The 57,671-nt window shown below is 42.3% G+C and carries 45 protein-coding genes, 2 tRNA genes and 1 pseudogene (2 of these 48 cut by a window edge); 34 read left to right on the top strand and 14 right to left on the bottom strand.

What is annotated here, in order from left to right; all coding sequences use genetic code 11:
• Window positions 1–106, bottom strand: the 5' portion of a protein-coding gene (locus HUW48_RS17515) for a winged helix-turn-helix transcriptional regulator (RefSeq protein WP_182412171.1). The gene continues 248 nt to the left of window position 1, outside the view; the window shows 106 of its 354 coding nt (coding positions 1–106); it begins with the start codon at window positions 104–106; its stop codon lies off the left edge, out of view.
• 55 nt (window positions 107–161) lie between these two features.
• On the opposite strand from HUW48_RS17515, the gene HUW48_RS17510 reads away from it, so the two are divergent.
• Window positions 162–521, top strand: coding sequence for a nuclear transport factor 2 family protein (locus HUW48_RS17510; protein WP_220463946.1), 360 nt, complete (start codon window positions 162–164; stop codon window positions 519–521).
• Window positions 522–872: 351 nt separating this feature from the next.
• On the opposite strand, the gene HUW48_RS17505 is transcribed toward HUW48_RS17510, so the two are convergent.
• Window positions 873–1,133, bottom strand: a complete 261-nt coding sequence (locus HUW48_RS17505) for a hypothetical protein (RefSeq protein WP_182412170.1) — start codon at window positions 1,131–1,133, stop codon at window positions 873–875.
• A 269-nt stretch (window positions 1,134–1,402) separates the two neighbouring features.
• Between HUW48_RS17505 and HUW48_RS17500 the strand changes: the two genes are divergently transcribed.
• From HUW48_RS17500 to HUW48_RS17465, 9 genes are all read left to right on the top strand, one after another.
• Window positions 1,403–2,230: a transposase gene (locus HUW48_RS17500; RefSeq protein WP_182412169.1), complete on the top strand. Its 828-nt coding sequence runs from the start codon at window positions 1,403–1,405 to the stop codon at window positions 2,228–2,230.
• Between the two features lie 563 nt (window positions 2,231–2,793).
• On the top strand, window positions 2,794–2,928 hold the full coding sequence (locus HUW48_RS27340) for a hypothetical protein (protein ID WP_262891451.1): 135 nt from the start codon (window positions 2,794–2,796) through the stop codon (window positions 2,926–2,928).
• A gap of 49 nt (window positions 2,929–2,977) precedes the next feature.
• Window positions 2,978–3,142 (top strand): hypothetical protein, encoded by a 165-nt coding sequence (locus HUW48_RS17495; RefSeq protein ID WP_182412168.1) that lies wholly within the window; start codon window positions 2,978–2,980, stop codon window positions 3,140–3,142.
• Between the two features lie 125 nt (window positions 3,143–3,267).
• Window positions 3,268–6,375 carry a SusC/RagA family TonB-linked outer membrane protein gene (locus HUW48_RS17490; protein WP_182412167.1) on the top strand — a complete coding sequence of 1,036 codons (3,108 nt, stop codon included), beginning with the start codon at window positions 3,268–3,270 and terminating at the stop codon, window positions 6,373–6,375.
• 12 nt (window positions 6,376–6,387) lie between these two features.
• Window positions 6,388–7,737 (top strand): RagB/SusD family nutrient uptake outer membrane protein, encoded by a 1,350-nt coding sequence (locus HUW48_RS17485; RefSeq protein WP_182412166.1) that lies wholly within the window; start codon window positions 6,388–6,390, stop codon window positions 7,735–7,737.
• 201 nt (window positions 7,738–7,938) lie between these two features.
• Window positions 7,939–9,366, top strand: a complete 1,428-nt coding sequence (locus HUW48_RS17480) for a DoxX family protein (RefSeq protein WP_246343530.1) — start codon at window positions 7,939–7,941, stop codon at window positions 9,364–9,366.
• A gap of 36 nt (window positions 9,367–9,402) precedes the next feature.
• Window positions 9,403–11,061 carry a hypothetical protein gene (locus HUW48_RS17475; protein WP_220463945.1) on the top strand — a complete coding sequence of 553 codons (1,659 nt, stop codon included), beginning with the start codon at window positions 9,403–9,405 and terminating at the stop codon, window positions 11,059–11,061.
• Between the two features lie 474 nt (window positions 11,062–11,535).
• Entirely contained in the window at window positions 11,536–12,969 is a 1,434-nt protein-coding gene (locus HUW48_RS17470) for a phytoene desaturase family protein (RefSeq protein ID WP_182412165.1), read from the top strand.
• 425 nt (window positions 12,970–13,394) lie between these two features.
• Window positions 13,395–14,684 carry a putative sulfate exporter family transporter gene (locus HUW48_RS17465; RefSeq protein ID WP_182412164.1) on the top strand — a complete coding sequence of 430 codons (1,290 nt, stop codon included), beginning with the start codon at window positions 13,395–13,397 and terminating at the stop codon, window positions 14,682–14,684.
• A gap of 277 nt (window positions 14,685–14,961) precedes the next feature.
• Here HUW48_RS17465 and HUW48_RS17460 read toward each other — a convergent pair whose 3' ends face one another.
• Entirely contained in the window at window positions 14,962–15,135 is a 174-nt protein-coding gene (locus HUW48_RS17460) for a hypothetical protein (protein WP_182412163.1), read from the bottom strand.
• 254 nt (window positions 15,136–15,389) lie between these two features.
• Here HUW48_RS17460 and HUW48_RS17455 point away from each other — a divergent pair, with 254 nt between their 5' ends.
• The 3 genes from HUW48_RS17455 (at window position 15,390) to bshB1 (ending at window position 18,111) form a co-directional block, all read left to right on the top strand.
• Window positions 15,390–16,037: a c-type cytochrome gene (locus HUW48_RS17455; protein ID WP_182412162.1), complete on the top strand. Its 648-nt coding sequence runs from the start codon at window positions 15,390–15,392 to the stop codon at window positions 16,035–16,037.
• 63 nt (window positions 16,038–16,100) lie between these two features.
• Window positions 16,101–17,351 carry a sulfite dehydrogenase gene (gene soxC, locus HUW48_RS17450; protein WP_182412161.1) on the top strand — a complete coding sequence of 417 codons (1,251 nt, stop codon included), beginning with the start codon at window positions 16,101–16,103 and terminating at the stop codon, window positions 17,349–17,351.
• A 40-nt stretch (window positions 17,352–17,391) separates the two neighbouring features.
• On the top strand, window positions 17,392–18,111 hold the full coding sequence (bshB1, locus tag HUW48_RS17445) for a bacillithiol biosynthesis deacetylase BshB1 (RefSeq protein ID WP_182412160.1): 720 nt from the start codon (window positions 17,392–17,394) through the stop codon (window positions 18,109–18,111).
• Window positions 18,112–18,277: 166 nt separating this feature from the next.
• On the opposite strand, the gene HUW48_RS17440 is transcribed toward bshB1, so the two are convergent.
• Complete coding sequence (locus HUW48_RS17440; RefSeq protein ID WP_182412159.1) at window positions 18,278–18,844, bottom strand: HD domain-containing protein; 567 nt, start codon at window positions 18,842–18,844, stop codon at window positions 18,278–18,280.
• 303 nt (window positions 18,845–19,147) lie between these two features.
• Complete coding sequence (locus HUW48_RS17435) at window positions 19,148–19,576, bottom strand: c-type cytochrome (protein WP_182412158.1); 429 nt, start codon at window positions 19,574–19,576, stop codon at window positions 19,148–19,150.
• 367 nt (window positions 19,577–19,943) lie between these two features.
• Between HUW48_RS17435 and HUW48_RS17430 the strand changes: the two genes are divergently transcribed.
• The 10 genes from HUW48_RS17430 (at window position 19,944) to HUW48_RS17385 (ending at window position 34,736) form a co-directional block, all read left to right on the top strand.
• Complete coding sequence (locus HUW48_RS17430) at window positions 19,944–21,347, top strand: neutral/alkaline non-lysosomal ceramidase N-terminal domain-containing protein (RefSeq protein WP_182412157.1); 1,404 nt, start codon at window positions 19,944–19,946, stop codon at window positions 21,345–21,347.
• A 277-nt stretch (window positions 21,348–21,624) separates the two neighbouring features.
• Entirely contained in the window at window positions 21,625–23,757 is a 2,133-nt protein-coding gene (locus HUW48_RS17425) for a PVC-type heme-binding CxxCH protein (RefSeq protein ID WP_182412156.1), read from the top strand.
• Window positions 23,758–23,876: 119 nt separating this feature from the next.
• Window positions 23,877–24,269, top strand: a complete 393-nt coding sequence (locus HUW48_RS17420) for a high-potential iron-sulfur protein (protein WP_182412155.1) — start codon at window positions 23,877–23,879, stop codon at window positions 24,267–24,269.
• A 243-nt stretch (window positions 24,270–24,512) separates the two neighbouring features.
• Window positions 24,513–24,583, top strand: a tRNA-Ser gene (locus HUW48_RS17415).
• 31 nt (window positions 24,584–24,614) lie between these two features.
• Window positions 24,615–25,247, top strand: coding sequence for a peroxiredoxin (locus tag HUW48_RS17410; RefSeq protein WP_182412154.1), 633 nt, complete (start codon window positions 24,615–24,617; stop codon window positions 25,245–25,247).
• 496 nt (window positions 25,248–25,743) lie between these two features.
• Entirely contained in the window at window positions 25,744–28,896 is a 3,153-nt protein-coding gene (locus HUW48_RS17405) for a SusC/RagA family TonB-linked outer membrane protein (protein ID WP_182412153.1), read from the top strand.
• A gap of 11 nt (window positions 28,897–28,907) precedes the next feature.
• Entirely contained in the window at window positions 28,908–30,221 is a 1,314-nt protein-coding gene (locus HUW48_RS17400; RefSeq protein WP_182412152.1) for a RagB/SusD family nutrient uptake outer membrane protein, read from the top strand.
• A gap of 266 nt (window positions 30,222–30,487) precedes the next feature.
• Window positions 30,488–31,903, top strand: coding sequence for a DoxX family protein (locus tag HUW48_RS17395; RefSeq protein WP_246343529.1), 1,416 nt, complete (start codon window positions 30,488–30,490; stop codon window positions 31,901–31,903).
• Between the two features lie 38 nt (window positions 31,904–31,941).
• Window positions 31,942–33,459, top strand: coding sequence for a hypothetical protein (locus HUW48_RS17390; protein ID WP_182412151.1), 1,518 nt, complete (start codon window positions 31,942–31,944; stop codon window positions 33,457–33,459).
• Between the two features lie 362 nt (window positions 33,460–33,821).
• Window positions 33,822–34,736, top strand: a complete 915-nt coding sequence (locus tag HUW48_RS17385) for a TIGR01777 family oxidoreductase (RefSeq protein WP_182412150.1) — start codon at window positions 33,822–33,824, stop codon at window positions 34,734–34,736.
• 89 nt (window positions 34,737–34,825) lie between these two features.
• Here the strand turns inward: HUW48_RS17385 and HUW48_RS17380 are convergent, their stop codons facing one another.
• The 7 genes from HUW48_RS17380 to HUW48_RS17350 form a co-directional block, all read right to left on the bottom strand.
• On the bottom strand, window positions 34,826–35,395 hold the full coding sequence (locus HUW48_RS17380; protein ID WP_246343528.1) for a hypothetical protein: 570 nt from the start codon (window positions 35,393–35,395) through the stop codon (window positions 34,826–34,828).
• An 847-nt stretch (window positions 35,396–36,242) separates the two neighbouring features.
• A complete protein-coding gene (gene chrA / locus HUW48_RS17375) occupies window positions 36,243–37,589 on the bottom strand; it encodes a chromate efflux transporter (protein WP_182412149.1) in 1,347 nt (448 codons plus the stop codon).
• 73 nt (window positions 37,590–37,662) lie between these two features.
• Window positions 37,663–38,526 (bottom strand): chromate resistance protein ChrB domain-containing protein, encoded by an 864-nt coding sequence (locus HUW48_RS17370; protein WP_182412148.1) that lies wholly within the window; start codon window positions 38,524–38,526, stop codon window positions 37,663–37,665.
• 314 nt (window positions 38,527–38,840) lie between these two features.
• Complete coding sequence (locus tag HUW48_RS17365) at window positions 38,841–39,842, bottom strand: DUF1574 family protein (protein ID WP_182412147.1); 1,002 nt, start codon at window positions 39,840–39,842, stop codon at window positions 38,841–38,843.
• A 2-nt stretch (window positions 39,843–39,844) separates the two neighbouring features.
• A complete protein-coding gene (locus tag HUW48_RS17360; protein ID WP_182412146.1) occupies window positions 39,845–41,323 on the bottom strand; it encodes an MBOAT family O-acyltransferase in 1,479 nt (492 codons plus the stop codon).
• A gap of 585 nt (window positions 41,324–41,908) precedes the next feature.
• Window positions 41,909–43,054 (bottom strand): site-2 protease family protein, encoded by a 1,146-nt coding sequence (locus tag HUW48_RS17355; protein ID WP_182412145.1) that lies wholly within the window; start codon window positions 43,052–43,054, stop codon window positions 41,909–41,911.
• Window positions 43,044–43,673: an HAD family hydrolase gene (locus HUW48_RS17350; RefSeq protein ID WP_182412144.1), complete on the bottom strand. Its 630-nt coding sequence runs from the start codon at window positions 43,671–43,673 to the stop codon at window positions 43,044–43,046. Before HUW48_RS17350 ends, HUW48_RS17355 begins: the two co-directional genes overlap by 11 nt.
• A gap of 89 nt (window positions 43,674–43,762) precedes the next feature.
• On the opposite strand from HUW48_RS17350, the gene HUW48_RS17345 reads away from it, so the two are divergent.
• Window positions 43,763–43,836 (top strand) — tRNA-Ile (locus tag HUW48_RS17345).
• 173 nt (window positions 43,837–44,009) lie between these two features.
• On the opposite strand, the gene HUW48_RS17340 is transcribed toward HUW48_RS17345, so the two are convergent.
• Entirely contained in the window at window positions 44,010–44,474 is a 465-nt protein-coding gene (locus HUW48_RS17340; protein ID WP_182412143.1) for a hypothetical protein, read from the bottom strand.
• Window positions 44,475–44,841: 367 nt separating this feature from the next.
• Between HUW48_RS17340 and HUW48_RS17335 the strand changes: the two are divergent.
• From HUW48_RS17335 to HUW48_RS17295, 9 genes and pseudogenes are all read left to right on the top strand, one after another.
• Window positions 44,842–45,819 (top strand): annotated as a pseudogene (locus HUW48_RS17335) (PLP-dependent cysteine synthase family protein); the annotation flags it as partial.
• A 691-nt stretch (window positions 45,820–46,510) separates the two neighbouring features.
• Complete coding sequence (locus HUW48_RS17330; protein WP_182412141.1) at window positions 46,511–46,882, top strand: hypothetical protein; 372 nt, start codon at window positions 46,511–46,513, stop codon at window positions 46,880–46,882.
• A gap of 144 nt (window positions 46,883–47,026) precedes the next feature.
• On the top strand, window positions 47,027–48,178 hold the full coding sequence (locus HUW48_RS17325; RefSeq protein ID WP_220463944.1) for an efflux RND transporter periplasmic adaptor subunit: 1,152 nt from the start codon (window positions 47,027–47,029) through the stop codon (window positions 48,176–48,178).
• 75 nt (window positions 48,179–48,253) lie between these two features.
• Complete coding sequence (locus HUW48_RS17320; protein WP_182412140.1) at window positions 48,254–51,418, top strand: efflux RND transporter permease subunit; 3,165 nt, start codon at window positions 48,254–48,256, stop codon at window positions 51,416–51,418.
• A gap of 158 nt (window positions 51,419–51,576) precedes the next feature.
• Window positions 51,577–53,028 (top strand): TolC family protein, encoded by a 1,452-nt coding sequence (locus tag HUW48_RS17315; RefSeq protein ID WP_182412139.1) that lies wholly within the window; start codon window positions 51,577–51,579, stop codon window positions 53,026–53,028.
• A gap of 547 nt (window positions 53,029–53,575) precedes the next feature.
• Window positions 53,576–53,725: a hypothetical protein gene (locus HUW48_RS17310; RefSeq protein ID WP_182412138.1), complete on the top strand. Its 150-nt coding sequence runs from the start codon at window positions 53,576–53,578 to the stop codon at window positions 53,723–53,725.
• A 51-nt stretch (window positions 53,726–53,776) separates the two neighbouring features.
• Window positions 53,777–54,181, top strand: coding sequence for a nucleoside diphosphate kinase regulator (gene rnk, locus HUW48_RS17305; protein ID WP_182412137.1), 405 nt, complete (start codon window positions 53,777–53,779; stop codon window positions 54,179–54,181).
• Between the two features lie 116 nt (window positions 54,182–54,297).
• Window positions 54,298–54,702 (top strand): nucleoside diphosphate kinase regulator, encoded by a 405-nt coding sequence (gene rnk / locus HUW48_RS17300; protein ID WP_182412136.1) that lies wholly within the window; start codon window positions 54,298–54,300, stop codon window positions 54,700–54,702.
• 60 nt (window positions 54,703–54,762) lie between these two features.
• Window positions 54,763–55,785 carry a rod shape-determining protein gene (locus HUW48_RS17295; RefSeq protein ID WP_182412135.1) on the top strand — a complete coding sequence of 341 codons (1,023 nt, stop codon included), beginning with the start codon at window positions 54,763–54,765 and terminating at the stop codon, window positions 55,783–55,785.
• Between the two features lie 76 nt (window positions 55,786–55,861).
• Here HUW48_RS17295 and HUW48_RS17290 read toward each other — a convergent pair whose 3' ends face one another.
• Window positions 55,862–56,797: a TerC family protein gene (locus HUW48_RS17290; RefSeq protein ID WP_182412134.1), complete on the bottom strand. Its 936-nt coding sequence runs from the start codon at window positions 56,795–56,797 to the stop codon at window positions 55,862–55,864.
• A 406-nt stretch (window positions 56,798–57,203) separates the two neighbouring features.
• On the opposite strand from HUW48_RS17290, the gene HUW48_RS17285 reads away from it, so the two are divergent.
• Window positions 57,204–57,671 carry the 5' portion of a universal stress protein gene (locus tag HUW48_RS17285; protein ID WP_182412133.1) on the top strand. 357 nt of this gene lie beyond the right edge of the window, so 468 of the gene's 825 nt are visible here — the first part of the coding sequence; its start codon is at window positions 57,204–57,206; its stop codon lies off the right edge, out of view.

Raw genomic sequence — 57,671 nt, 5'->3', positions numbered from 1 at the left:
GCAAATACCATAAAATTTTGCCTTTGTATTTGCCTCCAATGCGCTTAAAGGCATAATCCACAGAACAAGTGGCAACCTCCGGACAAATTTTTTCTTTCTTTTTCATTTTAAATCATTGATTTACAATAATACTATTTCCATGTTGGGAGATAATAAATACTTTGAAAACCAAGTGCAATTGTTTTTCTGAAAATGCGATATCTGAAACAGTAGCCGAAGGAAAAACAATTTTAAAACTGGAAGGTAGAAAAGAAATGGCGCAAGCCTTTGATAATTTTCTTCGAGATGTTGAAACCATCTATCATTTTAATGGCCAGCAGGTGGTCAAAATTAATGGAAATAATTCGGTAGGAAAATGGTATTGTTTAATTACGCTATTAGGTAGTGAAAATGGCAAGAATATTAAGACTACGATTGGTGCTACCTATAAAGTTAAATACATTCGGATAAATAATAAATTATTAGTTTCCAGAAGGGGAGGTAATTTTAAGCGGCAAGATAAAACGGAAATAAAATCCTAAAAATGGATGTTCTTTAAAGATGTAATTTTTTATGCGGTGCCATTTAATATGACGTACAACGTGCTTTTACAAAATTGGTAAATGGGTTAAGATCCTTGCTGCTTTGGCCTAAGGGTAAGATAATAAAGGTTAAGAACTTTACTGCTCAATCCTGCCATTGTTTTTATACTTTGTTCGTAGTAGATAATATGTCTTGTGAATCGTTAAAAACTAATTAAGTTCGTCGCCTAAAACTAAATTACTAAAATCAAATAATTGTCTACGAACAATCTTTACAATAATATAAACAAATGCGTAGTTAGGCAAAAGGATTTTACCACTCTTGAATTATAATGCAAACTTGTTCGTCCCTTAAGGCGAATTCTTTAGCCCCCATGGACGGAGAGTAATTTTATGAAAGTTAGGATGAAGAAATTTGGGATTTTGCTCTTTAGCAAGTTTTACGTTTTCAAAAAGATATATCTGTAATCCACCTTTTTCCAATACACAAAACGGTTCGCTTGATTTTATTTCATTATGTCCAATAGTAAACTCCAAACAGTCGGCAAAAAATTTCAAACCCTTAGTGATATACACGTAATAAACATTCGGAACTAGTTTTTCAAAATTCATAAACTTAGATTTCTAAATTTAAATGAACTCTCTTTATAAGTGCCGCTAACAGACATGGCTAAGGAGCGTTTTAATGGGCATCAGGTATTTTTAGGCGGAGTGGTATTTCTTTTATAGTTGTCCCTAATGTATTTAATTGTACATAAAATTACGGGTAGCTGTTATTTTCTTCTAATTTTAAATAAGAAGTTGTTTAGAGTTTTAAAACTACCAAAGAAATAGGAGTGTAAAAGAGTTTGCAAAGACACTTTACACAAGTTCCTATTTCAATGGCAGTATTAAGCGAAGATAAAATAAATCGGTGGATAGTTCCATATTTGAGCCAAGGAAAGAGAGGCAGTAAATTACAAGTAGCACCAGCAGCCATTATTTCAGGTATTTTATATCGGTTGAAAACAGGCTGTCAATGGCGAGAGTTACCCCTAAAAGAAATATTTACTGGCCCAACCATTAGCTGGCAAGGCGTGTATCATCATTTTCGAAAGTGGGTAAATGATGGGAGTTTTAAGAATGTATGGCTTGGCCTACTAAAAAGCCAGCGTTGCTTACTAGATTTATCAGGTGTTCAGTTAGATGGTAGTCAGACTATCTGTAAGCAGGGAGGGGAATGCATTGGTTATCAAAACAGGAAAGCGGCCAATAGTTGCAATAGCCTGTTTTTAGCTGATAACAAAGGGCAGATGCTGGCTTGTAGTTTACCAGTATCAGGAGCCCACCATGACTTGTATGAGATTGAAGTAGTATTTAAAGAATTATGTAATTTATTGAAAGAAGCAGGTATTGAAACTAAAGGTTTATTCTTAAATGCCGATGCCGGATTTGATTCCCAAGCTTTTAGAAGTATATGTTCAGAAATGAAAATAGAAGCTAATATTGCCACTAATCCCAGGAATGGCCAAATCACGGATGAATATATTTATTTTGATGAACAACTCTTTAAGCAGAGAAATGCCATTGAAAGAGCTAACGCCTGGATGGACAGCTTCAAAGCTTTGCTCATTCGATTCGAAACCAAAGCACTACACTGGTTCGTGCTTATTTTAATTGCTTTCTCCGTCTTATTTATTCGTAAAATCCCTAATAAACCAAAACTCTAAACAAGTTCTATATGCTTGGCCGACCCTTTTGTATGTGCCCCAGTATTTTTAAGTTATGAAACGCTCCCTAACTATTTAGTACTTTTATCAACTATATCATAGTTGTCCGCAATAAATTAGTCTTCTTCTTATGTTGACCTTTTGATTTTAACCTCTAGTTCAGGAGTAAATTTCGTAGTAGCTTAAGAAAGGATGTTACTATCCTGCTCTAGGTTATTATAACCATCAGTACTAAACCTGACAAGGTTACGTGTATAATTTTTGTTATGAATTTGGCTATTTGTTATTACCCAAAAAAGTACTAAATGATAATTGGCAACTTTACCTAAACCAAAAATAAGGTATTTGTTTTTTTGCTTCTTTAGTAGGGAATACATTTAATTGTTTAATTATGAAACAATTAAATGTATGAAATTGGCTGCTTAAAGTATTAAATGGATATAGCCTTATTTTATTAAATAAAATTGGAATAGCCGCACTAAGCTAAAAATAAAAAATAAAGTAAAATAAAATTTGGAAGTGAAAAAAAGCTTTTCTTTATTTGTCTATCAAATCTATAGACAATGTATAAAAATTTTAGATTTAGAACAGTTTCGTCGCTCTCTGATTTCCTTGGGGCATTGGCCAGGAACCAGGCAGGTTTTAACTATCCGGTAGGTGGTTGTGCTCCCATGCGTTTGAGTTGTTGTTGCGGCTAACCGGTCTATACTAAAAATTTTTAAATTTTTTTACTTTCAAAAACTTGTCATGATAGAGTTTATCAGCCTTACCTTATTTGTATTTTTCCTGGTGGTTTTGCACCGGAAAGCCAATTTTTTCGGCTTAACCGCCCGGTTAGAACCCGTAGTAACAAATCAATCTTGTTCTAACAAGAACCTGGCTTCTAAGAAAAAGCCAATGCTGGATTTTTAAAATTAGGGAAATACCCGTTCAGAATAGCCTATAAAAGAAAAAGGGCTCTCCCGGTTGCAACGCCTCTGGTCCAGGCATTACCGGGAAAGCCCAGGAATAATTGTTACACCAAATATACGAAACTTATGAAAAAGCTGCTCTTCCGAAGCAGTAAAGTAATCTTATTGCTTTCACTTTATGGAACACCTTTACTAGCCTTTTCTTCACTTTATAGTTTTCCGGTTAATGCAGCCAACCGGATGAACTTGCCCGATGTACCAGTTACCGGCAAAGTAACCGGCCCTTCCGGTGAACCGCTGCCCGGCGTAACCATCGTGTTAAAAAACACCACCATTGGTACTACTACCAGCACCGACGGTACTTTTCAGCTAACCGTACCCAATGGTTCGGGTACTTTAGTAGCCTCTTTTATTGGGTTTGCTACCAAAGAAATTCCAGTAAATGGTCAAAAACCGGTGCAGGTTACCTTGGCCGAAGATACCAAGGCTTTGAAAGAAATAGTAGTGGTAGGTTATGGCAGCCAGGAGCGCAAAAACCTGGTGGGCTCAGTTAGTAAAGTAAATCCTTCCGAAACCAAAGACATACCCGGTGGTAATTTTGCCGCGCAGTTGCAAGGCAAAGCTTCCGGCGTACAGATTTCGTCGAGCACCGGCGTTCCCGGCGAAGGCATTTTTATCCGGGTGCGGGGCGCTACTTCCATCAACGCCAGCAACGACCCCTTGTACGTGGTAGACGGAGTTTTTGTGAATAACAACAGCTTACAAACCGTAAGTACCGGCGGCAAAGCCACCTCGCCCATTGCGGATATAAACCCTGCTGATATTGAAAGCATTGAAGTTTTAAAAGATGCCAACGCTACCGCCATCTACGGCTCGCGCGGCGCCAACGGAGTAGTAATTGTTACTACCAAACGGGGTAGCTATAATACCAAACCAAAAGTTACTTTCAACACCTCACAGGGCTTTGCCAAAGCCGCCAACCTCTGGGATTTAACCACCGGTCCGGAGCACGCGGCTTTAATCAATGAATACTGGATTAACTCGGGTCAGGATAATCCGGCTTTAAAGCAAACCTTTGAAAATCGTCCTTTCCGGCCGGTATCCGAGGGAGGCAGAGGTTTACCCGAAGAACAACAAACACAAGACCGGTTAGGTGATGTATTCCGCACGGCCCGCCTGGCTAATTACGACTTATCCTTACAAGGTGGCAACGCCAATACTAAATATTACATCGGCGGCGGTTATACCAAACAGGAAGCCATTATAAAACCGGTTTATCTGCAGCGCGCCAGCTTTAAAGTAAACATTGATCAACAGGTAAATGATAAAGTACAGGTAGGCGTGAGCAATACCGTGTCGCGCACGTACCGCAACCAGGCCCGCGCCGGCGACGGTCCGCAAGGTGGTTTACTGCAATCGGCGTTGCATACGCCCACTTATTTGCCCAAGAACAATCCGGATGGGAGCCCGGCCCGTTACGCCGGTTTTGATAACCTGGATGTACTCCTGAATAACTACGACGTTAATTCTACCAGCTTGCGCTACATCGGTAACTTGTTTGTGGATGCTGAAATTATCCCGGGTTTAAAATTCCGCAGTAGCTGGGGTGTAGATTATAACAACTACGACGAATCGGAATACTGGAACGATAAAACCCAGCTCGGCGCGGCTCCTACCAATGGATTAGCCACTTCGGGCTTAACCCAAAAAACGTCCTGGCTGAACGAGCAAACCCTTACTTACCGCAAAAACTTTGGCGGCAAACACACCATTGGGGCTTTAGTGGGTAATACGCTGCAAAGCGATGTGCTGAACAATACTTCGGCCCAAGGCAGCAACTTCGCGAGTAATTCTTTTACCTTAATCTCCGATGCGGCAACGCGTACTTCTACCCAAACCTGGACAAAAAATTCCTTAGCTTCTTTCTTCTCCCGGTTAGATTATAATTTCGATGAAAAATACCTGCTGGAGTTTACGATCCGGGCCGATGGTTCTTCCCGTTTCGGGGGCAATAACAAATGGGGCTATTTTCCATCGATTGGGGGTGCGTGGCGTTTAAAAGAAGAAGAATTTTTAAAAAATGTAACCGCCCTGAGCGATTTAAAACTGCGGGGTAGCTTTGGGGTAACCGGTAACCAAAACGGCATCAACGATTTTGCTCCTTTGGGTTTCTGGGCCGGTGGAGTAAGTTATGTAGATAACGCTACCAGCGGCGATAAACCGGGCATCGCACCGCAGCAAGTGGCCAATCCTAACTTAAAATGGGAACGTACCCGCCAGGTAAATGCCGGGGTAGACGTTGGTTTGTTCGAGGGCCGCATTGGTCTGGAGTTTAATTATTACTCTAAATACACCACGGATGCTTTGCTGCAATTACCTGTGCCCGCCCGCACCGGTTTTGCGACCTACATTACCAACGCCGGCGAAATCAGCAACAAAGGCTTTGAGTTAGGCATCAACACGGTTAACGTTCAAGCGGGTGATTTTACCTGGAACACCAATTTCAACTTGTCCCGGAACATTAACAAAATTGAAAAACTACCCATCCCAACCGTTTACGGCAGCCGCGATTTACTGCGGGCGCAGCAAGGTTACCCGATGTACTCGTTCTGGGCCTACAAACAATTGTACGTAGATCCACAAACCGGCAACGCAGTATTTGAAGATGTAAACCAAGACGGCCAAATTACCGCCGCCGACCGCCAGATTCTGGGTACCGCTTCTCCTAAATTTTTTGGGGGATTAACCAACAATTTTACTTACAAAGGTTTTGATGCCGGCGTGCTCATTTCTTTCCAATACGGTAACAAAGTCTGGAACCACAACCGGTTCTTCGGTGAAGGCGGTGGTACCCGCGATGCTAACCGCGTAATTTTTGCGAGCCAACTGGATCGGTGGCAAAAGCCCGGCGACGAGACGGATGTTCCGCGCTTAACCGGGATTGGCAATAACTACCGCTTAGAGCAAAATAGCCGTTTTTTAGAAGATGGCTCGTTCCTGCGCCTGCGTTCGCTTAGTGTTGGGTACTCGCTGCCGAAAAATCTGTTGTCGCGGGTGAAAGTCGATAATCTGCGCCTGTATGTGGTAGGAACCAATTTGTTCCTGCTTACTAAATATACCGGTCCAGACCCCGAGTCGAATGTAACCAACACCGACCAGAATACCCAAGGTTTAGACCTCGGAACGCCGCCGCAACCGCGCACCATTCAATTCGGAATCAACATTACCATCTAAGTTTTTACCAAAATGAAATTTTTTAAAAAATCCAGATATATACTGCCCTTTGTGCTGACCTTAAGTTTAGCTTCCTGCGATAATTTCCTGGAAGTAGAGCCGCGGCAAGCCATCGTGGACGACCAAACCATTGTGGATGGCGTTACCGCCGAAACCGCTGTGCGGGGTTTGTACGGGGCTCTCGCCAGCACGAATTATTACGGTACTACTTTTCAATCGATTGGATATTTTCAGGGGGATAATATTCAGTGGACCGGTTCCCAGTCCATCGTGGCACAATTTATTAACCACAACGTTACCGCCGATAACGCGTCGGTAGCCGGTACCTGGGCCGCCATTTACCAAACCATTAACCGCGCGAACCAGATCATCGAAAAAGTGCCTGCCGTAACCGATGCTACTTTTACCCAGGAGAAAAAGAACCAGTTATTAGGCGAAGCTTACTTTGTGCGGGCCCTGGCTTATTTTGATCTGGCGCGTACCTGGGGCGGTGTACAATTAGTGCTCACCCCCACCAAAGAACTCACCGACAACGAAGGCATTCGCCGCAGTTCGGTAACCGAAACTTACGCCCAGGTTTTAAAAGACTTAACCGAGGCCGAAAAACTATTACCCGAAACCACCAACCGCTACCGGGCTACCAAGAAAACGGCCTGGGCTTTACTGGCCCGTTACTACCTGTACCAAAAAGATTGGGTGCAAGCCGAATCCTACGCGAGTAAACTAGTGGACGACGCCGCCAATTACAAACTGGTAAAACCGTACAGTGCTTTCTTCGCCAACAATGCCCGCGGCACCGAAGAATCCATTTTTGAAATTTACTACAGCCCGACTTCTACCAACACGCACCGCAACAGCTGGCAACCACCCGCTAATGGCGGCACCCGGCAATGGGCACCCAACGATGCTTTGGTAAGCCTGGTAAATGACCCCACGGTAGGAGGAAACCGCAACGCTTTAGTCGCAAAAACTACCCAAGGATTGTGGTACGGCAATATGTATTACCGCAGCCCGGCCACCGATCCTACCTTCGTTATCCGCATTGCTGAATTGTTTTTGATTCGGGCTGAGGCTCGGGCGCAGCTAAATAAGTTACCGGAAGCACTAGCGGATTTAAATGCGGTGCGCGAACGGGCCGAGTTAACTACCAGCCCAGCAGTAACCCAACCTGAAGTTTTGCTGGCCATTGAAAACGAACGCCGCGTAGAGTTTGCCTTTGAACCGCACCGCTGGTATGATTTAATCCGGACTGGCCGCGTGGCGGAAGTTTTGGGAGTAACCGATGCGAATAAATACGTGCTGCCGATTCCGATTGACCAATTGAATGCTGATAAAGCGCTGGAGCAAAACCCGGGTTATTAGTCACTGAATTTTGGTTTGTATATACCGCGAGCGTCCACGCTCATGGTTCCCATGGGCTGGCCTCTGGCCAGCGTAGGCGGGACGCCTACCAATAGTCGTCACAAACGTGGACGTTTGCGACAGTGCAGAAAACAGTTAATAAAACAGAAAGTCCTGATACCTGTGTCCTGATACCTGATACAACAAAAATTTAAAAAAAATATGGCTACCGCAGAAATTTCGTTACCTGTTTCTAAAAAGAAAGCCTATGAAAAGGTAAATGTACCGGAACCATCGGTTCCTACTTCCGACTGGAACGGGCTGGAGAAAACGGCTTTTCGTTTTTTCTTTATTTACTTTTTTATTCAGGCCGTACCGCTCGACTGGAAGTATTTTCGGAATCTGTTTTCCATCAACTGGCTCGATTTACATTTCCGGGACATCTTTTACCTGAGCCGCTATACCCCTCAGTTTTTCTCCACTCCCGAAAATGCAACTGGTTGGGGCATTAATTCTTTCGCCGATTGGGGAGTAGTTCTGGTAATAGCTGTAATTGGAGCTGCCATTTGGTCAGCTGCGGACCGTAAGCATAAAGAATACAACCAGCTGTATTACTGGCTGCGCGTTATTCTGCGGTACCGCTTAGCTATTGGCTTAATTGCCTACGCTTTTTTAAAAATTTACCCGATGCAGTCGCCGTTACCTTCCATCAGTAACCTAAACACGCACTACGGTGATTTTAACGCCTGGAAAATTTTCTCACTGACGTTGGGTATTGTGCCGGATTATCAATCATTTCTGGGTTTGGTAGAATTACTTGCCGCGGCTTTACTCTTTTTCCGCAAAACGGCTTCTATTGGGGCTTTCCTAGTTTTACCATTTACCGGCAACGTGTTTATGTCGAATTTGGCTTACGAAGGCGGCGAATACGTGTACAGTTTTTACCTGATCACCATCGCCTTATTTTTGTTTGCTTACGATGGCAAACGGCTCTTTACTTTACTAACCCTGGAGCAACCCACGCTCCCGAATCGTTTTCATCCGAAATTTACGGATTGGCAAAAAAGTGCTCGATTGGTTTTAAAAAGTGCGTTTGTGTTCGTGTTTATATTTCTGTATGGCTATAAAACCTACGCGGTTTACCATAAAGAAGGCTCTTACCATTTCCCGAAAACCGCTGGCTTACCAAATGCCAGTGGCTTGTACAACGTAAAAGAATTCCGGATTAACAACCAGGTTTTACCTTATTCCGTTACCGACCCAATTCGCTGGCAGGACGTAGTTTTTGAAAAATGGGCTACCATCAGCATCCGCTCTAATCAGAAAACACCTTTAGAAGAAGCCAAAACCGAAGAAATATTCCTGAACGACCAGGACCGCAATTACGAAGAAGCCGGTTCCGGTGGCCGCCAATATTATTCTTACCAGATTGACGCTGCTAACCAAACTTTAATCCTGCAGAACAAAAACAAGAACCGGCCGAGCGATAAATTAACGCTGAATTACGAACGGCCTAATGCCAATCAGATTATTCTATCCGGCCATAACGAGAAGCAGGAACCCGTGTACGTGGTGCTGGAAAAAATAAATAAAAAATACCTGTTGGACGAAGTGGCTCGCGAAGGTCGCCAGAAACTGATGAAGTTATAAGTAGATAAATTCTCCTAACAATTTTAAAAAACAGATATGGCTACCTTAGAAACCATCGAACCGACTACCGATCAGAAAGCCCGTGTGGCTGCAGGGAACGAGATTGGTACTCCCGCTAATATTAGCGCTACTCCGGAATGGAAAGCTTACCAGAAGGTGGCCTTCCGGATATCATTTATCTTTTTTGTTTGCCTCTCCATCCCGAACGGCGTGGAATGGTACAAACACGTGGCCAATATGGATTGGACCAACCTCCATTACCGCGATTTATACGACATTGCGCGTTTCGGCTCCGGTATTGATTTGTTTGGAAATACCTTCTTTGGGAGTAAGCTTAATGGCTACGCCAATTGGATTGTTACTTTTCTGGTAGCCGTTGTGGGCGGAATAATCTGGACTTGGGTAGCTGCTAAAAAGAGTCCGGCACCTAAAAATTACAACTTACTGTATTATTGGTTGCGGGTAATTGTGCGTTATCGGGCCGGTATTGGTATTATCGGCTTCGGTTTTACTAAATTATTGCCGGTGCAAATGCCGTATCCTTCTTTAGGTTTATTGGAAACTAATCTGGGCGATTTTACTGCCCAGAAAATTTACTGGTTATCCATCGGCATTGTGCCCTGGTACCAGATTTTTGCCGGGGTGGTGGAAGTAGCCGCCGGTACTTTGTTGTTTTTCCGTCGCACGACTACTTTGGGTGCTATTCTGTTATTTGGTGCCTTGGGCGATATCGTGTACGTGAATTTTGCTTATGACGGCGGGGTGCACGTGTACAGCTCTTATTTTGTGTTGCTGGCTGGTTTCCTGATGGTGCACGATATTCCGAAATTATACCGCTTACTTATTCAGGAACGCTTTACGGTGCCGGTAAATTATTACCCAACCTTTGCGCAAACCTGGCAGAAATTTACCCGCATTGGTTTAAAAACCGGCGTCATCGTCTTGTTTTTGGGCGTGTTATTTTATCTACAATTAGTTAACTTTTTGTACGATCCGTACAAGCAACCATCTACGGCCGGAGTAAAGAAACTACGCGGTACGTATCACGTATCGGAGTTCCGGATTAATAATCAAATGCTGCCTTTCTCCCCGGAAGATTCGGTGCGGTGGCAAGACGTAACTTTCGAGAAATGGACTACCCTGACCTACAAAGTAAATCGGCCTTTGCCTTTGGATCTATCCAACGGTGGCGGCGACCCCATGCGCGACATTAACCGTACTTTCGAAATTTCCGGTGTGGGTGGCGGACGACGAATTTTTCATTATTTAGCCGATACGGTAAACCAGGTTTTATACCTGCAGGATAAATATTACCCCTTTCAAGCCCGTCGTAACCGGGCAGCGGGCGTAGGTGGCGATGGTGGTCAGAATAACTCGAATACGCAGCAAAAGAAAAAAGAAGCTGCTACAGCCTACGATGAAAACTGGATTCCCAAAGAAGCCTTAGCGAACATCGGCGACGAAAATAAGATGATTGACGAAAGAGCCGCCTCTACCCGCCGCGACCGTGAATTTGCCGAAGCACCAAAAAACGAAAAACGCAACCGCATGATTTTAAAATATTCCACCACCGATGGCTCCCGGGTAATTTTAACCGGTACCGACGATAAGAAAAACTCCGTTTACATTATGCTGGATAAAGTGAACAAACAATACGCGCTCTCCGAAAGTACTTTAGAAGCAGGTAAATATTAGTGGTAGTAGGTCTTAAATAGGAAAGTCAACCACTCCCAACCCCTCCTTATCCAAGGAGGGGAGTTTTGAAGAAAAACCGTTTTAACTTAAAAAATTTTTAAAATTATTTACAACTATGGCAACTATGGCGCGGATTTACTTCCGTGACTTACAGGTTAAAACAGAAAAGCTGAATTGCTGAAATTAGCAGGTCCTTTAACCTTTTTCGGTCAAGTTATCTAAGGAGGGGCAAGGCACGGAAGTAAATTCGCGTTATAGATTTATTTCTTAAAAAAAAGCATATTAAAGCTCCCCTCCTTGGCTAAGGAGGGGTTGGGGGTGGTTGACTTTCCGGGAATAAAAATTTAATAATGTAAGCAGCTCCCTTCAGCAGAAAAAACAAATGTTGCTTAAAACATTATAATACCGAACCAGATTTAAAGAATAAGGTAAGTACAGTTACTTTGCTTCACCTATTCAAACCAGATATTACTTGTGACGAAAACAAATTATGATGCCATAGTAGTGGGTTCCGGACCCAACGGGTTAGCGGCCGGTATTCGGTTGCAACAAGCGGGGCTTTCCGTTTTAATTGTAGAAGGAAGCAGCACGATTGGCGGTGGCTTACGATCAAAAGAATTAACTCTGCCGGGTTTTGTGCACGACGTATGCTCGGCCATTCATCCCATGGCAGCGGCCTCGCCTTTTATGAGTACGTTGCCGCTGCAGGAACACGGGCTGGAATTTATTTACCCCGATATTGCCGCCGCCCACCCCTTTGACAATGGGACTGCCGCGATTTTAAAAAAATCGTTGGAGGAAACAGCTGCTTTATTGGGCGAAGATAAAGAAGCGTACTTGCATTTGATGGAATCGGTGGTACGGGATTGGCCGAAATTAGCCCCCGATGTATTAGGCCCTTTGCCCATTCCGAAATTCCCTGTAGCTATGGCTGGTTTTGGGGTGAAAGCGCTTACCTCCGCTACTTTTTTGGCAAAAGGTTTTAGTACTCCGGAGGCGAAGGGTCTTTGGGCAGGTATGGCCGCGCACAGCATTCAACCTTTAAGCAACCTGGCTACTTCGGCTATTGGTTTAGTATTAATGGCAGTGGGGCATTTGCGAGGCTGGCCCGTTCCTAAGGGTGGTTCGCAGCAAATCGCTAATGCCATGGCTTCCTATTTTGTTTCTTTGGGAGGAGAAATCGAAACCGGTAACTATGTAAAAACTTTAAAACAACTACCTTCCGCCAAAGCTGTTTTGTTGGATGTTACACCGAAACAGTTACTGGAAATGGCCGGTTACCGGCTTTCATCAGTTTACAAGTGGCAATTGAACCGCTACCGCTACGGCATGGGCGTATTTAAAATGGATTGGGCCCTAGACGGACCTATTCCGTTTACCGCGCCCGAATGTCGGAATGCTGGTACCGTGCACCTGGGAAATACTTTAGAAGAAATTGCGGCCGGTGAGCAAAAAAGTGCCAAGGGGCAGCACCCGGACAAGCCTTTTGTATTATTGGCGCAGCAAAGTTTATTTGACTCCTCGCGGGCACCCGCCGGGAAGCATACCGCCTGGGCGTATTGCCACGTACCAAACGGTTCGCAGCTCGACCGAACCGAAGCCATCGAAAATCAGATTGAGCGTTTCGCGCCCGGTTTCCGGGACTTAATTATCGGTCGAAGTGTCATGAATACCGCCCAGGTAGAAGCCTATAACCCCAACTACATTGGCGGCGACATTAACGGCGGTATTATCGATTTAAAGCAATTATACACGCGACCTACCATAAGCCTATCGCCTTACCGGACTTCGGCGAAAGGCATTTACGTCTGTTCTTCCTCTACCCCACCGGGTGGGGGAGTGCACGGTATGTGCGGGTATCATGCGGCTAACCGGGCCTTGAAAGATGTTTTTAAAATTCATAAGTAGGGGTTTTAAAAGTTGTGTGGACTAAAAATGAACTACTATAGCATCACTATGGCGCGGATTTACTTCCGTGACTTGCAAGAGAGGCACGTAAGTAAATCCGCGCCATAGTAGATTGACCATAGTGAATTTGTTTCTTCCGGAGAGTAAGTTAAAAATGCCGCGAGCGTCCTCGCTCGTGGCTGACTATTAGGTAGGCCTCCGGCCGGGCAAACGGATGAGCCTTTATACGAAGGCTCTACAGGTAAATTCCAACCGGCCAGAGGCCGGACTATGCTGCTCACGAGCGAGGACGCTCGCGAGATAACGAGAGGGCAAGAATTCTAAAAATTTTAAATATTCAAATCGGCTTAAAAGTATCTCAACTTATATATCCACCTGAATTAATTGTCTACTAAATCTATATAATAAAGAAAATTTAAAAAATTATGTCATCAACCCAAACAACAATTACTTCTCCACCCAAAATCCGACTTGCCATTTCCGAAGACTGGACGGTAGTGATTCTAGGAGGATTAATCATTTTGTTAGCCATTGCTGGATTTCTACTGCCGGTTCCGGTATTTGGCTGGAGTAATACCGCTGACTTAACTTCTAAAGTTTTAAATGCCGGTAATCTGAGCATTATTGCTTTGCAGTTTCTGCTGGTATTTACCATTGGTGGGTTGGGAGCCAGTTTGGTTGGTAAACCCTTAAAATCGTATTTGCTCGTTTTTCCGGTAGTGTATATACTTACCATTCTGGCTTTAATTCTGGCTGGTAATAAGCAGGTAAAAGCCTTAAACCTGGAAGCTGTTATTTTTAGTTTATCGATTGGTTTAGTAATTGGTAACTTTTTTAAGTTGCCGGATTGGTTTCGGGCTACGCTGACTACGGAGTTGTTTGTGAAAATTGGCTTAGTGCTATTGGGTACCAGTGTTATTTTCTCGGATATCTTAAAAGCGGGTTCATTGGGTTTAATTCAGGCGTTGCTGGTAGTGGTATCGGTGTGGTACCTGGCTTACTGGACTTGTAAAAAACTGAAAGTAGACGACGAGCTCACCATGATGATTTCCAGCGCGGTGTCTATTTGCGGTGTTTCGGCAGCTATTGCTACCTCCGGCGCCATTAAAGGCGATTCTAAAAAGCTTTCTTACGTGATTTCGATGGTGTTGATCACGGCCATTCCGATGATGATTTTTATGCCGTACGTAGCGCAGTATTTTAATTTTCCGCAGGAAGTTACCGGCGCCTGGTTAGGTGGCAGCATTGATACTACCGGGGCTGTAGTGGCTTCGGGTACCTTGGTGGGCGAAACGGCTTTAAAAATTAGTACCATTGTGAAGTTCTCCCAAAACGTGTTGCTCGGCTTAGCCGCTTTTGCCATTTCGGTTTACTGGACGTACACCAAACATCCGTCGGCAACCGACCAGAATACCAAACCTACTTTAGGCGTTATTTGGGAGCGTTTCCCCAAGTTTGTACTGGGCTTTATCGGTGCTTCGCTGCTCTTCTCGTTTTTTGTATCACCCGAAACTACCGCTCAGGTGAAAGACAGTTTAAAAAACCTGCAAGGTTTGTGGTTTGCCCTGGCTTTCACCAGTATTGGTCTGGAAACCAACTTTGCCGATTTATTTAATAAGCAAAGCAAGAAACCGCTTTATGCCTTTTTAATAGCGCAAACTTTTAACATTTTTATCACGCTGGTAATTGCTTTTGTTTTATTCGGGGATAAGTAACAATATCCAATTATTGCTCAACATAGGAAAAAAAGTCCTCTTTGGAGGGGGTAGGGGGAGGAGAGGTAGTAGTCAATAACAAATAAACTTAAATTTTAAATAAACTTGGACCTGGTCTTATTTAAGATTATTTAAGGAGAATCTAATCCTCCCCTTACCCCCTCCAAAGGGGGACCATCTCCTAAATTTTATAATTTGATGGGTAGTTAGGTAGGAAACAAAAAGGCCTAAGAACCATCATTAGATTCTTAGGCCTTAAAATAAAAATTTTAAAAAATTAAATGCTGTTGGCTCCTTTGGTGCCACCGCTTTGGTCCGGGTTGGCATGACGGCCTTGGTTCGGACTGTCGTCTTTTTTAGAATGCTTCAGCTTGGTGCTTTGGCCTTTGTCTTTATTTGTTTGAGATGTATTCTCGTCCTCGTGCATGTCTTTATTATGTCCTTTGGTCATGGCATATAGCTTTTAAGTGGAAAATAAATGATTCACACTTCTTGTTACGGCTGCTACCAGGTTGTGTTTATCTAAACCAGATAAATTGACGGCATTAATGGAGAAAAACTTAATTACAAAGATCAAAACAAAATTCACTTAAAAATACCTCGCTGCTCCACTCTATTAACTACAGCCGAAGAACAGGAAACAAAGCTTATTTTATGAAAGCAAGAACCGGTAAGTAGGAGGGAGAAATGGCAATATATTATTAGATGGAAAATTTAAAATTTTTAAAAAAAATTGGTTTAGCCTGGCTTGTAGCGGGTGTGCTGCTTCTGGGAGCATCCTGCGTCCGCACGCAACCGGCAAACCAATCTACAGCAATTTCCAACGTTTCGGCAGCTCCAGTACCAAGTCCTGATTCCTCAGAGTGGCCAGCGAGTTTTAACTTTGGGAAACCGGCTACTTCTCAAGAAATTGCTTTACTGGACATAGACGTGCGGCCTGATGGCAAAGGATTACCCCAAGGCTCGGGAACCGTACTGGCGGGCAAAGCCATTTATGCCGTAAAATGCGCAGCTTGCCATGGTAAAACGGGAATAGAAGGACCAAATAACCGCTTGGTTTCTGTTACCGATAGCGAAATTGCCGGAGCAGAAAGCAGCAAAGAAAAAACCATTGGCAATTACTGGCCCTACGCCACCACCTTGTTCGACTATATCCGGCGGGCCATGCCGTTTAATGCGCCGGGTTCATTAACCAACGAAGAAGTTTATGCCTTAACCGCTTTTCTACTAAATGCTAATAAGATTATTCCCCCGGAAGCCAAAATGAACGCCATAACCTTACCCAAGGTAGTAATGCCCGCGCAAAAGCTCTTTGTTCCCGATGACCGGCGAGGTGGATCGGAAGTTAGATAAACTAGGTGCAAACAGCGTGAGTTGCAAACATGAGAATTAGAAAAATTTAAAAAAAACAATAAAGTGAATTCAGAAACGGAAGATACACCCTTGTTTCATAAACCGCTGAGTCGCCGGAAACTCTTGGGGGGCGCGGCAACGGCAGCCGTAGTGTTGGTACAAACTGCGGTAGGAAAAACGGTGCAGGCGGCTATACCGGAAGCAGCGGTAATAACCGATGATCCTACTAAAAAGCCCGGACCATTACCAAGTGAGTTAGGCACGCGTTCGGTATACGAAAAACCAGTTCGGAAACCTTCGGACACGTCGTCGCGCACCCCCTTACAGGATTTATACGGCACCATTACGCCCGCTGATTTGCATTACGAACGGCACCATGCCGGCGTACCTACCATTAAGCCGCAAGATTACGAACTGTATATTCACGGCTTGGTAGAAAAGCCCATGAAATTTACTTTGTCGGATTTAAAACGTTTTCCGGCTTTTTCGCGAATTTGTTTTTTAGAGTGTTCGGGCAATTTCCGGAGCAACCCGGCCGGGAAAATTACGCCCCAGGAAATTGCCGGTTTAACCAGTCAAAGCGAGTGGACGGGCGTGCTGCTTTCTACGTTGTTCCGGGAGGTAGGCGTAAAACCCAATGCCACCTGGTTTTTGGCCGAAGGTTCCGATGCCGCCGTGATGACCCGCAGCATTCCGGTAAAAAAAGGTTTGCTAGATGGAATGATTGCTTATGCCCAAAACGGCGAAGCTATTCGCCCGGAGCAAGGGTATCCGGCCCGCTTGTTTTTGCCCGGTTGGGAAGGTAATACCAGCGTAAAATGGCTGCGCCGTCTGGAATTTTCCGATGCGCCGTTTATGACCCGCGAAGAAACTTCTAAATACACCGAACCCGTAAAAGACGGCAAGATCCGGCAGTTTAGTTTTGATATGGATACCCGTTCCATTATTACTTTTCCAGCTTATCCGGTGCAGGTAGAAAAAGGCTGGATAGAAATCCGGGGCATAGCCTGGAGTGGCCGGGGTAAAATTACAAAAGTAGAAGTAAGTACAGACGCCGGTAAAACCTGGCAATTGGCTCGTTTGCAAGACCCCGTGCTGGACAAAGCGCATACCTATTTCCGGCATTTGTGGCAGTGGAACGGCGCAGAAACCGAAATTAGGAGCCGGGCCGTTGATGAAACGGGTTATACCCAACCTACCTTTAACCAATTAGTTGCCGCCCGCGGCGACAACAAGGGTGGTTATCATTTTAATCCCATCACTACTTGGCTGATTCAACGGGACGGTCAGGTTTTAAACAAGCCGGATAAATAAAAAAGAGTATCTTACCGGTACAGTAGGAGCAGCGTGAATTATGCATTTAGATATTTTGGTTTTTTCGGCGCATCCCGACGATGCGGAAGTAGGTTGCGGCGGTACTATTTTAAAACAAGTAGCCTTAGGGGATAAAGTAGGCATGATTGATTTAACCCGGGGCGAATTAGGAACCCGCGGTTCCGCCGAAATCCGGGCCTTAGAAGCTTTAGAGGCAAAAAGATTGTTAGGGTTACAAGTGCGGGAAAACTTATGGATGCGGGATTGTTTTTTCGTGATCGACGAAGCGCATACCATGCAGATTATCCGGGCGGTGCGCAAATACCAACCGCGCATTGTTCTGGCTAATGCGCCCCACGACCGGCACCCCGACCACGGCCGGGCTTGTAAATTAGTAACCGAAGCCGCTTTTATCGCGGGTTTACCCCAAATTAAAACCGACCTCGACGGCGAACCCCAGGAAGCCTGGCGTCCGGAACTGGTTTTACAATACATTCAGAACACCTACATTAAACCGGATATTCTGGTAGACATTACCAACTATTGGGATTTAAAATTAGCCGCTATCCAGGCATACCGCAGCCAGTTTTACCACCCGGACTACAACGAACCAGCCGTAACCTATATCTCTGCCCCGGATTTTTTCCTGATTCACGAAGGCCGAGCCCGGGAATTTGGCAAATACATCAACGCCCCCTTCGCCGAAGGTTTTACGTGCCAGCGATTTCTGGGGGTAGATAATTTACAGCATTTGCGGTAAAGAGAACAATTACTATAGCAGTTACTTTGTAACAAGCTATATGAAGGCTACTGGTAAATCAAAAATTTAAAAAATTACTCTTAAATATTATTCGGAGGAACCTATTTAGCTACATAGCCAAATAGGTTCCTCCTGAATGACAGAAAAAAATCCTATACCAAAATCCTCAAACCGTTTCTACAATAGCACTGACTATCTGATAAAGTTCCGGGTTGCCTTTATCCATATTAGTTAATATTCGTTTCTTTTCTTTCAGATACACTTTAGCAAATCCTCCTCCGTGTTGAACAATAGAAGTAGTGTTATCTATTAAGTCACAGTATTTAATGGTTTGAGCTTCCGGCGATATTTCCCAAAGCCGGGCTGCTTCCAATTCTTTTCTGGCTTTTCGGTTAAATTGCGGGAATGCCTCTGAGGTGAACACATCCGTTAATTCTTTAACCAAAAAGCAGATATAATCACTATCAGTATTACTCAAGCCCATGCCGGTTAAAAATTGATAAAGTTCTGCTACGGTACATTCGGTGTCCTCCAGTACATCATGGCATAAAGCCGCCATCACCATGCGGCTATCTGGGCTATACTCTTTAATCTTTAATGCCACCCGAACTAAATGATTTACATAAGGCTCATGGGTATATTTTCGTTTTTGTTGACCGTGCTTTTCGGTAACAAAGGCAAGCACCTTTAACTCTGTTTCGGTAAACTGGTCATTGAACGCGGCTGCCTCCATGTTGCTGCTTGAAGTTTAATTTTTAAATTTTTATTAGAGTTTACGCTAAAATTGCACTTATAGACACGGACTATAGGCAATACTAGACAATACTAAAGGTATACTTAATGCCACCACATTGCACAGGAAAGCCACCACATTGCCGCCGTTTGTGTCCTCACAAACGGCTTTAGAGTCTTTTGGCCTGCTTTGGAAATATTGGCAATAGTTAAATTCTACTACTGATTATTTGTTGTCTGGTACAATTAATTTCATATCAGTTAATTAGCGTGGAATTCCAGGCAAACACTAAAAAGGTATTCCTTACTTTATTGAATTCTCTTTAAAGGAAAGAATATAAGTAACCATTAACTTAGCCTCTTCCAAGGAAACTTTTGGGTGCGGGCTCATCATGGCATTTCCCCACGAACCTTTTCCACCGCTTATTACTTTTTGAGCCAGCATATCTATATAAGGCTGCTGAACCGGATATCTTTCTGCTATATCTTTAAACGCCGGACCTACCGAATCTTTGTTTTCTTTATGGCAGGTATAACAATCGGAGTAAGCAATTAGCACTTCTCCCTTCTGGGCTGCTTCTGCAGGTATGGGATTACTTTCTCCGGGAATTTTCCGGATATAATCTATTCTTCGGCGATGGTGGTCAACCTCTGTTTTATTCGGTTTATTACAGCCTATGCAACATAAGCTGAAAAAATACCAGCAATAACTTAGCAGTTTATGAACCTTCATTAATCTATCTCGCACAAGTATTGACCACCCGCGTTTAATTTGTTGGAGTTGATGAAAATTAAAGTAGACAATTATAAATTTAGTAAAATTAAAGGTAAACGGATAGCTAACTTTTTAGACCCTATAAATATCAAATCTTACTTAACTGTTTATTCTAAAAAAATCCAGGATAGTTAGCATACATTAGATTGGCTACAATATAATTTTTAAACATAAACTACCTTTCAGAATAGAAATTTTTAAAATTTGTTTTACAACATAGGTTCCTTATTTTTAGCTAATGTACAAATCTAATGAAGAGCGTGCTTTAGGCTGGTTGTTTACTTTTTTCGGTAGAAAGAGCATTTTAGTGAGATAATAGTTAAATATGAAGAGAGCCCTACTGCTTTTATTTCTGGTGTTCCTCTTGCCCTATCAGGTGGTGGTTGCTTTAGAACTATCCGTTAACCCAGGCAATAATTGGAAAGCAGGCGTGGCCCGAATTATTATTACGCCTAAACAACCGCTCTGGATAGCCGGCTACGCCAATCGAAAACACCCCTCAGAAAGTACCCGCCTGGAATTGTTTGCCAAAGCTCTGGCCCTGGAAGATGCCTCCGGAAAGCGAGCAGTAATGGTAACGACTGATTTATTGGGCCTGCCGAAAGATGTTTCGGATAATATCCGGGAACAACTTCAGGTAAAATTTAATATTTCAAAGGCTCAGATTTTACTAAATAGTTCGCATACCCATTCCGGACCGGTTTTGGGAACTGCCTTGTTGGATATATACCCTTTAAATGAGGCAGAAAAACAGAAAATAGCTCAATATACCCAAACGCTGGAAAATCAGATTGTAGAGCTCGTTAGAAAGTCATTAAAAGATTTGGAGCCCGCCCGCTTGTACGCCCAAAATGGAGTAACCCGTTTTCAGGTGAACCGACGAAACAACAACGAGGATTCGCTGGCTTTGCTAACAAACCTTGAGGGGCCGAACGATTATGCGGTCCCGGTTATGAAAATAGTAAATGCGAAAGGAAAGTTAAAAGCCATTGCTTTTGGCTATGCCTGCCACCCCACCGTTCTGAACGATTATAAATGGTCGGGCGATTACCCGGGTTACGCGCAACTGGAACTGGAAAAAGAACATAAGGGAGCAACGGCTTTGTTTTTCCAGAGTGCCGGAGCCGATCAAAATCCTTTACCCAGGAGGTCAGAGGCCCGGGCGCAACAATACGGCCGGGAATTGGCTGCGGCCGTAGACAGAGTTCTGGAAGAAAATATGACCGAGCTTTCCCCTGCTTTAAAAACGACTTATACCGAAATAAACCTGCCTCTCGATAATCCTCCTTCCGAAGCAAAATTGTTAGAAGTGGCCGCCGATACATCGGCCGCTCACAATCAACGTTGGGCCAGGCGCATGCTCACCGAAAAGAAACAAGGCAAACAGTTTCGTACTTCTTATCCCTACCCTTTACAAGCCTGGCAGTTAGGCGACCAGTTACTATTAGGTTTAGGCGGCGAATTGGTGGTGGATTATGCTATCCGGCTTAAAAAAATGTTTGGCCTAAAAACCTTTGTTTTAGGTTACTCTAACGATGTAATGGCCTATATTCCTTCGGCTCGGATACTGAAAGAAGGCGGCTACGAAGGCGCCACTTCGCAAATGGTATACGGACTACCAGCCCCCTGGGGCCCCGGCATTGAAGAAATTATTATAAACGGAATAAAAGAAGTTACGAAACAGATGGGTGTGGAACCATCCGAAGCCAACAATTTAAAGCTGAGATAAGAATCTTTTGCCTGATAATTATTCAAAATAATGTAAATTACATAAAGTTAAATAGCTGGAAATGCCCACTTTAATGGGTAGAATAGTTATTTTTTTCTTGTTTAGACTGGCGTGAGTTAAGATGGCGCGAGTGTCCTCGCTCGTGTCTACTATCTGGTAGGCCTCTGGCCGGGCGAACAGATAATAAAAGCAATTTAGTAAAAATCCTATCGGCCAGAGGCCGGACGATAATCATCACGAGCGAGGATGCTCGCGATAGAACAAGAATGCCTATTATATGATAAATAAAATAAATGCTTTTTTTGCGGGTAAAGCAGCTGGTCTTTTCCTGTTATTGGTTCTTACAGGTTCAGCGGCAATGGCGCAAAAGTATCCGGGGCCACTTTCGCCGGAAGAGTCGTTAAAAAAAATAAAAATTATAGAGGGATTTAAAGCCGAAATATTTGCGGCCGAGCCAAACATTATGGACCCGGTTTCACTGGCTTTCGACGAGCAAGGCCAGGCTTACGTGGTGGAAATGCCGGATTATCCTTTTGAAGCGGAGCCGGGCAAAGGTAAAGGCCGCATCAAGTTATTAAAAGATATCGACAATGACGGTCGAATAGACCAAGCTGTGATTTTTGCCGAAAATGTAACTGAAGCAACGAGTATTTTGCCCTGGCAGGGTGGCCTTATTGTAACGGCTGCGCCGGATATTCTATACTTAAAAGATACAAATGGCGATGGCAAAGCTGATACCCGGGAAGTTCTCTTCACCGGTTTCTTTCAAAATAATTCGGAAGCACAAATTACTAATCTTAGGTATGGCATGGATAACTGGATTTACGCCAACAATCACGGACAAGACGGTTTAGTTACTTTTAACCGAACTCCTAACGTTAAACCAGTTGCGGTACGTGGGGCCGATTTTCGTTTCCGGCTGGACCAGAATAAGTTTGAACTGGAAACCGGACCGGGTCAATTTGGTCAGGCCATAGACGAGTGGGGGCACCGGTTCATTAATGAAAATTCCATCCATCTGGAACAAGTGATAATCCCGTGGCGGTATACCCACCGGCATCCGTTTTTACCCGTCACTAAAGCCATGGCGAGCATCACCGATCACGAAGAAATTATGTTACAGGAAACGCCGCCACCTTATTGGCGCGCCGAACGGACCAAACAACGGAATAAAACCTTTCAGGAAAATAATTTAAAGCGGGTAGAATACGCCGAAGATAGGTTTTCCGGCGCGGCCGGCATGGTTGTTTATGCTGCTGATGGCTTCCCGCCAGAGTTTAACGGTAATATTTTTATCAGCGATGTAGCCGGCAACCTGGTGCACCGCGATGTTTTAACCCCTAGTACCAAAAGCCCGGTTTTTGTAGCTTCCCGCGCTGGCAAAGAAAAAGAGCAGGAGTTTTTAACTTCTACTGATTCCTGGTTCCGACCCACTAATTTCACCGTAGGGCCAGATGGTTATTTGTACGTGCTGGATTATTACCGGCAGCATATCGAAACCCCTGTATCCATTCCGGATGAATTAAAAGCTGATATGAATTTTATGGCCGGCAGCGACAAAGGCCGCGTTTACCGGATTTTACCAACTAACTCCACTTTTAAAAATAATACGGTAAACCTGGCAAAAGCCTCCAATACAAAATTGTTAGAAACGCTTTCTCACCCCAACCTGTGGTGGCGTTTACAGGCGCAAAGATTATTGCTGGAAAAGCAGGATAAGTCAGTGGTGCCGGCTGTAAAAAAGCTTTTCATTACCAGCAAAGATGCCCGCACCCGGTTACACGCCTTATACGTGCTGGAAGGTTTAAATGCTTTGGATGCCGAGTTAATTAAAAAGGCTCTGCAAGATTCTGCTCCCGGCGTCCGGGAAAATGCGATTATTCTGGCCGAACAGTTTCCGGAAACTTATTCGCTGGTACAGGCAAGACTTAATGACCCAGTAATTCGGGTAGCTTTTCAGACCACTCTAAATTTACCCGAATTTAAAAACAAAGAAACCGCTCCATCTTTAATAAAGGTGTTAGAAAAATACGGCCAGGATTTCTGGTTTAGGATGGCAGTTTTAAGTTCCGAGCAAGGTTCTTCACCGGAGATTTTACAACTGTTAAGGCAGCCAAATACATTTTTTCAAAACCCGGAGCCTTGGAAGTTGGCATTCGTAAGCGACCTTTCCAATATCATTGGGGCTCGAAATCAAAAAGATCAAATCAGTACTTTTTTAAACTTTTTATCGCAGCCTGATTCGCAAATTACCGATTCTTTTCGGGTAGAAGCTATAAAAGGTTTAACGAAAGGTTTAAATCGAGCCACCAGCACGGATCCGAAATTAAAAGAGATCATACAAAGAATTAAAACAAATAATACTCAGGAAGTAACGGCTGCCATTCAGGATTTAAAAAAGTTTTATTAGTGATGATAGAAAAGATCTTCTCTTAAGCTTAGGTGGGGCAATGGTGGTTAACTTTTTACTAAATGTTATAGTATTTTAATATTTTTCCAGGTACTTAATGGTATTCAACTCAAAGCAGAATGAATAAAAAATATACCAGAAGAGAGTTTCTATTCAAAAATATAGCTGGCAGCGCCGCATTTATCACGGGCGGATGGTTGTTAACTTCTTTTAAAGTATCACAAACACATCCGCAAACCACAAACCAGGCTAAATCAAAAGACTCTGTTCAACAAACTCCCAAAAGTATCAGCCAAAATCCTTGTGAAGATTTATCAGGCATAGCATCGGGCGAAATTGAAAAGCGGAAGAAATTTGCTTACGTAACTATTTCTCCCAATCCGGATAGCCGTTGCGGTAATTGCAAGCTTTTTCTGCCACCAGCTGCGGGTAAACCCTGCGGAGCTTGTTTGTTGTTTAAAGGTACTGTGCAAGAATCTGGTTATTGTACCTACTGGGCACCACTGGAATAAACAATAAATAGGGTTCAAGCCCTACAATTTTAAAAGATTGAACCTTTAAATTAATGCAGATATTTCTTGGATGTAAACCCCAAATGGTTGCATTGAATTTTTTACAGAGTGTGGAAGGATTAATAATTTAAAATAATCTCTACTAAATCTATAGAGATTATTTTTTTTTACCAGATCAACTTTTATATTTGTTGCAGAAGGGCAGGAATTAGAGATAGAAGCTATTTATAAGCTTATACATCCGTCGCAGTGGCTGAGTGGCTAGGCAAAGGTTCGCTAAATCTTATACAACGGTTCGAGTCCGTTCCGCGACGCAAAACTATTTCTCATTTTAAATTTATTGTTATGGCACTGCGCATCGGCGAAATTGCTCCCGACTTTAAAGCCGAATCTACCCAGGGAATTGTTTCTTTCCACCGGTACGTTCAAAATCATTGGGCCATTTTATTTTCGCATCCCAGCGATTTTACGCCGGTTTGTACTTCCGAATTAGGCATGGTGGCCAAACTACAAGTTGAATTTGAAAAACGGAATACTAAAGTTTTAGGCATCAGCGCGGGCACCTTAGAATCGCACAAACGCTGGATTGTTGATATTGAGGAAACCCAGGAAACTACCGTAAATTTTCCGGTTATTGCTGACCCGCACAAGAAAGTAATTCACCTCTACGACATGATTCATCCTTTTTTCAGCCACACCGAAACCATCCGCTCCGTGTTTATCATTGGTCCGGATAAAAAGATAAAAAGTATATTAATTTATCCGGCTAATACCGGGCGTAATTTCCACGAGATTTTGCGCATGCTTGATTCTTTACGTCTGACTAGTGTTTATGAAGTGGCTACCCCAGCCAATTGGGAATATGGTCAGGATTGTTTGGTTTTGTCTGGCGTTAAAGACGAAGAATTAGCCACTACTTTCCCCAAAGGATTTAAAATACTTAAACCCTACCTCCGTACCACGCCGCAGCCTAATTAATAGAAGGAGTATTCCGAGGCCTTGATTAATAATCAGAATCTAAAATTTAATATCTGAAAGAATATTATCACCATAAATGCTATTAAGGTATGGTTACTGTAAAAACATTTACTTTCGAGTTCCGGCTAATTAACAAAACCAGCGTAAAATTTAAAATTGTTCTTTGTTAAAAGCTCCATTAACCTGCAAATTAACCAGCTAGTATTACCTTTTTAATAAACAGGCTACTGTATTCTCTAAAGCTTACTTATTTACTAAAATACAATTACAAAGAGTAAACAAGCCGGCAAACAAAAGTCGATAAAATGATTTTTTAAAAATTTAAATAAAATAATGCCTATGCTGAAAATAGTGTAGTTCAGAAATATCTTTTACCGGCGAGAAGTGGTTTGCCGGTAAAATTTAAAAAAATAGCTTTCCCGATCACAAGACCTCTGGAACAGGTCAAGAATCGGGAAAGCCGGTAATAAATTGTTCACCCAAATTTACGTATTTTATGAAAAAACTGCTACAAAAGAGTAGTAAGTTATTGCTATTGCTTGTTCTTTCCGAATCTTCTTTAGCCCATACGGCTGATTTTCATTCTCCTCCGCGTATTATTAAAAGTTTAGTAAAGCCGAAAAGTTTAGCTGCCGAAAATGTCTCCGGCAAAGTGGTAACCGCCACCGGCGAGCCTTTAATTGGCGTTTCGGTGCTGATAAAAAATACTAACCTGGGTACTACTACTGCCGGGGATGGCACTTTTCAACTAAGCGTTCCGAATTCTACCGATGTGCTGGTTTTTTCTTTTATTGGTTATTTGGCTAAAGAAATTCCGGTAAAAAATCAGAAATCCATTCAGGTTACCTTACAGGAAGATGCCAAAGCTTTAAATGAGGTGGTAGTGGTAGGTTATGGCACCCAAAGCCGGAAAAGTTTAGTAGGTTCTATTGCCGCCATTAATGCCCAAGAGACCAAGCAAATTCCGGTAGCGAGTTTCGATGCGCAATTGCAGGGCCGCGCCCCCGGCATTCAGGTAAATACGTTTTCTGGTACGCCCGGCGAAGGCGTAAAAGTGCAAATCAGAGGTACGGCTTCTATTAATGCTAGCAACGACCCTTTGTATGTCATTGATGGGGTACTGGTGAATAACAACTCTTTAGCTTCCATCGACTTGGGAAACAAAAAAACTTCCCCATTAGCCGATATCAACCCCGCCGATATTGAAAGCATTGAAGTTCTAAAAGATGCCAGTGCTATTGCTATTTACGGCTCTAGAGGGGCCAACGGGGTTATTCTGGTTACTACCAAACGCGGCGAATACAACGCCGGTAAAACCCGATATAACCTGGATGTTTCGCAAGGCTGGCAACAAGCCGATAAAAGCCGGATTTGGGAATTAACTACCGGTCCGGAGCACGCCCTGCTCGTAAATGAGCAATGGATAAACTCCGGGATAGATAACCCAGCTTTAAATCAGACGTTTGCTAACCGGCCATTCCGGCCCCGGGAAGAAGTTGTTAACGGAGTGCCTGGTCGGGGCACACCTGAAGAGCAGCAAACTTACGACCGGCTGAGCCGGGTTTTCCGGACGGCTCAAACCCGCAATTACGATTTAAACATTCAGGGTGGCAGCGAAAATATCCGGTATAATCTGGGTGCTGGTTACACCAACCAGGAAGGAATTTTAAAACCGGCCAAATTTGAAAGGGCCAGTTTTAAATTAAATTTTGATACCAAGCTTAGCCGCAAAATTACTTTTAGTTCCAGCAACGGGGCTTATCGTTCGTTCTGGCAACAAGTAAGAGGTGGCGCCGGTCAGCAAGCCGGGCATTTACTGGCGGCTTTACATCATCCTACTTACTTGCCTTTAACCAACCCCGATGGTACTCCGGCGCGCGGCTCCATCTACGAAAACATCGATAATTTAACCAATACCGATATCACCAATATTTCTACTCGTAGTTTGCGGTACATTGGTAACCAGTACGTGGAAATAGCCATTCTGCCCAATCTTCGTTTTAGAACATCAGTAGGACTGGATTATAACCATTACAACGAGCGCGAATTTTTTAACGACCAAACCATAATCGGGGGAGCACCGAACCCGCCCGGGTACGTAAACGAGGTTTTTACCAATCTTACCTTGCTGCAAAATGAGCAAACAATAACCTATAACCTGGATTTAGGTCCAAAACACGCTATTACTGCCCTGCTGGGAAACAGTATTCAAAGCAGTACGCAAACAATAGCGGCGCAAACCGGAACGGGTTTCCCGAATAACTCTTTCCAGCAAATATCAGCGGCCTCCATCCGCACTTCGGAACAAAGAAAATCGCAGTCTACAATAGCTTCTTTCTTCGGCCGGATTAATTACAGCTACGACGATAAATACTTCCTGGAAGGCTCCTTGCGGGCTGATGGTTCTTCTAAATTCGGGGTAAATAACCGGTGGGGATACTTCCCGGGAATAGGAGCTTCGTGGCGCCTGAAACAAGAAGATTTTCTGCAAGGAATAAACCAACTATCGGAGTTAAAACTGCGGGTTAGTGCGGGAGCAGCGGGTAACCAAAACGGAATAAACGATTACGCCGCCCGCGGTTTATGGGCCGGAAATGCTTCTTACCCGGATAATTTAATTAGCGGACCAAAAGCGGGCATTGCCCCCTCCCAACTCGAAAACCCGAATTTAAAATGGGAAAAAACCACTACCTATAATGCCGGCCTGGACTTAGGATTATTCGATAACCGTTTGTTCGTGAATGTGGATGCTTATTACAAATACACCACCGATGCCTTATTGTACCTGCCGGTTCCTTCAGCTACGGGTTACGGCAGTACTTTGGCCAATGCCGGCGAAGTGAGCAATAAAGGCGTTGAACTCGGCATTTCTACGGTAAATATTCAAGGGAAAGGCGATGGTTTTTCCTGGACTTCTAATTTTAATTTTGCCCGCAATGTAAACCGTGCCGAAAAATTAGTCAGCCCCATTACCTTCGAAGCCCGCGAATACCGGAGAACCCAGGAAGGCGCTGCTTTGGGTAGTTTCTGGTTGTACAAACAGCTTTACGTTGACCCCGAAACCGGTAATGCCGTTTTTGATGATGTAGATAAAGATGGCAAATTAACCCAAGCCGACCGGCAGTTACTGGGTAATTTAATTCCGAAATTCTACGGAGGATTTACCAACAACTTTTCTTACAAAGGTTTTGATGTAAACGTATTATTTACCTATCAATACGGTAACTCGGTATTTAACTTTAACAAGTATATTCTGGAAGGTGGCGGTACTCGCGATGCTTCCCGATCCATACTTAAAAGCCAACTTGACCGCTGGCAGAAGCCCGGCGATAAAACCAATACTCCCCGGGTTACCAGCGTGGGGAATAACTACAACATCGAGCAAAACAGTCGTTACCTGGAAGATGGCTCTTTTATCCGGTTAAAATCTATTTCGCTGGGGTACACCTTGCCCACTAGTTTAACTTCCCGGTTAAAACTAAATAAAGTACGCTTGTACGCCTTAGGCACCAACCTCTGGATTACCACAAAATACACCGGCGCTGACCCGGAATCGTCGGGTAGTGCGGGCCAAAACCTCGACGGCTTAGATACCGCTACTCCACCGCAACCCCGCGGACTGCAATTTGGCGCTAACCTTTCTTTTTAAAATTTATAAATATGAAGAAGATACTTATCTATCCGGCGCTGCTATTAAGCATGCTGCTATTCTCCTGCGAAAATTTTCTGGAAGTAGAATCGTTCGACCGGGTTTCGGATGAAAATACCATTTTTGATAAATCCTCGGCCGAAACTGCCGTAAGAGGAGCTTACCGTTCTTTGGCCAGCTTAAACTACAGCAGCGGTTTCCAAAACACCATTCTGCAAGCGGGCGGCGACGTGCGGTCGTTAAATAATGCCCAAACCGACCTGAATATTATTAATTACAGTCTCCGTTCGGATATTGGTTTCTTATCTACGTATTGGGCCAACTTTTATAATACCATTAACCGGGCCAACCACGTCATCGACAAGGTACCGGCCGTAACGGACGTAAAACTAACCGCCGATTTAAAAAATCAGCTTCTGGGCGAAGCTTATTTTATCCGGGCGTACTCGTATTTCGACCTGGGCCGGGTGTTTGGCAATGTGCCCATCTATCTGACGCCCACTAAAGTTGTAGCCGATAAACTGGGAGTGCCCAAAAGCTCGCAGGCCGAAGTGTACGCCCTGGCGCTAGCTGATTTAAATAAAGCCGAAACCTTATTACCCGCCACCGTAGTTTGGAACCGGGCAACCAAATTTACGGTTTACGCGCTTCGAGCCCGATTGAACCTGTACCTGAACAACTATGAGCAGGCCGAGAATGATGCGAACAGCGTTTTAGCAAATACCAGTTATCAGCTAGTTAAACCTTTTAGTTTAGCGGCTGGCACGCCGGAGTCGGTGTTGGAATTTTCGTATAGTGTTACCGATTTAAATACCGGCTATGGTTTATGGAATACCAGTAACCGCCAATTAGAACCGAAAGCGGTTATTCATACCTTATTAAACGATCCAACCGTAGGCGGTGACCGCAAGATTCTTTCGGTACCCAATGCATCGGGCCAGTTTATTGGCGGTATTTATCCAACTAATACCTCAGCGGCCTATGGTATCCGTACCGCCGAGTTATATCTAATCCGGGCCGAAGCTCGCGCGAAGAAACCGAATCCGGATTTAGCGGGCGCTTTAAGCGATTTAAATGCCGTACGGACCCGGGCCAATGTACCCAACTCTACAGCTGTTACTTTAGAAGAGATTATACTGGCCATTGAAAACGAACGCCGCGTAGAATTTGCTCTGGAACCGCACCGCTGGTTCGATATTGTGCGAACCGGCCGGGCACCAGCGGTTTTTAACCTGAACGACCCCAATAAATACATCTTCCCAATTCCGGCCGGCGAAATTTTAGCTGACCCTACTTTAACTCAAAATCCCGGCTACGGCAATTAACTTCTGGACCTTTTGTCTATATGAATAGTTCTATCGCGAGCGTCCACGCTCGTGATGCTTATCGTCCGGCCTCTGGCCGGTAGGAACTTGCCGGCTGATTGACTTTTAATTACTATTTATCGACTCGTCCGGCCAGAGGCCTACCACATGGTTAGACTCGAGCGAGGACGCTCGCGCCAGCGTGGGGGAAGACGCTCGCGTCAGTAGCATAGCTCATTTTGCGAAAATTTTAAAAATATTTAAAACATAAAATTGATTACTTGTTTATGAGCAGCATACAAACAAAAACAACCTCGTCGGTTTGGGAAAAAGTGCGGCACCATTTTAATAGTGTCGTGAAGCCCAACCAGCTGCATGCGGAATGGCAGCCTTGGGAAAAACATTTGTTCCGATTATTTTTCCTGTTTCTCAGCTTATTAATTCTCCCGATTGATTGGAAGATTTACCGCGACTTTTTTGCAATAGACTGGGCGCACCTGCATTTCCACGATTTATTCCGCCTGTCCCGCTATCAGAATCAATTTATTCCAACTGAAAATTTGCCCCAATGGGGCATTGGCCAATTTGCCAACTGGACCATTGCTTTAGTGCTGGCATTAGGTGGGGCGGTAGTATGGGGCAGGTTAGATGCCAACCGGAAAGAATATACGGTTTTATATTATTGGTTGCGGGTAATAGTGCGCTACCGTTTAGCTTTTGTTTTAATTACCTACGGCTTTATCAAGGTATTTCCGTTGCAAATGCCGTATCCGTCATTGAGTAATCTATTTACCAATTACGGCGATTTTTTTGCCTGGAAAATTTACTTCCAAACGGTAGGGATTGCGCCTAAGTACCAATCTTTTCTGGGCTTTGTAGAGATACTGGCGGCCTTTTTATTATTTAACCGGCGCACCACCACCTTTGGCGTAGGATTAATTTTTGGCTTTATCGGCAACGTGGCGGTGGTGAATGGCTTGTATGATGTGGGGGAGCAGGTATTAAGTACTTTTATCGTGTTGCTGGCAACTTTTTTACTGGCGAACGATGTGCCCCGATTGTATCGTTTACTTATTCAGGAAGGGCCGACCTACGCCAACAAAATTATTCCGGATTTCTCGGATAAAGTCCTGTGGAACGTGCGGTTTGGGTTAAGAGGTGCTTTCTTGTTGTTTACCTTTCTTTTTGCTTACAAAACTTTTGAAAATTACACCACCGACCCGTACAAAATTCCGCGTACGCCGGGTTTGAGCAATGCTTTTGGCTATTACCGGGTAAAAGAGTTTACTTTAAATAACAAACCAGTTCCGGATTCTAAAACTGACCCCAATCGCTGGCAAGATGTTATTTTTGAAAAATGGTCGACCTTAACCATTAAAAGTAACCGACCGGTAAAAATAGATTTTACCAGCGCCGAAGCCGTGCACGAGAAAGACATTGACCGCAACTACGAACTGGCGGGTCATGCGGGTCGCCATTACTTTTACTACGAAGCCGATACGGTAAATCATACTCTGGCCCTCCAGAATAAAAACAAGAATCACCGCCAGGAAAAACTCTTTCTCACCTACCAGAGGCCAAATTCCAATACCTTGGTATTGGCCGGAATAAACGAAACGCAGGATTCTATCCGGGTAGTTTTAGAAAAGGTACATAAAAAATACATGTTCTTCGAAGGCCGGCGCAAACCGGTTAAAATTTAAAAAATCGATTTATCTGATAATTTAAAAATTTAAAAATTATGGCAGTAAACGAATTAAGTCTGGAGGCTCCTTATGTAGCCGAAGCGCCGCCAACGGCCAAGCCAGTTGAAGAAATAGCAAAGCCTAAAAAGTGGACTAATCTGCAGAAAATAGCTTTTCGGATTGCTTTTTTATACATCTTGTTTTTGTGCATTCCTACGTATCCTAAATTTTATACAGATTTATGGAATTTGGAATTTTCCAAGATAACCTACCACGACTTTCAATCGGTAGTGGCTTTTTGGCCCCCGCAAATTATCTTGATTGAATCGGAAGAAGGCGTATTTGGTATCCTGAATTACATAAACCTTATTCTGGTGTTTGTAGGGGCGGTAATTGGTGGCACCATTTGGACTTTGCTGGATAAAAAATCTACCCAATACAGCAAACTGTATTATTGGATTCGAGTGCTGGCTCGTTACCGCTTGGCTTATGGCATGGTAGGTTGGGGGTTGAAAAAAGCGTTCCCGATGCAAATGGTTTACCCAACCGTAGGTATGCTAAACACGCCATTTATTGATTTCGCCGAGAAGAAGTTGTACTGGTCGCACGTGGGTATTTCTTTTGAATATACGGTGTTTCTGGGCTTTGCCGAAATTCTACCGGGGCTGCTTTTATTGTACCGGAAAACCGCGGTACTCGGGGCGGCTTTGGCAGCGGTAGTTACTTTTAATATTTGTATTGCCAATCACGCCTACGATGCCGGGGTAGCCGTACCCGCCGCTTATTTTGCTATTATTGGTATATTCATCGCCTGGTACGACTTGCCTAAAATCTGGAACTTACTGGTAAACGAAAAAGATATTCTGCAGCCCTATCGTTTTAATCCGGTTTTTAAAGAAAAATGGCAGAAGTATGCGGTAAACGGGGTAAAATGGAGTTTTAATATTTTGTTTGTACCCATTGCCGCCGGTATGTGGGCTTATGGCTTTTTTAACGGCAACAATTATAATATTCCGAGTACCCCCGGTTTGCCCGATACCAAAGGACTTTATAACGTAACCGAGTTTCGCCTGAATAACCAGGTAATACCGTATTCTCCCACCGATTCTATCCGGTGGCAGGATGCCATTTTCGAAAATTGGTCGTCGTTAAGTTACCGGACTAACCGCGGCGCCATTGCCGACCGCATGATTGGTTACTCGCCGTTGCGGGTAAAAAATGATAAGAAAAACAACAAGCTCAACCAGGTAAATACCCAGGACTCCGACCAGCTAGCCAAAAAGAAACTGAACCGCGATTTGGGAGTAACCCGTTGGGAAGTTGGTGGTATGGCTGGCGAGCGCCGTTATTTCTTTTACGAGGCTGATCCGGAAAAGCAAGTGTTGTACCTGCAAAATAAAAATAAAAACCACGGAGAGGAAACACAGATTTTACATTACCAACGCCCCAGTGCCACGCGCATTATTTTGAGTGGCCGCAACGAATTTAACGATTCTATTTCCGTCGTTCTGGATAAATTAGACAAAAAATATCCGTTGGTAGAAGGCCGGCAAACTACTTTAAGTTCTTTCTAAATTAATGGTAGATTGTCTCTAACTGTAGCGCCGTTATGCGGAGAGTTAACGAAGCGCTCTCCGCAGGATAGGAAAGCCAATCCCTGATTGGTGTAAGGTAGTATAGCGTTTATTTTTATTATTTGCTAACACGGATGTGCTTTATATCGAGAAGCGTTTCTAAAATTTTAAAAATAGTCGAGTTTTGGGTAACACCAATCAGAGATTGGCTTTCCATAAGTGCGGAGAGCGCTTTGCTAACTCTCCGCACAACTATAAATATGCGTACTAAAGTTTATTAAAAGTAATTAGTTAATTGAACGCCAACTTGCTTTCATATTTTTCTTAGTAGCTTAATGTTTCCTCAGATTCAATAGAATACAATGCGAAAATTAGTAATTGCCGGCGGTACCGGTGCTTTAGGGAGTGCCATTATTCAACGATATTACAACACCGAAACCGAACTAATAGTATTAAGTCGTACCGCTAGGCAACCAGACAATAACATCCGGTATGTAGCCTGGGATGCGAAAACACTTGGCCCATGGACGAAAGAATTAGAAGAGAGTACAGCCGTCATTAATTTGGTAGGTAAATCCGTGAATTGCCGGTATACGGCCAAAAATAAAAGAGAAATTATAGATTCTAGAGTTAATTCTACAATAGTAATCGGGCAAGCTATTCAAGGTTTACGGCAGAAGCCAGCCGTATGGATTAACGCGGGTTCTGTAGCTATTTTTGGTAACTCGGGCGAAGAAATGAAACAAGAGGGTTCCCCTACGGGGGTAGGTTTTTCGCCGGAAGTTTGTAAAGCATGGGAACGAGCCTTTGCCAGCGTTGCAACTCCTGGTACGCGCAAGGTTTTCTTGCGGATTGGCCTGGTTTTGCAATCCGGTAAAGGCGTACTAAAACCTTTCGCGAACTTGGCTAAAACCAGTTTTGGCGGCCGCATTGGCTCCGGTGAACAGTACATGACCTGGATACACGAAGAAGATTTTGTTAATTTAATGGATTGGGTAATTAACAAGGAGGTAAGCGGTATTATTCATGCCGCCAGTCCTTTTCCCGTGAAGAACAAAGAATTTATGCAGGAAATCCGGAAGGCTTTAAAAATACCGATTGGTTTACCTATTCCGGCTTTCTTAACACGTTTCGGCGCTCTGTTCATCGGTACCGAAGCGGAACTAGTGTTGTCAGGCAGGCGAGTAGTTTCTAAAATTCTGGCTGAAAATCAATTCTATTTTAAATATCCGCAAATTCAAAAAGCTTTAAACCAGCTACTTTTATCTGGTATTTAATAAAAAAGGAATATTTTTAAATTTTAATAAACGGGAAGCTACTTCTAAACAATCTATTTATTTAGAGGTAGCTTCTTTTAGGTTCGGACCTAAAAAGCTAATCCAAATTGAAAACCCAAGGTTAAGCTCGTAGGGTGGTCGTTCCCGAACCGTACCGGTAAGGGCACGGCTACAAAGTAATTGCTGTTTGTATTTTTCTTAACCGCGTAATTTAAAACTGGTGTAAACCCATAACGCCCCGAGGTTTCAAAGGAGGCTCGTCCGGCAAAGGTAAAGCCATGACCCAGGGCCACCAATACACCCGGGTGCAATAGAAAATTACTCATCCGGCTCGTACCGTTTTCGGCTCGTACAAAAGGCACGAATTCCGCCGAAAATCCAATCTTCGCGCTTTTCCAGATGTTAATACCGGTGGGCATCCCTACTACATAATACGCATCAAAATTGGTGGTAGTACCTTCCTTACTAAAAGTTACCAGCGGATGAATAATTCCCACATAGCCGGCTACTTTGGGGTAAGTGACGGGTGGTGGTGCCTGAGCCTGGCTGATATCGGGCTTAAAAAACAGTATTACTAAAGTTAAAGCAAGTAGCTTGGTAGTATTTTTTAAAAATTTAAAAAATGGTAGGTTAGTATTAAAAACGTGTTCCAGAAACATACGATTTAAATTAGAATTGTATGTTGCAATGCTAAGCAGCCGCTTTTTGGAAAGATAGAATACAATTAACCTTTTGTATAATTTTTACTTTTTTGGTAAAAGAATATCAATTAATCGGTTTTATACATGTTCAACACTTATTCTATAAAGGGACGCCATAAAGTATGTTCGCATAGCGGCGGCTACTATGGCGCGGAAGTTACTTCCGTGACTTACTATTCAAGAAAGTTCTCGTTCGCATAGCCGCAGTTCTAGCTTTGATTTCTAATTGGAGTTGTTTCATTGCTCAGGTTCTGTTCTTTTTGTCTTGACACAAAAAGAACCAAAAAAGTCAAGACGCTAAAAACTCGCTGAACGCTCGAACAGTTTAGCGTCAATATCTGCACCTGGCTCAGGCTGTTTGTTGCATTGCTAGCTAGCAGAAATTTAAAAAATTAAATTTTTTAAATTTTACCCACGGTGTCATTCAGGAGGAATCTATTTAGCTACGCAGAGAACTATTTCATATAGTAATCTCCTCCTCTGTAATACGATATTTAATCTGCGATATACTAGGCAAAAAGTCTTTCTGGGGAGGGAGTAGAAGAAGATTATTCTTTACCAAACTGAAAAGCCATAGCTAAGTGCTGCTAACACCAGTTTGGCTGTTGAGAACCTTCTAAGGTTTCGGTTTTGCGCAGCAAAATTCCGCATACGGAGTCGAGGAGAGGAAGGCTAAACCGCCCGAAAGAGGCAAACGAGGCCCGCCGGCCATGAGGCGAAACTTGAAGCTAACCAGTTAGATAACACCTGAACCTGGAGACTTGCAAAGGCCCCAAAGAACAATCCTTGATCTTCTAAAAGTTACTTATATAACTAACCCACTAACCAAATAATAAAGCAAACCAGCCAGAGCGCTAATTCCAATCCACGTGATCATACCTACTTTAAAACGGTACATGGCCAAAAATGATACTACAATCCAAGTCAGGCTAAAATAGTCGAGGCTGCTAATGGTTTTCTGTGGGGCAACTACGGCAAGCGCGAAGTAAATAGTTAAATTTAAAATTACGCCCACCACCGCGGCCGTTACAATACTCAATAGCGCTTTTACCTGCGGGTTATCCTGGGTTTTTTCAATGATGGGTGCTCCGGCCAGAATAAATAAAAAGCATGGCAAAAAAGTGTAATAGGTAGTCAGGAAAAGCCCGAGACTACCCATTAGAATACAACTTTGGAAATGATTATAACCCGCCATAAATCCTACAAAAGCCAGTACCATAATCAGTGGTCCGGGGGTAGTTTCGCCGAGGGCCAGGCCATCAATCATTTGCAGATTGCTTAGCCAGTTAAATTTTTCTACGGTTACCTGGGCTACATAGGGTAAAACCGCATAGGCGCCGCCAAAAGTTACCAGGGCCGCTTTCGTAAAAAATAAAGTTAATTGCTGCCAGAAAGCGACCCCGGTACTGGTGTAAAACAGTACAAAAGGCGCTGCCCATAATAATAAGGCAACGGCTACCTGAAATACCAGCCGTTTGGCCGAAAAGCCTGTGCCGGGTATAATGCTGCCGGAATGCAAATAATACCCACTTTCGTCGGTTTGCTTTTGTGCTCCCGCATGTTTTTGGGTTAACAAGCCGGGATATATTTTTTTGCCCAACCAACCCAGGAGCACTGCCCCAATTATTAAATAAGGAAAAGGTATATCAAAGAAAAATATGCCGATGAAACTTAAGGCCGCAATAACGTAGTGAAAAACACTAATCAATGATTTCTTACCAATTTTAATTAAGGCCAGAATAACAATAGCTACTACGGCTGGTTTTAAGCCGTAAAATAAAGCCGCTACCCAGGCAATCTTTCCGAACAAAACGTAGGCAATGCTCAGGCCCAGCAAAATAAATACGGAAGGCAGCACAAAAAATATACCCGCAACTAAACCCCCAATGGTACCGTGCAATAACCAGCCAATGTAAGTAGCCAACTGCTGGGCCTCCGGACCGGGCAACAACATGCAATAATTAAGGGCGTGTAAAAACTTTTTATCCGAGATCCATTTTTTCTGGTCCACCACAAACTCGTGCATAATGCCAATTTGCCCGGCAGGTCCGCCAAAACTAATAAAGCCTAGTTTCAGCCAGAATAAAAAGGCTTCTTTAAAACTAGGTTTAACTACCGTGGTAGTGGGGTTATCGCTAATAGAAGTGCTCATACTAAATCCGGATAATGAATAGCTGTGAATATTACAAGGCTACAACCTTTTTTGCCGGAAAAATAGAACAAAATTAACCTTTTGTACCGGCTTTACCTTTTGCTAAATTTTTCCGGTAATCCGAAGGGTTTTTGCCGGTATATTTTTTAAAAATCCGGGTAAAATGGCTTTGGTCGGAAAAGCCGGTGAGATACGCAATTTCGGAAAGGGAATGGTGGGAAGAATTCAGCAACTGTATTGCTTTTTCAATGCGCAGTTTCCGGATGTACTCGCCAAAAGTTAAATTATCAAAATATTTGGAAAACTCCCGCGATAAGTAAGCTGGGTTTACATTTAAATCTTCCGAAATAGCCTTTAAACTTAAACTCAGATTGGTATCCATCTGGTCCTGGATAATTTCTTTTAACTCCGTTGCCCAGGCCGGTATCTTCTTCTTTTCAGATTCCTTTTGATGTATATAGGTATTGAAAATCTGCAACAACAGTTTCTCGGTAGGGCTTTGAGTATGTTTTTCTTTATATAAATGTTTGGCCCAACTGTATAAGCTATCGTAAATCAGCATGCCTTTTTCGAGCAGTTCGTAGTCGTTAGGGGTATTGTAAGCTAAACCGGCTGCAATAGCCCATAAACCGGCTGCTTCGCTGGCAAGTGCATGATTGTCGGTGTCGGCACCACGTACAATGGGAGCCAGGCGGTGCAAAGCCGGATCGGTGAGGCGGTACTTTTCCAGGAAATAATCAAAGGTGCAGCGGTCTTCGTAGTGTGTAAACTCTGTTTCGGGAATATCAAAAGGGGTGGCCTCTAGTTCAACGGCTAAACGGGAAATATCTGCAACAGGAGCAAAGATAATTTCCGCTGTTGGGTCAATAAAGCGCCTGATTAGCCAGGGACAGGCAATCCGGTCTATTTTAGGGCGTTCCCGCGTAATCCATTTCATCGAAAGTAAATTACTAAATTTACTAAATAGATAATTATAATAATGCTTTATACTTATTTATGTTAGTTGTTGATTAAGGTGCATAGAAAAACTAAATGAACGCTTTGACTATAAAAGTGGATAAAAGTATCAGCAACAGGAAAAAGTGAAATATAAGAAAGCTACTTACAATAAAGTTTTCGTGTAAGATTGTATATTTTAAACTTAAATTAATTTACTAACCCCTATATAATAGACGAGACTGAAAATAATCTTTTCAGTCTCGTCTATTATATAGGGAACACCTACACAAAAAAAGTAAAATGTTCTACAATTTAAAGCGAAGAAATGCTTTCTTTTATTCCTAAAGAAGTTAAGTCTTGATAAATGAACTTATCTAACTTGGAAGCTCCGCTTGGGCTCAGGTGGTTTTTATCCAAAAAATCTTCGGAGGAAGATAGAGATAATCCTTTCCGGGTATTATAATCTATAAAAGGTACATTATTCTTTTTAGATACACTTGAAATGCGATTAATGTAATCGTTGTAATTGGTTAAATTGTTTTTGTACTCTTTTGTAACGGGTAAAAGTACAAATACAAGTTTGGTATTATTTTGCTTACAAAGCTTGATAATCTTTTCTAGATATTCTAACTGAAATTCAGAAGGTTCTTTTAATTTGGAGTCCAAATTTCGGAATTGATACGCCTTTTTAGGATTAGTCATGGCCAATTCTGCTTCTGGTACAGTAGATTCAACGAACCCGCCAGGAATATAGATTTCTTTTGGAAGCTTTTTCTCGCGTACTTTAGTTAAAGGAGTATGTACCCGCGAAACATAGTTAGATACTAAGCTGGAAATTATAGTATAGTCATGGGTAGTTAAGGCCATATCCACGATGTTATCTGTTAACTCGTGATTTGAAATTAAATCAACCGTTGATTCCGTAACATCTTCCTTGGTCATCATATGCCAGTACAGGTCTAAAACAATGTACTTTGGCTTTAACTTGGGTAAATACTCTTGCAGTAAGAAATAAGAATTATAAGGGCTTTGAGCGGAAGTTCCTAAATTAAAGGCCTTTAATCCTTTTTGTTCAAATTGTCTGGTATCAAAACCACGATACACTTGTGAGGAGCCTAGAAATAGGACATCAATATTCGAAAACTTATCAATTTCCCTGAAACGAGAGAGAGTGTAATACCCTTTTCCGGTGGTGTATTTAGCATTAGGCAGCCAATTGGTAAAACCAGTTAAGCTAGCAGCGTATATTATAGCAAAGTACGTAAGAGCACACGTAACCAGAACAGCCGATATTCTAACAAATAACTTTTTCATTTTTAAAATTGAAAATAAATGAATTCTGCTTCTGAAAAACTGCCTAACAAAAGGATAGATAAAATAATAATATTATAAAATACTAAACGCATTGGAAAAGGATACTTTTTTACTTCCAAACGAAGACTTCTGTTTCTTTGAAATAATTCTATAACTATCAGAATAGAGATAACTACAAACGAAAGTAAGAATATTTCTTTTGTTTGATCTAAGAAGAGGTACCGTTGCCGAACGAAGCCGTTATGAGCAATCAGGTTTACACTCTCGGAGAAACCAGTAAACATGTGGGAAATAATATACCAGGCATCGCTTACAGAGTTGGCCCGGAAGAAAACCCAAGCAAAACAAACCAAAACAAAAGTAGTACCTATTTGAATTAACTTATATAAACTAGGTAATTTCTTTAAGCCAAGTGCTTCTACCATTCGGTCGCGTGATTTGCCGGTTATCTGACCAAATACCTGGTAAAATCCGTGTAACGCACCCCAGATAATATACGTCCAGTTAGCTCCGTGCCAAAAACCACTTACCAAGAAAACAATAAAAATATTATAATACCAACGCCATTTTGGAACCCGGTTACCACCTAACGGAATGTACAAATAATCCCGGAACCAGGTAGAAAGAGATATGTGCCACCGGCCCCAGAATTCTTTAATGTTTTTAGAGAAATAAGGTCGGTTAAAGTTTCGCATTAGAGTAAAGCCCATTACCTGAGCTGAACCAATTGCTATATCAGAGTACCCGGAAAAGTCGCAGTAGATCTGAATAGCAAAAAATACAGTGGCCAATATTAAAGGGATACCTTCAAAATGGGTTGGATTGTTATAAACCTCGTTTACCATTACAGCTAACCTATCGGCGATCACTACTTTTTTAAACAAACCCCAAGCCATTAACTTTAAACCGGAAGTAACCCGATCGTAGTCGAAATAATGTTTCTCGTGAAATTGATGTAAAACGTTCTGAGGCCTTTCGATTGGTCCGGCTACTAACTGCGGATAGAACATTACATATAAGGCATAAATCCCGAAGTGTCGCTCTGCTTTATGGTTTCCCCGGTATACCTCAATGGTATAGCTCATGGCCTGAAAAGTATGGAAAGAAAGCCCTATCGGTAAAAGAATAGTCAGGTAAGGAATGTGGTTCTGGTAACCTAATGCCTCACTAAGCGACGTAATATTATCATTAAAGAAATTATAGTACTTAAAAATTGCAAGTACACCAATATTGGCTACCAAACTCCATAGCAGGTAGAATTTCTTCTTCTTTTTTGTCTCACTGTTTTCAATGAGAATCCCGGCGTAATAGTCGATTACAATGGTAAAGAATAAAATTAAAATGTAAACCGGCTTGAAGAACATGTAAAAGAAGCAACTTGCTGCTAATAAATGGAACCACCGGAAGCGATGTGGCAGTAGAAAATATAAAATAGTAACTACTGGAAAAAAGAGGAGGAATTCAAATGAATTGAATAGCATTTTTAAAATAATTTATTCATTTATTCAAAGGTACTACTTAATACTTTCTGCACCAAGCGTTTTTATCTAGCAATAAATAAAAAACGCTATATATGGTTTATGGGTAAATAATAATAAACGCTTAAGTTTTGGCCACTCACAATTTTTATACCATGATAAACGTTTACTCCATATTTATTTTATTTTTTTAAATTATAGTCTAATTACTAGAAAGTTACCTGTAACTGGTAAGTAGAGCTTAAAAAAATGATTTTAATTTATATAGGTTTAGGTATATATAATAATCATGCCGCTTAGTCTTTCAAGTAGCCTAATCCGCAAAAATTATTAAAAGTTCAAAATGACAAATGTATTTTTAATAATTTTATACAAAACAGTATTATTCAAATATATCGAGTTAAGCTAACAAGGTTCTATAATCTAGGCCTATTACTTCTTAAGAAAATTTAATTGGATTTTAGTAAATTATTAAAATTGCGTCATCCTATACATGAAAACATTTTTGTTAATCTTTGATAAAAATGATTAAAGGTGATCATTTGCTCCAATTCTAAAAACAAAAGACATTTATCATAAACAAAGGTTTTACTCGTACAAGAATGGCGCTGGACTGAAACTTAGCAGAAATATTAGTACAGCAAACCAGCCAAGTACTTTTCTGCCTGTACTTAATGGAGCTTCGTCGGGGGCAGGAGGATGAAAAATGCCTAATAACCTGGATAACAATAGCCCGAATACTAACCAACCCGGATAACCTTTGGTGCCTGGAAAAATAAAAGCCAATCCAACATGCAGGCAGAACATAATAATAGTTAAAGTTAAGGCTATTTTAACGTTTGGAGTAATTTTCTCAAATACTACATATAAGTAAACAGCGTACAATATAAATTGCCAGTACCTTTCGTCGGGTGGGGTATGCGGACCAACTACTCCTAAGCCAGCATAAAAAATAAAAATAATAAAAAATACAGGAGAGATTCGGTTAAAATTACGAAAACCAATTAAACCGTATAATATATGCCCACCGTCAAGTTGCCCAATGGGCAGTAAATTCATCGCGGTAAAAAATAAGGAAAGAAAACCAGCAAATAAATACGGGTAATGCATAAGCTCGTACTGGTTAGGTACCAGGGCAGGGTCAGGAGCTACATATTTCTCGAAAAATAAAAATAATAAGTTTTTACCTAAGGCCATGGAGCCGCCCGTATTCTGATACACTTTACTGGCGTAATCTAAACCGTATTTTTTATATTCGGGATGGATGGTGAAAATATGCTCAGGACTAGGTAAATGCGTGAACCCGTACCAAAGCAAAGGAATAGCCACTATAAAGCCAGCTAATGGACCCGCAATACCTACATCAAAAAATTCTTTTTTAGAAAAAATACGATCCTTAATGCGGATAACGGCGCCCATTGTTCCAATTGTTGGAAGCAAAGGAAACCAAAACGGAATGTAATAGGGGAGTGACACACGAATTCGATAATAACGTGCTGTAAAATAATGCCCGAACTCGTGGGCCGTTAATACGCCTAAAAACGGAAGCGAGTAGTAAAGGCCATTTAAAACTTGCTCATTCGTTAAAATGCGAATAATACGCCACTGAGTAGTAACTACCAATAGAGGTTTCGCGCTCATCCATTCAGCACCTGCTAAGGTGGTAGTAACCAAAGCTAAACAGAATAGGAACAGGTGAAAAGTGTAATTTTTAACTGTAGAGCTACCGCGCATGATTAAAAAATTCGTTAATAGTAAGCGGCGGCTGCAAGTGCAGCGTTTGCAAACCTAACTTCCGGGCACCTTCAATGTGCTGTAAGCTATCGTCAATAAATAAGGTTTCGGCAGCTGTTAAATTATTTTGATTTAAGATATGCTCGAATATGGCCGCACCAGGTTTGCGCATACCCACTAAATGAGAGTAATATGTTTTCTCAAATAAACTATTTAAACCCGGTAAACCCGATACTTCTTGTACTGTTTTATTAAATCGTTCGGCATGAATGGCATTGGTATTACTAAGCAGAAACAAGCGGAATTTTTTACCGAGAGCCTGTAATAATTGAATGCGTTCGGGCGGAATATCGAGCAGCATGGCGTTCCAGGCTGCATCTAAAGCGCTATCTTCGCCTTCTATCGCATAAGTGTCGCGTAAACCTTGCCGGAAAGCTTCTGAAGTAATCTGGCCTGTTTCGTACAAATCAAAAAGTCCGGATTGAGCTTGCTGAGTAAAATCAATAGCTTGTTGTTTTTTACTTAAAGAGCGTAAAGCATCTACCGAGTTTTGGTAAGCTAAATTAATGATAACCCCACCCAAATCGAAAATAATATTTTTTACAAGGCTTAAATCCACGGGAATTTTTTAAAATGTATTTGGAAAATGCGGTGCAAATATGTAAAATTGCACTCCCAAAATCAAAAAGAACTAAAACTCTTTTTGACGGGCCTATAGCTCATTCGGTTAGAGCAACTGACTCATAATCAGTAGGTGGCTGGTTCGATTCCAGCTGGGCCCACTTCATAATCAAGCACTTACAGGAAGAAATTCGGTAAGTGCTTTTTTATTTGTGAACAATTTGCACTCATTTTTAATCTATAAAGGCAATATAAAGTGGTAATTTCCCGTATAAGCCCCCACTAAAATCGCATTCAAACAAAACTCTCAATCAAAATTTACTTTTTTTAATTATTACTTTCCTGCAATAATCTTTTTAAACACCTCAGTATAGATGGCCCGTTCGGCAGATTTGCGAGTTAAACCTTCCTGGTAATTAGTGTCTTCCATATCTTTTTGCCAGGTCATACTAGTTGGAGTTACCGCAATTAGCGTATAGGTAGTTGTAGTACCGTGCAGTTGAAGTGCTACCTTCTTTTTTTCCTCTTCCATAAATACGGAATAGGTGCCTTGGGCAACCGTTCCATCTGGATAAGTAATTTGAATAGTAGAACCATCAAAACTATATGTTTTACCTTTTTCGGAGATAATTTCCTCTTCGTGCATTAAATTACTATCTACAATGTATTGTAACTGAATGCGCTCATTTCCCCATTTTCCTTTTAATATATCATTCAATTGCGTACCCGTTTGTTGCTTCGTCCAATAACCAAGTCCTAATAAGCAGGAAAAAAGCGGTAGTAATAGTAAATTTTTCATTACCTGTAAATAGATTTAATTCTTGTCGGTTTGGTTAATTTCAAATGGTTGGAGTGGATGCCTTTGATTAAACAGCGAATCAGGTGAATTATTATTATTTAGCAAAGATTAACCTTATCCTCTAATTATAGTAGAATTCCTTTTAATTAATAAGGACAACTTTATATGCTTACTTATCTGTTTAATAGTCGAAACCAATGCTTAATGGTTTGCACCAAATCAGGAGCGAAGAATTTTATTGCTACTAAGTAGAGGAACTATCCGGACATTGGTTTAATTATCCCGAATAATTACCTTATTTTTGTGACGTAATAAAGGAAGATGGCGGCAATGTATGCTTTACCGTTTTCAATAAAAAATTGCTTTCATGTATTTAAATCATATCTCCGAAGCTATTGGCCGTACGCCACTGGTAAAGCTAAATAAAGTAACTGATGGGGTAAAAGCCACCATCCTTGCCAAAGTAGAGTACTTTAATCCCGGTAATTCTGTAAAAGACCGGATGGCGCTTAAAATGATTGAGGATGCTGAAAAAGCAGGTATTTTAAAGCCCGGCGGTACTATTATCGAAGGTACTTCGGGCAACACAGGTATGGGTTTAGCTATTGCAGCTACTGCCCGGGGGTATAAGTGTATTTTTACCCTTACCGATAAACAGAGTAAAGAGAAAATGGATATTCTAAGGGCGGTAGGAGCCGAGGTAATTGTGTGCCCTACTAACGTTGCCCCCGAAGACGAACGTTCTTACTACTCCGTTGCTAAACGGTTAAACAGCGAAATTCCGAACTCCTTTTATCCGAACCAATACGATAATTTATCGAACACAGCAGCGCACTACGAAACTACAGGTCCTGAAATCTGGCAGCAAACCGAAGGGAAAGTAACCTATTTAGCTACCGGAGTAGGCACTGGTGGTACTATTTGCGGTATATCTAAATACTTAAAAGAACAAAACAGTGCCATTAAAGCGATTGGCATTGATACCTACGGTTCGGTATTTAAGAAATACAAAGAGACGGGCATTTTTGACGAAAACGAGATATATCCTTATAAAACGGAAGGTATTGGAGAAGACATCTTACCAAAAAATGTGGACTTTAATTTAATAGATCATTTTATTAAAGTTAGCGATAAAGACGGAGCCGTAATGACGCGGCGTTTAGCCAAGGAAGAAGGTTTATTTGTGGGTTGGTCTTGTGGTTCGGCGGTGTTCGGGGCGCTGGAGTATGCCCGGGAAAACTTAACTGAACAAGATACAATGGTAATAATATTACCGGATCATGGTACGCGCTACCTGGCAAAGATTTACAACGACGACTGGATGCGGGAACAAGGTTATATAGATTAGTAAGCGTTTCATTACTAGTAGGAGCACTTCTTGGATAAACCAGGAAGTGCTTTTTTGTTTACATGAAAATGCAATTTGGTTTGTACGTAGTAAACAGTGTTACCATAGAAGTATTAAGAATTAAAAAGTACAGGAACGATAGCCCATGAATTGTACTAGGATAGACACTACTTATGGCTTCTCTTTCATACTAACCTTCATCGGCATAGGGTTACTTACCAGTAACATTTACTATATTGTTATGTATTATCTCATTATGTCCCACCAACGGTAGCAGTCATTCTAATAATCTCTATAGTCACCTATTTATTATTTAGTAAAAAAAATAATTAGAGGATGCAGTAAAATCAAATAAAATGAGAATATAAGTTTATTCAAAATAATCGAAAAGCTTGAAAATAAGTAATAATTGAAAAAGGCTTTTATTAATAAATTTGTAGACTTTAGAATAAAACATGCTCTTAAAGGAGCAAAATCAAAAAGAATTGTCTTAGAAAGTGCTCAATTCTTACTAATTTTGCCATTGTAATTGAAATCCATTATTAAATTTTAGTTAAAATTAGGTTTTTAATAAACTTACTAACTTAAAGTTCAGTTACTTATACATAAGAGAATTGATTGTGCCGCAATAATGCGTAAGGGGATTTATTGTTTCTTCTTTATTTTTTGCTTTTTAATCCACACGTTGGTGTCTGCTTTTTTTCCCAGAAAGCACCAGGTGGACCGGCTACCCTATGCCCAAATAACAGAATATTTTAAGCAGGAGACGCAAGCAAATAAGAATGCCACTAAATGCCATCGGGTTGATTTGTTTCAGGATCTGCTATTCGAGATAATTGAATTATCGCAGGAATTCAGCGACCTGGGACAATCTAATTTTCATCTCTTACTTAACCACATTTATAAGAATGTAGGCCGCTTTTTACCTAAAGTACAGGTAAAGCTGGCCTTTATTTCTATTACTGTTTTTACGAGCGAAAAACCGGCTGGCATTTATGCCCGGTGTGCCTCGCTACTGCCTGATTATTATACCTTTCTCTTTCGTTTAACTCCCTTTTAAACAGGTTTAATTCCGGTCTGCCGGAACACTTTTTTTTAATTTCTCTAATTTTTTTAGCGACCGGCATAGCTATGTCCGGCCGTGAACCTATTTGTATTTGCTGCTGCCAATCCGTTTGGCACTGGTTTTCAACCTAACAAAGTCATGCTAACTATAAAAAAAGTATTAAACCTGTTTTATTTATTTGTATTCGGATTATTCATGAGTGGTTGCACCGCCCAGGGCGAAGTAGAAAAGAAAAATCCGGAAGTACCTACTTTGCCCGTAACGCAGGCCATTACCAAAGATACCGTGCTGCACCACGATTATGTAGCCGATATCCAGGCCCAGCGGCACGTCGAAATCCGGGGCCGGGTAAAGGGCTTCCTGGATAATATTTACGTAGACGAAGGGCAACAAGTAAAAAAAGGACAACCGCTTTTCCGGATCAGCTCCGAAGAATACAAGGCCGAACTTGCCCGGACTAAAGCGAACCTGAATAGTGCCATTGCCGCCGCCAAAGGCGCTCAACTCGAAGTAGACCGGGTAAAAACCCTGGTAGATAAACGCGTAGTTACTAAATCAGAACTGGAAGTGGCTCAGGCTAAACTTAATGCCGCCAAAGCTGGCATTGAAGAAGCCAAATCAGCCCAGGCTAATGCGGCCACCAAACTTTCGTACACTTTCATCAAAGCCCCATTTACAGGCATCATCGACCGCATTCCCTTAAAAGTAGGCAGTTTAGTAGATGAAGGTGCCCTGCTTACTACCTTATCGGATTTAGGCTCGGTGTATGTGTACTTTAACGTTTCGGAAAAAGAATATCTAAATTACATTAAGGCGCAACAGCAAGGCACCAGTACCCGCAGCGAGGTTGTAGATTTGGTGCTGGCCGATGGCCTGCCGTACCCGCAGAAAGGGAAAATAGAAACCGTGGAAGGTGTTTTTGAAGCCAATACTGGGGCTATTGCTTTCCGGGCTAAATTTCCTAATCCGAAACAACTGTTAAAACATGGCTCGACCGGCCGCGTGCGCCTGACCAACGAGGTAGAAGAAGCGCTCCTGATTCCGCAAAAAGCAGCCTTCGAAATTCAGGATCAGAATTTTGTGTACGTTGTTGACCAGAACAATACCTTAAAAATTAAAAATTTTAAACCCAGGGCGCGTCTATCGCACTTCTACATCGTGGAATCTGGCCTGCAACCGGGCGACAAGGTGGTATATGAAGGCGTGCAAGAACTTCGCGATGGATTAGCCATTAAGCCGGTTTACATCCCGATGGATAGTTTGCTATCGGCGCAAAACCGGAGTTTATAAACCAACCAAAGTCGAAAATAGCAGCAACCGCCGGAATTATTCCGGCGGATAGATACCCTTTTAAGTAAACTCAAAATGTTTAAGATATTTATAGAGCGACCGGTGCTGTCACTGGTAATATCGCTATTTATAACCATGTTGGGCGCTTTGGCGCTCTTTAACCTGCCCGTTACGCAGTTCCCCGATATTGTGCCGCCTTCGGTTACCGTTACGGCTAAATATACCGGGGCCAACGCGGAAGTATGTACCAAAGCCGTAGCAACGCCCCTGGAGCGCGCCATCAACGGCGTTCCCGGTATGACTTACATGTCGTCGGTGTCGAGTAACAACGGCATTACCTTAATTCAGGTGTTTTTTGAAGTAGGCACCGACCCGGATTTAGCGGCCGTTAACGTGCAGAACCGAGTAACTACCATTCTGGATGAACTCCCCGAAGAAGTAATTAAAGCTGGGGTAACCACCGAAAAAGAAGTAAACAGCATGCTGCTTTACTTAAACCTGATGAGCGAAGACCCGAGTGCCGGCGAACAGTTTGTTTATAACTTTGCCGATATCAACGTATTACAAGAATTAAAGCGGATTGACGGCGTAGGATTTTGTGAGATTATGGGTTCGCGGGAATACTCCATGCGGGTATGGTTAAAACCAGATAGGCTGGCGGCTTACCAGGTTTCTACGGACGAAGTAATTAACGCTATACGGGCCCAAAACGTAGAAGCGGCACCCGGTAAAGCAGGAGAAAGCGCCGGCGATTCGCACCAGATGCTGCAATACGTATTGAAGTACACCGGTAAATTTTTTGAACCCAAGCAGTACGAAAACATAGTAATCCGCTCCAACGATGATGGTTCTGGTTCAGTACTGCGCCTGAAAGACATAGCCGAGGTAGAATTTGGTTCTTTAAGCTACGGTATGGTTTCTAAAACCGATGGTCGCCCTTCGGCATCTATTATGATTAAGCAACGGCCGGGTTCTAACGCCCGCGAAGTTATTGCCAACGTAAAAACCCGGATGGCCGAGCTAAAAGAAAGCTCATTCCCACCCAAAATGACTTATAACATTGCTTATGACGTGTCGCGCTTTTTAGATGCTTCCATGAGCGAAGTTATCCGGACTTTAATTGAAGCTTTTATCCTGGTGTTTATCATTGTTTTTATTTTCCTTCAGGATTTTCGCTCTACCCTTATTCCGGCTTTAGCAGTACCAGTATCGTTGGTGGGTACGTTCTTTTTCATGCAGTTATTCGGGTTCTCCGTGAACCTGCTTACCTTATTTGCTTTGGTACTAGCCATTGGTATTGTGGTAGATAACGCCATTGTGGTGGTGGAAGCCGTGCACGCTAAAATGCACGAAAAACACATGCCAGCCCGACAAGCTACCTTGGAAGCAATGGGTGAAATTAGCGGTGCCATTGTAGCCATTACTTTGGTAATGTCGGCGGTGTTTGTGCCGGTTTCTTTTATGTCGGGACCAGTAGGTATTTTCTACCGTCAGTTCTCGTTAACCCTGGCCATTGCTATTGTAATTTCGGGGATAAACGCGCTTACGCTCACACCGGCTTTATGCGCCATTATGCTCAAGCCGAGCCACGGCACTAAAAAGAACAACTTCATTAACCGCTTCTTTAATAAATTCAACCGGGGCTATAATGCCATGGAAGGTTCCTATAAAAGTTACGTGCGCAAGTTGGCGAGCCGCCGGATGGTGACGATTGGTATGTTCCTGGTATTCTGCGTGGGTTCCTGGGCTTTAACCAAAGTGTTGCCTACTGGTTTTATCCCGACCGAAGACCAGGGTATGATTTACGTGAACGTGACTACCCCAGCCGGGGCCACGGTTGAGCGTACCGAATACGTGCTCGATAAAATTCAGGAAGCTACTACAGATATAAAGGCAGTAGAATCAGTTTCGACGCTGGCTGGTTTTAGCTTGTTAACCGATGCCGCTGGTGCTTCTTACGGCATGGGTATGATTAACTTAAAAGCCTGGGAAAACCGGGAGGAATCCGTGGATGATATTATTGCGGTACTGGAAGAAAAAACCAAAAATTTAAAAGATGCCAGCATTGAGTTTTTCCCGCCGCCTACCGTACCAGGTTTTGGTAACTCCAGTGGTTTTGAATTGCGCGTGTTAGACCGGAAAAAGAGTGAAGACTTGCAAGGCACTGCTGATGTGACGAACAAGTTTATTCAGGCGATGCAAAAAACGCCCGAAATAAACAGCTCCTTTACTAACTTCGACCCGAACTTCCCGCAATACATGATTCACGTGGACCAGGACATGGCCGCTAAAAAAGGCGTAACCATTGATAATGCCATGAGTACGCTGCAAACTTTACTAGGTAGTTATTATGCTTCTAACTTTATTCGGTTCGGGCAGATGTACAAAGTTATGGTGCAGGCCCCGCCTAGTTACCGCTCTACCCCGGAAGATGTTTTAAAATTATTCGTAAAGAATAACCAAGGCGAGATGGTGCCGTTCTCTACATTTATTACCCTGGAGCGCGTGTACGGACCGGAGCAGCTTACCCGCTACAATATGTACACCTCGGCCATGATTAACGGTACAGCGGCTCCGGGTTACAGCAGTGGTGATGCTATTCAGGCAATTGAACGGGTAGCGAAAGAAACCTTACCCCGCGGCTATACTTTTGAATGGTCCGGCATGACCCGCGAGGAAATCTTATCGGGCAACCAGGCGGTTTACATCTTCCTCATCAGTTTACTTTTTGTGTATCTGTTGCTGGCAGCGCAGTACGAAAGTTTCTTGTTACCTCTGCCGGTAATATTATCCTTACCAACTGGTATTTTCGGTGCTTTCCTTTTCTTACAAATCATGGGCTTGCAGAATAACATTTACGCGCAAGTGGCCCTGGTAATGCTCATAGGTTTGTTGGGTAAAAACGCCATCTTAATTGTGGAGTTCGCTATTCAGCGCCGGAAAGAAGGTTTAACCATTTTAAAAGCTGCGGTTGAAGGTGCGGTATCCCGTTTAAGGCCAATCTTAATGACTTCGTTTGCTTTTATAGCGGGTTTAATTCCGTTGTGTATTGCCAACGGCGCGGGTGCTATGGGAAACCGTTCCATCGGAACTACGGCAGCTGGTGGTATGCTCGTGGGTACTATTTTCGGGGTTATTCTAATTCCGGGCTTGTACGTACTCTTCGCCAAATTATCGGAAGGCAAAAAAGTAAAGTTTATAAAAAAAGCCAAGCAAGCTAAAGCTCTCGAAACAGCTTAAATCAGCCTTTTAAAGGTTACTAGTAAATTCTGGACGGAACAAACCGGCGGATGTAAAAGTCTGTCGGTTCCGTCGGGGTTTCTATGGTTAAACGCGACCTACTTTAACAAGTGCTGAATCTGCCATACTGTTTCTTTCAATTTAAAATTTTTGCATTCATGTATTTTAGAAAGTCATTATATAAAATCTCTTTATTCCTTTTTTTACTGGCATTTTTAGGGGCTTGTAAATTAACGGAACCTGTAGAATTGCCTGAAGGCAAAGCGCTACCTAATTCCTTTGGCTCCACCACCGATACCAGCAGCATCGGTCAGATTGCTTGGCGAACCTTTTTTACTGACCCAAACCTAGTGAGTTTGATTGACACGGCCCTGCACAACAATCCGGATTTACTAGCGGCCATTCAACGCGTAGATATGGTTCGAGCAAACGTATTGCTGGCGAAAGGAGCCTTTTTACCCGGAATACAAGGTGTTGCTTCGGCGGGAACGACTAAATTCGGGGACTACACCATTGATGGCGTAGGTAATTACGATACCAACTTTTCGCCGAACATTGATGATAAGCAGCGCATACCGCAAAAAGCAGTACCGGATTACTTTTTAGGTTTCCGGAGTTTTTGGGAAATTGACCTATGGGGAAAGCTGCGAAAAACGCGCAAAGCGGCCTACGCCCGATTTTTAGCCTCCGATAAGGGTCGGCAACTGGTACAAACTGCTTTAGTAGCTGAAGTAGCTAAGTTGTATTATGAACTGTTAGCGCTGGATAGCGAATTAAAAATTATTCAGAATAATATCCAGCTACAGCAATTAGCAGTGGAGTTAATGGAGGCCCAGAAAACCGGGGGGCGGGCTACTGAGCTGGCTGTTCAACAATCAAAAGCCCAGCTCCTGAATACAACCAGCCTGCAGGTAGAAAAACAACAACAAATTGTAGCCGCCGAAAACTTGTTAAATCAGTTGCTTGGCCGGTACCCGCAACCCATTACCCGCGGAAATCCTATTCAGGAACAACAATTACCAGCTTCTATTCAGGCGGGCATTCCTTTGCAATTGTTAGCGTTGCGCCCGGATGTAAAGCAAGCCGAAATGGAATTAGTAGCTGCCAAGTTTGATGTGGGTGCTGCCCGCGCCGCTTTTCTACCTTCGCTAACTATTTCGCCGCACGTTGGGCTAAATGCTTTTAAAGCTTCGTTGCTTTTAAATACGCCTGCTTCGCTGGCCTACGGGGTTATAGGTGGATTAACAATGCCGCTTTTAAATCAGAACCAATTAAAATCGCGGTATAAGTTTTCGGCAGCGGCCAGTAAAGAAGCTTTTTACAATTACCAGAAAGCAATTTTAACCGGCTATCAGGAAGTAGCTACGGGCTTATCGGCTATCGAAAATTTCAAAAAAATATCGACCATTAAAAACCAGGAAGTACAGGAACTACACAATGCCGTAAACTCGGCCAATGCCCTTTTTGCCGGTGGTTACGCTAATTATCTGGAAATTATAACGGCGCAAAAAAGCGTATTAGCCGCTGAGTTGGAATTGAACAACAATCAACGGGCCATGTTCCAATCTATAGTAGATGTTTACCGGTCCTTAGGAGGCGGTTGGCAATAACAAAGTTGAAAGGGCAAAAGCAAAGTTGAAATTGTAAAATAGTTACAAGTCGAAAACTCATTTCTGAGTGTTTCAACTTGTAACTATTAGGCTTTATTGGTAAGATTAAACGTGAAGGTGGTGAATTTTTAATTTTTTAAAATAATAAAGTTTCGCGTTCGTTTTTGAATGATATACACCGCAAAACTGGTTTTATTATTGCTAAAATTTTAAAAAACTTTGCTTTTGTGCTTAAAAATGCTTTAATTTGATAATATCTGATTTTTAAACTGTGCTGCCATCTCATCCATATTTGTTTACCTATCCAAAGCCTAATTTAGGCTTGGTTGCAGCCTCGCATCACCTTTCGTTAAGTGATGTGCTGAACGGTTATTGCCTACATTTTTATACTTCTCCGAAGGCTTTTATTTTTTAAGCCGGAAGCCGGATGCTTCCGGCAATACGGTACATCGGGATGAACCTGAGAAAAGAGTGGCAGTAAATTGCTCGCTCCGGTATCCTTGTTTAGTACTGGTTTTTTGTTTCACTTTTTATAAATAATATTCTTATGGCTACCAAAATTAGCGGATGGCAGGTTTTTGCCCATGCGTTTATATTCTTGTTTGCCGTAGTGGCTGTTTCTTCCTTAAATGGCGGAGCCAAACCGGTAATTTATTTTAATACCCCATCCCCGGAGAGTGAATTTTTATTCACTTGAAAGCTGTCAGTAATAGCATAAAATCAAATAAATAACTAAATACTTAAAGTCATGAACACGATATATTTAACCGAAAAAGATTACCAACGCCTGCATAACCTGGTACAACACCAAAGCCATATTTACGGCAACCAGGCCACCCAGGTCTTGTGTCGAGAATTAAAACGGGCCAAAATAGTAGCTTCCGAAGAAATTCCGGTAAATGTTATTACTATGAATTCAACGGTCCGGCTAAAAGAACTCAAAAGCAAAGCCGAAATGGTGGTAACCATTGTGTATCCCAAAGAAGCGAATTTATCTGACCGTAAAATTTCGGTTCTAGCACCAGTGGGTACGGCAGTACTAGGTTGCCAGGTAGGCGACAAAATTGAATGGCATCTGCCCCAGGGACCGGCCACTTACAAAATAGAAGAAATTATTTACCAGCCGGAAGCGCAGGGCGATTTTCATCTCTAGCATTACCATTTGTAGCAGCCAAAATTATAAAAATTAAAAAAAACAATCATGAGGAATATTTGCCTACTCCACCAGCAAAACGACCCGTGAAAATCACTTATTAACTACTTAAAATCATGAACAATATATATATAACAGATCGGGATTATCTGCGGTTGCAAAGTTTGGTGCAACTGGTTCATATTACTCGCGGACCGCAAATTATTAAAGCTTTGAGCACTGTATTAAAAAGAGCCAAAGTAATTGCGTCGGAGCAAATTCAAAAAGACATTATTACCATGAATTCGCGGGTGCGTATAAAAGAATTGAAAAATTCAGAAGAAATGGAGATAAAGATCGTGTACCCCAAAGATGCACACTTACCTAAAGGCAGAATTTCGGTGCTAGCGCCGGTAGGAACCGCCGTGCTGGGCTGTAAAGTAGGCGATGAAATAGATTGGTTGCTACCCCAAGGAACGGTTACCTATAAAATAGAAGAACTTATTTACCAACCCGAAGCCGGTGGCGACTTAGACCTATAACGCTTTTACGGGGAGGTGGGAAGTATAATTTAACAGCAGCGTATTACAGGAACACACTTAATGGGTATTTTTAATTATTTCACGCAGGAAATTGCCATTGATTTAGGCACCGCTAACTTTTTGATCCTGCACGAAGATAAAATTGTAGTAGATGAACCATCTATTGTGGCCTTTAACCGCAGTTCCGGCAAGGTGCTGGCCATTGGCCGCAAAGCCATGCAAATGGAAGGCAAAGTGCATGAGGATATTCGCATCGTTCGCCCGTTAAAAGACGGCGTAATAGCTGATTTTCATGCGGCCGAGCACATGCTTAAAGGCATGCTGCAATTGATTAATAAAAGCAAAAAGCCTTTATTTCCTTCTTTCCGGATGGTAATTTGTGTTCCCTGCGGTATAACCGAAGTAGAAAAAAGAGCTATCCGCGATTCGGCAGAAATTTTAGGTGCCAGAGAAGTGTATCTCATTCATGAACCCATTGCGGCGGCGGTAGGTATTGGTTTGGATGTACAAGGTTCTACGGGGCACATGATTATAGATATCGGGGGCGGTACCACCGAGATTGCGGTGCTGGCTCTAAGCGGAATTGTATGCGACCAGTCTATTCGGGTAGCCGGCGATGATTTTGATGCGGAGATTGTAGATTACATGCGCCAACAACACAACTTACTGATTGGGTTACCAACGGCTGAAAAAATAAAATTAGCCGTAGGTGCTGCTTTAACGGAATTGTCGCAACCACCCGCTGATTTTGCCATTCGCGGCCGTGACCTGATATCTGGTCTTCCTAAACAAGTTCAAGTATCCTATTCAGGCATTGCGCACTGCCTGGATAGGTCTTTGGCTAAGATTGAAGATGCCATTCTTGCAACTTTAGAAATTACTCCCCCGGAGCTTTCGGCGGATATTCATCAGTCAGGTATTTTTCTTTCGGGTGGAGGCGCTCTGTTGCGGGGATTAGCTCAAAGAATTTCTTCTAAAACAAAATTACCCACGCACGTAGTAGATGATCCGCTACGGGCCGTAGTGCGCGGTACAGGTATAGCACTCAAGAATATTGGACAGTACCGTTTCTTGATGCGCTAAGTTGAGCATCCCATAAGCAAACCCCTGATATAGTTTAGGATTACTGCTTAAAAACTATTAAACGAAGCCTTCATTGTTATTTACTTTCCATAGGCTCATTCGTGTCCTTGGTTTTAAGTAATGAAAATACAATACTAATAGTAATAATAAATCCAATAACGATTAAAGAAATAAAAGTCGGAATCTTAAAGACATCAATTAGTACCATCTTTAGACCTACAAATATTAAAATAACGGCTAAGCCAGTTGAAAGATAAATAAAACGATGAATAACATGGGCGAGAGCAAAATAAAGAGAACGAAGGCCAAGAATGGCAAAAACATTGGACGTATAAACAATAAACTGATCTTGGGTAATGGCTAATATAGCAGGAATACTATCCACCGCAAAAATTAGGTCGGTTGCCTCAATCAGAATGAGAACCAGGAATAGGGGAGTTGCATAAACCTTTCCTTGTTGCGTTACAAAAAACTTATCTCCTTCTAATTGATTGGTGATCGGCATTATTCTTCGGGAAAATTTAATAATGGGGTTTTTCTCCGGCTCCATTTTTTTATCCTTATCCGTAAACATTTTGTAACCGGTATACACCAGAAAAACACCAAAAAGGTAAATCGTCCAATGAAATTTTTCGATTAAGGCTACGCCGGCAAAAATAAAAATCACGCGCATGAGCAGGGCACCCAGAATGCCCCAAAATAAAACCTTATGTTGATAAATAGCGGGTATTTGAAAATAATTAAATACTAATACAAAAACGAAAATATTATCAACACTGAGTGCCTTTTCTATCACGTAGCCGGTTAAAAATTCAATTGCTTTATGCTCGCCAAACCAATAATAAATAAGGCCATTAAAAATTAAGGAAAGGCAAATCCAAACGCCGGACCAGGTTAACGCTTCTTTAACCGACACGACGTGCGCTTTGCGATTGAAAACCCCCAAATCCAAAGCTAACATCAGAAGTACAAAAACATTATATCCAATCCAAAACGAATAATTAACTTCCATCCTTTTAAATTTTAAAGGTTATTATTACAAATGAAATAAGAGTGGGTAAACAAACTAAAGCGGTAGGAGAGAAAACCTGTTGGATGAGGGAAACCAGGTTAAGTATGCCTCTTAGCGCCATTTTAATCTATGTTTAACGGTTTAACAGCAGCAGAGTTTCTGTTAATGTAAAACCAGTTGATACACAATAACCTGTCTCAATTTAATCATGCAAGCAGGTTAAGGTTAAGCCTTTGAAGTTAAGCCGAATGCGGCACCTTTTGTGTTCTCGGTGCAATTTTTATCGCTATAGTTTATCAATAAAAGTAAATTAAGGATTAAAATTTATGATTGTATAAAAATGATTCGCGTATAAAAGCTACTCTTCCTCCGGAAAAAATTAATATTCCTACTAAAACCAAATCCTATGAAAACGTTTCTGGTCCCCACTGACTTTTCTAAAAATGCTCAGAATGCGCTCCACTATGCTGCCTCTTTAGCAAGCCAAATGAATAGTAAATTAATTATTGTGCACGTGGTAAATATTATAATTATACCAGCTAGAAGTGGCAAATTAGTTAGTCTTACTGAGAAAACAGATATACCATATTATTTAAAATTAAATAAAATTGCCGATAAGTTGCGGTCGAAAAAAAATATAGACTGTGAAGTGGCGGTTATCGATCAATATAAGCATGGTTCTTTTCAGGTGGGCCTGAATCAATTCATTTTATCTAACAACGTGGATTTAGTAATAATGGGAACTAAAGGTGCCACCAATTTTCTGGATAAAATGATTGGTACAAATACATTCGAATTTATTAAAGTAACAGTTTGTCCCGTGCTGGTTATTCCTTCCACTACTCACTATTCCAACATTAACCACATTGCCTAC

The sequence above is a fragment of the Adhaeribacter radiodurans genome (assembly GCF_014075995.1).
Classification (GTDB): Bacteria; Bacteroidota; Bacteroidia; order Cytophagales; family Hymenobacteraceae; genus Adhaeribacter; species Adhaeribacter radiodurans.
The sequence above is the reverse complement of the archived record's forward strand: the minus strand, read 5'-3'. Positions and strand labels throughout refer to the sequence as shown.

Bases quoted from the DNA above. Each gene is read 5' to 3' on its own strand.
- HUW48_RS17365 (WP_182412147.1), bottom strand. From the start codon at position 39,842: ATGAAAAAGTTATTTGTTAGAATATCGGCTGTTCTGGTTACGTGTGCT.
- HUW48_RS17380 (WP_246343528.1), bottom strand. From the start codon at position 35,395: ATGTTTCTGGAACACGTTTTTAATACTAACCTACCATTTTTTAAATTT.
- HUW48_RS17390 (WP_182412151.1), top strand. From the start codon at position 31,942: ATGGCAGTAAACGAATTAAGTCTGGAGGCTCCTTATGTAGCCGAAGCG.
- HUW48_RS17400 (WP_182412152.1), top strand. From the start codon at position 28,908: ATGAAGAAGATACTTATCTATCCGGCGCTGCTATTAAGCATGCTGCTA.
- HUW48_RS17440 (WP_182412159.1), bottom strand. From the start codon at position 18,844: ATGGAGGCAGCCGCGTTCAATGACCAGTTTACCGAAACAGAGTTAAAG.
- HUW48_RS17420 (WP_182412155.1), top strand. From the start codon at position 23,877: ATGAATAAAAAATATACCAGAAGAGAGTTTCTATTCAAAAATATAGCT.
- bshB1 (WP_182412160.1), top strand. From the start codon at position 17,392: ATGCATTTAGATATTTTGGTTTTTTCGGCGCATCCCGACGATGCGGAA.
- HUW48_RS17500 (WP_182412169.1), top strand. From the start codon at position 1,403: ATGGCAGTATTAAGCGAAGATAAAATAAATCGGTGGATAGTTCCATAT.
- HUW48_RS17435 (WP_182412158.1), bottom strand. From the start codon at position 19,576: ATGAAGGTTCATAAACTGCTAAGTTATTGCTGGTATTTTTTCAGCTTA.
- HUW48_RS17430 (WP_182412157.1), top strand. From the start codon at position 19,944: ATGAAGAGAGCCCTACTGCTTTTATTTCTGGTGTTCCTCTTGCCCTAT.
- HUW48_RS17425 (WP_182412156.1), top strand. From the start codon at position 21,625: ATGATAAATAAAATAAATGCTTTTTTTGCGGGTAAAGCAGCTGGTCTT.
- HUW48_RS17475 (WP_220463945.1), top strand. From the start codon at position 9,403: ATGGCTACCTTAGAAACCATCGAACCGACTACCGATCAGAAAGCCCGT.
- rnk (WP_182412136.1), top strand. From the start codon at position 54,298: ATGAACAATATATATATAACAGATCGGGATTATCTGCGGTTGCAAAGT.
- HUW48_RS17320 (WP_182412140.1), top strand. From the start codon at position 48,254: ATGTTTAAGATATTTATAGAGCGACCGGTGCTGTCACTGGTAATATCG.
- HUW48_RS17405 (WP_182412153.1), top strand. From the start codon at position 25,744: ATGAAAAAACTGCTACAAAAGAGTAGTAAGTTATTGCTATTGCTTGTT.
- chrA (WP_182412149.1), bottom strand. From the start codon at position 37,589: ATGAGCACTTCTATTAGCGATAACCCCACTACCACGGTAGTTAAACCT.
- HUW48_RS17395 (WP_246343529.1), top strand. From the start codon at position 30,488: ATGAGCAGCATACAAACAAAAACAACCTCGTCGGTTTGGGAAAAAGTG.
- HUW48_RS17295 (WP_182412135.1), top strand. From the start codon at position 54,763: ATGGGTATTTTTAATTATTTCACGCAGGAAATTGCCATTGATTTAGGC.
- HUW48_RS17485 (WP_182412166.1), top strand. From the start codon at position 6,388: ATGAAATTTTTTAAAAAATCCAGATATATACTGCCCTTTGTGCTGACC.
- HUW48_RS17325 (WP_220463944.1), top strand. From the start codon at position 47,027: ATGCTAACTATAAAAAAAGTATTAAACCTGTTTTATTTATTTGTATTC.
- HUW48_RS17465 (WP_182412164.1), top strand. From the start codon at position 13,395: ATGTCATCAACCCAAACAACAATTACTTCTCCACCCAAAATCCGACTT.
- HUW48_RS17385 (WP_182412150.1), top strand. From the start codon at position 33,822: ATGCGAAAATTAGTAATTGCCGGCGGTACCGGTGCTTTAGGGAGTGCC.
- HUW48_RS17480 (WP_246343530.1), top strand. From the start codon at position 7,939: ATGGCTACCGCAGAAATTTCGTTACCTGTTTCTAAAAAGAAAGCCTAT.
- HUW48_RS17315 (WP_182412139.1), top strand. From the start codon at position 51,577: ATGTATTTTAGAAAGTCATTATATAAAATCTCTTTATTCCTTTTTTTA.
- HUW48_RS17290 (WP_182412134.1), bottom strand. From the start codon at position 56,797: ATGGAAGTTAATTATTCGTTTTGGATTGGATATAATGTTTTTGTACTT.
- HUW48_RS17310 (WP_182412138.1), top strand. From the start codon at position 53,576: ATGGCTACCAAAATTAGCGGATGGCAGGTTTTTGCCCATGCGTTTATA.
- rnk (WP_182412137.1), top strand. From the start codon at position 53,777: ATGAACACGATATATTTAACCGAAAAAGATTACCAACGCCTGCATAAC.
- HUW48_RS17505 (WP_182412170.1), bottom strand. From the start codon at position 1,133: ATGAATTTTGAAAAACTAGTTCCGAATGTTTATTACGTGTATATCACT.
- HUW48_RS27340 (WP_262891451.1), top strand. From the start codon at position 2,794: ATGTATAAAAATTTTAGATTTAGAACAGTTTCGTCGCTCTCTGATTTC.
- HUW48_RS17360 (WP_182412146.1), bottom strand. From the start codon at position 41,323: ATGCTATTCAATTCATTTGAATTCCTCCTCTTTTTTCCAGTAGTTACT.
- HUW48_RS17410 (WP_182412154.1), top strand. From the start codon at position 24,615: ATGGCACTGCGCATCGGCGAAATTGCTCCCGACTTTAAAGCCGAATCT.
- HUW48_RS17455 (WP_182412162.1), top strand. From the start codon at position 15,390: ATGGAAAATTTAAAATTTTTAAAAAAAATTGGTTTAGCCTGGCTTGTA.
- HUW48_RS17340 (WP_182412143.1), bottom strand. From the start codon at position 44,474: ATGAAAAATTTACTATTACTACCGCTTTTTTCCTGCTTATTAGGACTT.
- HUW48_RS17490 (WP_182412167.1), top strand. From the start codon at position 3,268: ATGAAAAAGCTGCTCTTCCGAAGCAGTAAAGTAATCTTATTGCTTTCA.
- HUW48_RS17460 (WP_182412163.1), bottom strand. From the start codon at position 15,135: ATGACCAAAGGACATAATAAAGACATGCACGAGGACGAGAATACATCT.
- HUW48_RS17495 (WP_182412168.1), top strand. From the start codon at position 2,978: ATGATAGAGTTTATCAGCCTTACCTTATTTGTATTTTTCCTGGTGGTT.
- HUW48_RS17355 (WP_182412145.1), bottom strand. From the start codon at position 43,054: ATGCGCGGTAGCTCTACAGTTAAAAATTACACTTTTCACCTGTTCCTA.
- HUW48_RS17370 (WP_182412148.1), bottom strand. From the start codon at position 38,526: ATGAAATGGATTACGCGGGAACGCCCTAAAATAGACCGGATTGCCTGT.